Here is a 57,671-nt window from a genome sequence, read left to right on the forward strand (position 1 = left end):
GCGCCGCCGGTCAGCCGCCCGGAGAACCAGACCGTCCCCGGCCCGGCCGACCGCGTCCCGCACGACTGGCAGCGCCTGCTCGAGCAGCGCCACTAGCCGTCGAGCACAGGAAAAACGTCGCGATTCGCTTACGACGGCGGCGTTTTTCCTGTGCTCGGGGGCTGCCGTCCGGCGGGTCAGTGGCGGTACTGCGCGGCGGGGTGGCGGTCGGGCAGGCGGCTGTTGCCCGCGCCGAACAGGCGCTCGCGCAGCGTGACGGGCGCGTCGCCCTCGGCCGGCATCCGGCCGCGGCGCCGCAGCTCCGGGATGACCAGCTCGGCGAAGTCGCGGGCGGTGTCGAACGAGTGGTACTGGCGCAGGTTGATGCCGTCCAGGCCGTCCTCGTCCAGCCAGCGCTCGATCTCGTCGGCGACCGTCTTCACGTCCCCGACGACGAGGAAGCGCTCATCGCGTCCGTACTTCACGAAGTCGAGCGCCTGCCCGACCGTGCGGTCGAGCGGCAGGAACGGCACGCGCTCGGCCGGGAACTCCGCCCGCTCCAGCGCCTCGCGCACCGTGATGTCGCGCGGGAACGCCGTCAGGTCGATCGGCAGGCTGCTGTGCGCGAGCATCCCGTCGAGGCTGACGTTCTCGCGGTAGAGGCGCCACTTGTCCTCCGCCTCCTCCTGCGTCCGGCCGACGATGACGCCGGCCATCGCGATGAAGCGCAGGTCGTCGCGGTCGCGGCCCTGCTGCTCGGCGGCGTCCCGCATCCCCTCGGTGTTGCGGCGGAACTCCTCGCTCGTGCGGCCGCCGGTGAAGACGACCTCGGCGTGGCGTCCGGCGAACGCGATCCCCGCCGGTGACCCGGTCGCCTGGAACAGCAGCGGCGTGCGCTGCGGCGACGGATGCACAAGGTGCGGCCCGGCGACCCGGTGCCGCTCGCCGACGTGGTCGATGTAGCGGACCTTGGACGGGTCGGTGAAGACGCCCGTCGCACGGTCGGCGACCACCGCATCGTCGTCCCAGGATCCCTCCCACAGCTTGTAGAGCACCTCCAGGTACTCGTCGGCATAGCGGTAGCGGAGGTCGTGCGGGATCTCGGCGTCGAGGCCGAAGTTGCGGGCCGCGTTCGGCAGGTAGGAGGTGACGATGTTCCAGCCGATGCGTCCCTTCGTCAGGTGGTCGAGCGTCGACATGCGGCGGGCGAAGGCGAACGGCGGCTCGTACGTGGTCGAGAAGGTGACACCGAAGCCGAGCCGGTCGGTCACCGCCGCCATCGCCGGAACGAGCAGCAGCGGGTCGAGGTTCGGGATCTGCAGTCCCTCCCGCAGAGCGGTCTCCGGGCCGTCGCGGAACACGTCGTACGCGCCGACGACGTCCGCCAGGAAGAGCCCGTCGAATCCACCGTGCTCCAGCAGCTGCGCCAGCTCCACCCAGTAATCGAGGTCGGCGAAACGCTCGCGGTTGTTGCCGGGGAGCGGCCAGAGCCCGTGCGTGATGTGGCTGGGCGTCGCCATCTCGAACAGGTTGACGAACAGCTGCTTGGGCTCGGTCACGCGATCTCGCTTTCGGGGAGGGGACACCGCGAGTGTACGCAGCCGGCGCTCACTCGCCGTCCGGGACGACGACCACCTTGCCACGGAGCTCGCCCGACGCCGCCTCGGCGTGCAGCGCGGCGACCTCGCTGAGCGGGATGCGGCGGTCGACCTGCACCCGCAGCTCACCGCGGTCCACGCGCGCGACCAGCTCGGCCAGCTGCTCCACGTCGCTGCGGACGAAGACATTCACCGCGCGCACGCCGCGCGCGTCGTCACCGGGGGCGGGCATCCACGCGGTACTGCTCACGACGACCCCGCCGTCCCGGACGCGGCCCACCAGGGCGCGGAACTCGTCGGGCGAGATGGGCGCCAGGTTGAGCAGCACATCCACCGGCTCCGCGACAGCGTCGACGACATCGGTGCTGGTGTGGTCGATCACCTCGTCGGCACCGGCGGCGATCACCGCGACGCGGCTGCGCGGGCTGGCCGTCGCGATCACGACGGCCCCGGCCTGCTTCGCGAGCTGCACCGCGTAACCGCCGACCGCGCCTCCCGCGCCGCTGATCAGCACCCGCTGGGCCGCCTCGAGCCCGGCGTCGTCGAACAGCGCCTGCCAGGCGGTCAGGCCCACCGACGGCAGGGCCGCCGCGTCGGCGAGCGGGATGCTCGTCGGGGCTGCGGCGAGCGCGTCGGCCGGTGCGATGACGTACTCGGCGTCCGCTCCGTCGGCGACCATCGGCAGGAATCCGATGACCGCATCGCCCACGGCGAGTCCTTCGACGCCGGGGCCGACCGCGTCGACCGTTCCCGACACGTCGTAGCCGGGAGTGTGCGGAAGCGCCACCGGGATCACCTCGCGCAGGTTGCCACTCCGGATGCCGTTGTCGGCCGGGTTGAACGCCGCGCCGGCCACGCGGATGCGGACTTCGCCGCGGCCGGGGACCGGCACGTCGACGTCTTCGTAGCGCAGCTCGTCGGGGCCGCCGTACTGGTGGAAGCGCACTGCCTTCATGATCTTCTTCTCTCGCGTTGTTCGTTTTGCTTCGAATTCGAAGCACATGAGCGACGATAACACTGCTTCGAATTCGAAGCAACGTATAATTTTCTCATGCCCGACACGCCTCCCGCCCTCGACCCGGCTCAGCTCGGCGCGTACTTCGCGTTGATCGAGACCGCGAGCCTCCTGCGTCACGCGGTCGAGCAGCAGCTGCGTGAGGCGGGCGATCTCAGCTACGTGCAGTTCCAGCTCCTGGCTCGGCTCGGGGACGCGCCGGACGGCAGCTGCGGGATGACGGAGCTCGCCGACGGCGTCGTCTACAGCCGCAGCGGCCTCACCTACCAGGCGAGCCTGCTCGAGAAGGCGGGCCTGGTCACGCGCGGTCCGGCGGCCGAGGACGAGCGCGCCACCACCGTCACCATCACCGCTGCGGGCCGGGCAAGGCTGGCCGCGGTGTTCCCGGGGCACATCGAGATCCTCAATCGGATGCTGTTCGACTCCCTCTCGCCCGACGGGACGGTCGAACTGCAGCAGCTGCTCGCCCCGGTGGTCCGCCACATGCGCTCGCTGCCGCCGCGCTCCGCATCCACGCGGCGCGGCCGGCGCGGCTGAGCGCTCGAAGGCCTGGCCGCCCGCGCCCTCCCCGGTTAGCGTGGGCGGCATGAGCCCCTCGTCGAAGTCGGAGACCTTCCTGGATGTGGACGGCGAGGAGGTGCGCATCTCCAGCCCCGAGAAGGTCGTCTTCCCGGAGCCCGGCCTGACCAAGCTCGATCTCGCGCGCTACTACATCGCCGTCTCGGAGGGTGCGCTGCGCGGCGCCGGCGGGCGTCCGATGGTGCTGAAGCGGTTCGTGAAGGGCCTGTCGCAGGAGCCGTTCTTCCAGAAGCGGGTGCCCGAGGGCCACCCGCCGTACATCGACACCGCCACCCTCCACTACGCCCGCGGCACCTCTGCCGAGGAGGCCGTCGTCCGGAACGCGGCCGGGCTGGCGTGGGTGTCGAATCTCGGATGCCTCGACCTCAACCCGCACCCCGTCCGGGCCGAGGACCTCGACCATCCCGACGAGCTCCGCGTGGACCTGGACCCCATGCCGGGCGTCGACTGGTCGCAGATCGTGGATGTGGCGTTCATCGCGCAGGACGTCCTCACCGATCACGGACTCGTCGGCTGGCCGAAGACGAGCGGATCGCGCGGACTGCACATCCTGGTCCGCATCGCACCGCAATGGACGTTCGCCGACCTGCGTCTCGCGGCCGAGACGCTGGCCCGCGAGGTGGAGAACCGCGCGCCGGGGCTGGCCACGGCGCGCTGGTGGAAGGAGGAGCGGGGAGAGAGCGTCTTCGTCGACTTCAACCAGAACGCGAAGGACCGGACAGTCGCGTCGGCGTACTCGATCCGCCCCCTCCCGGACGCGCGCGTCTCTACGCCGCTCGATTGGGACGAGGTGCGCTCACGGCGCCCCGAGGAATTCACGGTGCGGACCGTGCTGGAGCGTTTCGCCGAGCGCGGCGACGCGCACGCCGGCATCGACGAGACCGTCGGGTCGCTGGACGGCCTGCTCGCTCTCGCGCGCGAACTCGGTCCGGCGGAGAAGCCGCCCCGCTCGGGCGACGGCGAGGGCCGCCGGGTCTCCCAGATGCCGCTGATCGAGGTCGCCCGCACCAAGACGAAGCCGGAGGCGCTGGAGGCGCTCGACCGCTGGAAGGCGGAGAATCCGGACGCCGCGGGCAAACTCCATCCCGCGGACGAACTGGTCGACGGCATGCGCGGCTCGAGCTCGCTCTGGTACCGCGTGCGGATCAACCTGCAGCACGTGCCGGAGGCGGAGCGCCCGGAGCAGGGCGCGCTGCTGGCCGACTACGACCCGTGGGCCGGGCGCGGTCCGGCAGGCGCCGGGCAGGGCTGATGACCCACAGTGTCGAGCCGCTTCGTAATGACGCGCGGGCGTGCGCGACGCGTAGAGCTGGGCGAGGAACGCGTTGTGCTCGGCCTGGCGCTCGTAGCCGACGCTGTCCCGCGTGCAGTCCGGACACCAGTGGCCGCCGGTGAGGATCAGGAACGGGCTGGCGGCGAAGATGTGGCCGAACGCGCAGCTCCAGATCAGCGGCTCGCGGCGGGACCCGGCCGTTCGCTGGATCAACCGGAGTAGGCGCCGCTCATCGCATTCGCCAACGGCGTCACGGTCAGCAGGACGAGCCCGGCCGTCCCGCCGCTCCCGGTGAGGGCCACTCCGTTGCTGCCCGCCGCGGGGAACACCAGATCCGTGAGGGAGGCCCGGCCGCCCTGGGCGAACGCCTCGAGCGAGGTCTTGTCCAGATACAGCTCCAGCCGCAGCAGGCCGTGATCGAGCGGGACGACCGTCCCATCCACGCTCGGGAACGCGCTGTTGAACCCGACGTCGCCCGCGTGCGTCCGGTCCACGCTCAGCGTCTTGGTCGCGGTGTCATACGACACACCGAGGTACTGCGACCCGTCGGCCGACCGGAGCAGCTGGAGTCCGAAGCTCTTCGCCGAGCCGGCGGCGAGCACCGCATCCACGCGCACGGCGTTGGCAGGCGTCGTGACCTTCAGCGGCTTCGTACCGGCCGGGATGGCGGTGGGCGGCGCGATCTGGACCTTGCCCAGCTGCGCCAGCGCGCTCACCTGCGGGACGACCGCCTGGACGATCCGTGGCTGCCCGTCGATCGTGCGCAACGACAGCAACCGGGGGACGGATTGGGAGCCACGCCAGCCGTCGGACGGGATGGTGTTGGCGTAATCCCAGTTGTTCATCCATCCCAGCATGATCCGCTTGTTCGAGGGGGCGTCGTTGAAGGTGACGGCCGCGTAGAAATCGCGCCCCTCGTCGATCCAGTGGGCCCGCTTCACGGAGCTCAGCGCGGGCTGGTCGGAGAGCGTGAACTGGTCGGCGATGAGGTGGCCCCACCCGCCGGTGCTGAGATCGACGAGCTGGAGCTGCGCCTGCTGACCCTGGAGGTCGCTCAGGTCCCAACTCGCCCAGTCGAGGGTGCCGCTGTCGTTGCCCGTCGCGGTGCGGACGACCTTCCCGTTGACGATCAGATTGGCGCCGGTCTCGGTGTTCCAGGGGCGCGCGATGGAGTCCGAGAAGACGACGTTGTCGACCATCAGGTGCCCCCAACCGGCGCTTCCGTCGTTCTGGTCGACGACCTGCAGGGTGGCCTGGCGGCCGAGGTAGGCGGACGCATCCAGGTAGACCCAGTCCATGCTGCCGGAGTCGTTGCCCGTGACGCTCGCGACGACCGCGCCGTCGACGACGAGGTTCACGGCGGTCGGGCCGGCCTGGCCCCACGGGTGCTTGCCGCCCGCGGTGAGCAGGTCGATGTACGGGTGGGTGATGGTGAAGGCGGGGGAGGTGATAGTGCCCTGCGCGCTGTCGCAGCCCGCCTGGCAGGTGTCTAGCACGCCGTTTCCGAGCTGTCCGCTCAGGTTCTCCTTCGACGGCGCGATGCCGGCGAAGTCGCCCGTGCCGGTCCAGCCCGGGAGGGAGTCGCCCTCGAAGTCCTGGAACGTGTCACCGGCCGGTGCCGCGATCGACCCTCCCTCGACGTAGGGATGCTTCCCGCCCGCGATGAGGAAGTTGAGGTTCTTCTTGTCGATGGTGAACGCGGGCGAGGTCAGCGTCCCCGTCTCGGCGTCCGAGTGGTGGAAGGTGTCCACGTACCCCGTGCCGAGGGCGCCCGAGACGCCGGTGTCGTGTGCGGGGCCGTCGCCGAACGCGGTCCCCGTCGTCGTCCATCCGGCCCCGTAGGTCGGGGACTCGAAGTCGTTGATGACCGTGCCGGCCGGTGCCGTGTACGGAGGCTCGCCGTTCGTGAATGTCGTCCCGTCGAAGGAGCCGACGAAGTACTCCGCCTTCCCCGCCACGTTGACCGTGAGCACCCACTTCGTGGCGTCCGCCTTGCCGTCCAGCTGCATCGGGAACAGGTCGGGGCACTCCCACACCGCAGACGTCACGCCGTCCGGGCCGAACTCGCTCTTCTCCGTCCAGTTCTTGAGGTCGGTGGAGCCGTAGATCGCGACCTTGTGCTGGTCGGACAGCACGACCACCATCCGCCACTCCTTCGCCGGGGCGTACCAGAACACCTTCGGGTCACGGAAGTTGTGGGAGCCGATGTCGATGACGGGGTTGTCCGCGTACTTGGTCCAGGTGGTTCCGCCGTCGTTGCTGTACGCGATCGACTGCCGCTGGACGCCGGTTGCGCGGACCGCGCTGGTGTAGACGGCCACCAGCGGGCCGGTCGTGCCGGTGCCGAGCCCGCTGGTGTTCGTGCTGTCGTTCACGACACTGCCCGACCACACCTCCTCGTCCGCATCGGACGGGATGGCGATCGGCAGCTGCTTCCAATGGGTGAGGTCCGTGCTGACGGCGTGCCCCCAGGAGGCGTTGCCGCCCGTGTTCCCGGTCGCGTTGTACTGGTAGAAGAGGTGGTACTTTCCGCCGTAGTAGATGAGTCCGTTGGGGTCGTTCATCCAGTTCTGCTGTGGCGTGTAGTGGTAGTAGGGCCGGCTGTCGGAGGGGGTGGCCGCGAGGGCGGGCGTCGTACCTCCGGCGATACCGCCCACAGCGACGACCGCCGCGATCGCGATCGTGGTGAACCGTTGTGATGTCTTCATCGACTCGACTTTCGTTCTAGGTGGTGAGGTGCAGGCTCCGTGATCTGGCGAGAGCCTCTACTTCGGGGAGGGTGGGCGGCATCGCTCCCGCCCGGGCGACGGTGAGCGCGGCGACGGCGGAGGCCGTCTCGCCGATGGTCCGCAGAGACGCCTCGGAGACGTGGCCCGCGAGCAGCTCGGCGCGCGCGCCGGTGTGCGCCACGCCGGCGAGCAGTCCGGCCATGTAGGCGTCGCCCGCGCCGATCGTGTCGACGACCGTGGTCGGGATGGCCGGAAGCTCCACCTCGGCGTGACTGCCACGGAGGATGCTCCCGTGTGCGCCGCGCGTGAGGACCGCCACGCGGGTCCCCTGTTCCAGCACCCAGTCGAGCACGGCGCGGTGCGCCCAGCCCGGGAACAGCCAGGCGGCGTCCTCGTCGCTGAGCTTGGCGAGGTGGGCGTGACGGCAGTACCACCCGACCAGGTCCCGTAGCTGCGCCGCGTCGCCCATCAGCGCCGGGCGGATGTTCGGATCGAAGCTCACGAGGGTCCCCGGAGCCACTGCCTCCACCAGCTGCCGGACCGCGCCGGATCCGGGCTCGCGGAGGGCGCCGATCGAGCCGGTGTGGAAGAGCTCGGCCGGCGGCACCGCGGGAGCCCGCAACTCCCAGGTCAGCGAGAAGTCGTACCCGGCCGCGCCGTCCGCATCGATGCGCGCCGTGGCGACCGACGTCGCCTTGCCTTCCGGCCGGTTGATCGTCTCCACGCCTGCCGAGCGGAGGTGGCCGGCGAGCAGCTCACCGTACGCGTCGTCGCCGAACTCCGTGACGAACGTGACCGGGACCCCCAGCCGGGCGAGCCCGAACGCCACGTTCAGCGGACTCCCGCCGGGATGCGCGCTGGAGGACGACCCGCGCTCGACCACATCCACCAGCGACTCTCCGACGACGAGCGCGCGGGGGGCGGTGGCCGGGTTCACGTCAGGGGTTCCAGCAACGTCAGGCGGGACGCGCCGCCGACGACGAGCGGAGCGAGGACTTCGTTGAACCGCTCGCAGTAGTCGGCGCTCTTGTGATCCTCGAAGGCGTCCTCGGACTCGTACTCCTCGTAGATGAAGAACTTCGCGGGGTCGCCGTCCGGGTTGAACGCCTCGAACCGCCGGTTTCCCGGCTCTTCGCGCACGCGGAGTCCGTAGCCGGTGAGCAGGGCGGCGACCTCGTCCTCGTTCCCCGGCAGCGCGTCCATCTCGGCGTAGAGGAATCGGCGGCCGCTCATTCCTTCTGGGCCCCCGTCATGATCGCGACGGCCTCGGTCATGGAGTGGGACTCCGGCGTGATCGTCGCCGCACGCTTGCCGAGACGCTGGATGTGGATGCGGTCGGCCACCTCGAACACGTGCGGCATGTTGTGGCTGATCAGGATGACGGGGACGCCCTTGTCGCGGAGGCGCTTGATCAGGTCCAGGACCTGGTTGGACTCGCGGACGCCCAGCGCGGCCGTCGGTTCATCGAGGACGACCACCTTGGAGCCGAACGCGGCGGCGCGCGCCACGGCGACGGCCTGGCGCTGGCCTCCGGAGAGGTTCTCGATCGGGACGGCGACGTCCTGCAGGGTCGAGATGCCGAGCTCCGTCAACTCCGCCTTCGCGCGCTGACGCATCGTCTTCGTGTCGACCATCCGCAGCACGGAGCCCAGGAATCCCGGGCGGCGGAGCTCGCGTCCGAGGTACATGTTCGCGGCCACATCCAGAGCGGGGGACACGGCGAGCGACTGGTAGACGGTCTCGATGCCCGCTTCGCGCGCATCCTGCGGCCGGCGGAAGTGGACGAGCTCGCCGTCGAGCCGGATCTCGCCCTCATCCGGGATCTCGGCGCCGGTGAGGCACTTGATCAGCGTCGTCTTGCCTGCGCCGTTGTCGCCGATGATCGCGAGAACCTCCCCCGCGTAGAGCTCGAGGCTGACGCCGTCCAGTCCCACGACGTGTCCGTAGGTCTTCACCAGCCGGCGGGCGGCCAGGACCGGGGTGCGGGTTTCGGTGATGGTGTTCACTTTCGGACCTTTCGAATCCACTGGTCGATGGAGACCGCGACGATGACGAGGACGCCGACCGCGAGGGTCTGGTAGAGAACGTCGAGTCCGGCGAGCGCGAGACCGTTGCGGAACACGCCGACGATGAGAGCACCGAGCAGGGTGCCCCAGATGTTGCCGCGACCGCCGAACAGGCTGGTCCCGCCGATGACCACGGCGGTGATCGCGTTGAGGTTGGCGTCGACCGCGGCGTTCGGGCTGGAGCCGAAGTCGCGGCCGATCTGGATCCAGGCCGTCAGCGCGACCACGGCGCCGGCGACGATGTAGACGCTGAGGAGGACGCGGCTGACGCGGATACCCGTCAGGCGTGCCGCCTCCTTGTCGTCGCCGACCGCGTAGACATGGCGGCCCCACGACGTGCGCCCGAGGACGAAGGACATCACGAGGTAGAGCAGGACCATGAGCAGTACGCCGAACGTGATGTCGACTCCGAAGATCTTGAGGGTCAGACCGGTCCAGGTGAGGATGGCGGGCATCGTGTTGCCCTGGACGGTCGCGCCGCTGGAGATCAGGAGGGTCAGGGCGGTGAAGATGCTCAGCGTCCCGAGCGTGACGATGAACGGCGGAAGGTTCAGCCGGGTGACGAGGAGGCCGTTGATGACCCCGGTGGCAAGGCCCGTGACGAGGCCGAGGAGCAGTGCGACGATACCCGGGAGGCCGAAGCTCACCGCCGCGTTGCCCATGACGATCGAGCTGAGGACCATCGCCGCGCCGACCGAGAGGTCGATGCCGGCGGTGAGGATCACCAGGGTCTCTGCGACACCCAGGGTGCCGATGACGGCGACCTGCTGCGTGATCAGCGACAAGTTCGTCGGCGCGAGGAACCGCGGGTTGATCGCGCCGAAGACGATGATGGACAGCACCAGGACGATCGCCGGGCTGATGGCGGGGTAGCGGTGGAGGACAGCGCGGACGCGCATCATCGGCGTCTGGCGGTTGATGAACTCGCTGGCGAGATTCAGCGATGACGTGGGAGGCGAAGACGTCGCGTTGGTGTTTGACATGGGTGCTCCAGAGATAGTTGCGTTGCTTCGAGAGGGGCGCCCGACGGCGGGCGCCCCTCTCAGCGGGTCAGTTGGCCCAGCAGGTGGTCGCGCCCTTGGTCGCGTCCACGCTGTCCAGCCCGTCCACCGGCTTGTTCGTGATCAGGGTCGACCCCGTGTTGAAGAAGTCGAGGCCGTCGGAGGTCTTCGGCTTCTCGCCGCCGCGGGCGATCTTCGCGATCGCCTCCATTCCGAGCGACGCCATCTTCGAGGGGTACTGCTGCGCAGTCGCGCCCAGGATGCCATCCTTCACGTAGCCGACGCCGGTGCAGCCGCCGTCGATGCTGACGATGGTGACGCTGTCCTGCTTGCCTGCGGCCTTCAGCGCCTGGTACGCGCCGTAGGCGGCGGGCTCGTTGATCGTGTAGACGACGTTGATGTCGGGGTTCTTCGACAGCAGCGTCTCCATCGCGGTGCGGCCGCCGTCCTCGGCGCCCTGCGAGGGCTGGTGGCCGACGATCTCGTACTCGCCGCCGGTGCCGCCGGTGTACTTCCCGGAGGATTTCTCGCCGCCGTTCTTCTTCTTGTCGCCGACGTCGATGCCCATCCCGTTGAGGAAGCCGTGGTCGCGGTCGACGTCGACCGAGACGACCTGGTCGGAGAAGAGGTCGATCATCGCGATGACGGCCTTCTTGCCGTCGAGCGTCCCGGCCATCCACTTGCCGATGGACTGGCCGGCGGCGTAGTTGTCGGTGGCGTACGTGATGTCGACGGTATCGGGCGGGGTGGGCACCGTGTCGAGCGCGATGACGTAGAGGCCCGCGTGCCGGGCCTTCGCGATCTCGTTGTTCACCGCGGGGCCGGCCGGAGTGATCAGGATGCCCTTGTCGCCGCGAGAGATGGCGTTCTCGATCGCCTGGATCTGGGTGTCGGTGTCGCCGTCCTTCTTGCCTGCGGCGAGGGTCAGCTTGACGTTGTTCTTCTTCGCGTCGGCCTTGGCGGCTGTCTCCATCGCGACGAAGTACGGGTTGCTCGTGGTCTTCACGATGAGCGAGACGCCGACCTCGTCGTTCGGGCCGGCCGTGGAGCCCGCTCCTCCGGAGGAGCACGCCGTCATGGTGGCGGCGACGGCCGCAGCCATCGCGAGGGATGCGAACACGACCGTACGAGGTCGACGCGGGAATCGGGTGGGCATCTTTGCGGCCCCTTTCTCTCCGAGGGCCTTGAGCCCTGACAACGGTGTCATCAGGGATAATGACACACGGCGAGGAGTTTCGCCACCTATTCGTGAAATCCGGGAGCCCGCGTCATGACATCGTTGTCGGATTCAGCCTCGACAAGCCCCGGTCGAGTGACGATCCGCGACGTTGCCCGGCAGGCCGGAGTCGGCATCAAGACGGTATCGCGCGTGATCAACGACGAGCCGAACGTCGCGGCGACCACCGCGGCGCGGGTCCGGGCGGCCATCGCCGAGCTGCACTGGGAGCCGGACAGCCACGCCAGCAACCTGCGGCGCGTCCACACCCGGACCAAGTCGATCGGACTCCTCCTGGGAAGCGTCGACAACCCGTTCGCGGCCGCCATCCATCGCGCCATAGAGGACGTGGCGGCCCACCACGGTGTCGCCGTGCTGGCCTCCAGCCTCGACGAGGATCCGGTGCGCGAGGTCGCCGCCGTGGAGAACTTCCTCCGCCGGAAGGTGGATGGCCTCATCCTCACCTGCTCGACCGGCAGCCAGGCGTACCTCGCGGACATCGTCCCCAAGAAGGTCCCGGTGGTGTTCATCGACCGCGAGCCCGCGGACTACACGGCGGACGTCGTCCGCTCGGACAACGTCGGCGGAGCGGCGATGGCGGCCCGCCACCTGCTGAGCCGGGGTCACCGCCGGATCGCCGGACTCTTCGACAAACCGCGCATCTGGACGGCGGGCCAGCGCAAGGCCGGCTTCGTGAGCGCGATGGACGACTTCGGTCTCTCCGAGGACGACTACCTGGTGGTCGAAGATGTGGCGACGTCGGCGATCGCCGAGAGCACGGTGCTGCGCCTCCTCAGCTCAGCTCATCCCCCGACGGCGATCTTCAGCAGCCAGAACCTCATCACCATCGGAGCCGTGCGCGCCCTCCGCAAGCTCTCGCTCCAGCACCGGGTCGCCCTGGTGGGATTCGACGACATCGAGCTCGGCGACCTGCTCGACCCCGGCGTCACCGTGATCGCCCAGCACCCGAACGAGATCGGCACCACCGCGGCGGAGCGCATCTTCGAGCAGCTGGAGAAGCACTCGAACGACGTACCGCTGCCGAGTGGGGATTTCGTGCTGGGGGTGGACCTGGTCGTGCGCGGGTCGGGAGAGATCCAGGCGGAGGACTAAGAGCGGTCGGCAGATCCGACGCCCGCCCGGCCGAGTACCCGGGACGGGAGGTTACGGACGGGGCGCGGGATGGTCAGCAGGTCAGCCAGGAGCCCTTCGACACGCAGCTTGATCTCGTCGCGGATCGGGCGGACCTCGTCGATGGGGCGCCCGGCGGGGTCGGTGAGGTCCCAGTCCTCGTAGCGCTTGCCTGGGAAGATCGGGCAGGTGTCGCCGCAGCCCATTGTGATGACGACGTCCGAGTCCTTCACAGCCTCGGTGGTGAGGACTTTCGGCTGCTCGCCGGCGATGTCGATGCCCTCCTCGGCCATCGCCTGGATCGCGATCGGGTTGATCTGGTCTTTCGGTTCCGAGCCGGCAGACAAAACCTCGACGCGACCCTGAGAGAGTTCGCGCATGAACCCTGCCGCCATCTGAGAGCGGCCGGCGTTGTGGACGCAGACGAACAGGACGGTGGGAGTGGTGGTGTCGGTCATCGGTCTCCAAGTGAAGTGGCGGTGGGGCCGCCGCTGCCTGCGGCGGCCCCGCGGCGCCTCAGCAGCAGTCGGGCGAGCACGAGCCGTCCGGCAGCACCTGGCAGTCGTCGGTGTCGCAGCATCCCATGATCATTCTCCCTTCTTCATCGACGGTTGTCGATGAACAAACGATGAACCTATACATTGACGTTTGTCAATGTATGGCCCAGGATTGATGCATGGCGCTGACCGAACTCCTGCCGCTGCGTGACCTCCAGGCTTGCTGTGCCCCCATCACGAGGGAAGTGATCAGCGAGGAGAACGCCATTTCTGTGGCCCGGGCGATGAAGGCTCTCGGCGACCCAGCCCGCCTCCGACTGCTCTCGATGGTGGCTGCGCACGACGACGGGGAGGCCTGCGTCTGCGACTTGACGGAACCGCTGGGGCTCTCCCAGCCAACGGTGTCGCACCACCTCAAGATCCTCGTGGAAGCGGGCTACTTGAGCCGCTCGAAGCGCGGCACGTGGGCGTACTACCGCATCGTGCCGGGTTCGCTGGACGCGGCCTCCTCGTTCTTGGCGTCCGTCTGACATTCTTCGTCCGCCAACGCGAAAACCCCCGAGATCACTGGGATTCCGGGGGTTTCGATCGGATCGGCGGAGACGGAGGGATTTGAACCCTGACGCAGCACCTCCAGTCGGTTAAGGTGCGTCTCAAACTCGCGAGATTTGGCGATTTTCCCATGACGTAATGAAGGGCTCGCTGACTTGAGTTGTGGGGTTTTTGTGGGGGCTTCTCTGTTTAGTTCCTCCTGCGCGCTCGGATCGGCGGCTGTCTCGTATGCTTCTGGGCGTGCCGAGTGGAAGCAATCGATCGACCTTCGCTCTAACGCACCGCGGAATTCAAGCGACGGTCGGGGTCATCCTGTTGGCGCTTGGCGCAATTCTGGCCTTCGATTACATCTGGCCCGCACAGTCCACTGCTCTCGCGCGTAGCGATTCGATCGAGATTCAGCTATCTCCGCGGCAATCGAACCCTGACTTTGCGTACGTAATAACTAGCCACCGCTTTGCTACAAACTGGGAAAGCCTCACGGTCCAATTCCCTAACAAGCCGCCGGTAGGGACTGGAATCACGATCTCGCGGACGCCAGGCTCATTCCAGCTGCCTTCGTGGCGCTGCAAGAGTGGGGCGAGCGCCAAGTCCCATGATCGCTCGGGGGTAATCCTGAATCGGGTGGCGGTCGTAAGGGTCGCAATCACCGATGAGCTCAAGTCATACCCGTATGCATCGACCGGAGCGCCTGGCGGCTACGGCATCGCCTGCCAGCGAATTGGGAACCTTGTAACCGAAACCACCCGAGGTCTTCGGATTGTCTCGCCAGCCCGGGTGTCGGTCCGGCTGACCTCAGATGGCGAAGCATCGTGGACACAGTCAGACGAAATGGAGGTCCCAAGCACCTGGACCACTCAGGACTTCACGCCTACGTTTTCCACCACCACTGCCGGAACGGTGACTCAGGCGGGATCGACCACGACCTCGCCAGGTACCGCTGGAACCGACAGCTTGAAGCAAGGCTTCCAGATTCCCGGTGTTCATGTCTTTCAAGACTCGGGGGCCGTCACGGAAATCGAACGACGGGCATGGATCTCCGCGCTCTTCGCTGGCGCATCGTTAGGTCTCCTCGTAAGTCTGATAGGGAAGCGTCGTGTGGACGCCGGCGCTGCGACTCGCAAGCCGGTAATCCGTGCAAGCCGCCAAATACGGATTCAGTCGCGCGTACGCCGGCGCTAGGGCCGGACGACCTGTGCTGTGAGGTGCCATGTCGCCTGTAACTGCGTGTTCCCCTAAAGCGTTCAGAGAGCACTCAATAAGGGCGGAAGCCGAGACACCACGATTAGGTGCCGTTAGATTCGCTAGGGGCGCCCGTTAGCGTGCTCCGGTTGATGTTCCGCGGTTTTCGGTTGCGCAGAGCAATCCAGGGCTGCGGCGGATTGCGTTCAATGTGCGGAGTAAATGCGGGGCGCCAACCACTGCGATCTCGCCAAAATGCTTTGCGTTGTGAACCAGAAAACGCAATCGGTTGCCGCAACGCGAAGACTATCGTCAGCGAATCCCCGACCCGGATGGCCCGCGAAGGAGCGGAATCGACCCCGCCGCCAGCAACACGAGCATCGTCGGGCTGAGCCGTGCGAATCCCCCGCGGTCTCGACGCCGCGGCCGTGTTCCTATAACTTTCACCCATGACTGCGATGGACTACGCGCAGGACGTGGGTGCCCTCGCCAGAGCGGCATCCTTCGCGCTCGAAGGCGTGACCGACTTCGACGCGCCTCATAGCGCTGGTGTCTATCTGCTTGAGCTTCACGTCCAGACATCACGAATCGGGCCGTTGGCGGCAGCCCAGGAAGCGCTCCGAATCGCGTTCGACGCTGCCTCAATCGCCGTACTCCATCCCGAGGCAGCGAACGATCCCGATGCAGTCGAGGTACTTCTAAAGGACCCGGACATAGTGCTCAACCTCATGTGGGCTGGGCCAGGGTCGCTGCGGCAGGTCTTCATTGCTGACCCGATCACCGCTGCAGGCCGCAACAACATACGCAGGATTTTCGCCGCCGGATTCATCGTCCTCGGCCTCATTCCGGGCGGCCAGATTTTTGCCGCCGCGTATTGGGGCGCATTGGAAGGAATCCTGCTCGTCGGCGAGCTGATCGAGCATCACCAGAGCGACCAGCCCCTAAAGATTCGAACGATCGACGATCAAGCCCTTGCAGCGTCCAGGCCAGAGGTACGGATTTATCCGCCGGGCACACCGTGGCGTCCACCCGCGCATGCGGCTCCAGACCCGAATGCCGAGGCCTTCGCCGATCTTCGCGACCGCATCGATGAACTCGAACGGAACGCGCAGCACGACCGCGCGACCATCGGTCAGCTCAATGCCAAGATCGCTGCGCTTACCCACGCGCCGAAGAACCCGGAATAGGAAAGGGCGGGCTAAGACGGATCGCGTCGAACGGCTGTGAGCTGTCGCCCGCTTCGCCGACAAACCCCGGCGCGCGGCTTTACTATCGGCATGCGTTTTTGCACGGTCGACCGTGTCGTCCGGAGAGCAAGCCAGCTTCCAGCGCTCAGAGTGCGAACTACCGACCGCACGGACGATGACTGGAACGCAAAACCGTACGTGCGTCACTTTGGCTGAGCATCGCGCGACGAAGAGATCTGAACACTGACGCCCCACCTCAAGTCGCCTCAAGAAGACCGCGAAAGTTCGGCACAGCGCGGCGCTCGATCACGTCGGCGGACGCCAGATGACTACAGTCGTGGGGTCTTTGTGGGGGCCCGGGGAGGCCCCATCATCAATCAGTAGGCAGTGAATCTCTCGTGGCGTCGGGTGGCAGCCTCAGGCTGACGGTCGCTGACGACGTAGCCGTGCTCGCGCAAAAGTTCCGCGGCGAGCTCCATATCGTCCGTGATGGCCGTCCGCAGCTGAGTGGTCCGCCACTCACTACGTCCCGCGTCGAGCACCGCCTGGTAGCGCTCCTGCGTGTCGATCCCAAACTCGACGATGAGCATCTGCAGTACGTCCTCGAGGCAAGGGCGGAACCGATGGCCACCAACCGGAAAATGCAGCGCAGACAGCGTTGGCACCTGCGCTTTCTCGATCTGTTTGGCGCGGGCCTTCCCTTTGTGGCGCTTCCCAGCGAGCATCATCGCCGCGACGATTTCGTCCCGATGGGCGTGGACGTTGATGTGCGAGCACGGAATCAGGCTGCCCGGCTTTCGTAGATAGTCGTAGGTAAATAGCGGAGCTGAGGAAGACGCAGGCTGCACGGTGAACGACGAGTACTCCACGGCAAAGTACGCGCCTGCGGTGTTCCAGGTGCACCGATAGCGCACATCGAGACGCAGGATCGTATGGCCTTCAACCTGCAGCGGGATACCCAGCCTGTCACTCTGGCGAATAGTGATCGCTTCGCCAGCGATGTTCACCTCGAACGGGATGGCGTAGGGAAGCACACCGTTCGCGGTCTTGATTAACTGATTCGCGAAATCCTGGACGACCTCGACGAGCTGTTGATCGACATCAGTCGGCTGAACGAGTTGCGAGAAATTCGAGGTCTTCGAGCTCTCGGAGGACCGCTTGCGTCGACGGGTCCAGAGTGTAGTTCGCATCGCGTGTGCGCAACTCCTCAATCGAGAGGCCGGCCTCCGCGATCAACTCCGAGCGTCGCGCCTCGATCGTTTCGGGGTTCCAATAGAGGACGGTAGCAACCATCTCAGACCTCCGATGTTGTAGTGAACGCCATGATGGCACGAAATCGAGCACTTGTTCACGACCCCGCCTACCCAAATGTAGGGGGTGCCTCTGACACTGATGCTCTATCGCCTCATCAGGTAGGTGGGCCGCCAGAGCGCCCGCCTCCGACGAGCGCCGACCAAGAAAAGGGCAACCGCCACCAAGAAAAGCCACGCGCCAGCGAGCATCAGGAGCGCTTGAAGCAACCATTTCGAGGCGTTCGCCAGGATTAGAACCGTCATCCCGGCCCAAAGTACGACGAACATGCCTTGGACGGCCCAGTCAGCCCGGACGATTTCACCCTCTGGGCCTGTACCGGGGTTATACGGGATTCGTCGACGCTTGATGTCTGGAACGCCCCTGATGCGGCTGGTGACAGTTGGCACGGTCATCGGACCCTGACCTACTACCTGGAGCTCGAACATGTCGCCCGTGTTCAGGAGTGTCGGTTGGACCGAGACCGTCGAGCCGTCGAGCATTACCGCTGGCGATAGTGCGCGGGGGTTCACGGCAGACACGTGAGCACTGACTGGTTCGGACGCTCCCTCAAAGATGAGCTGGATTGGGGCTTCCCAATCGGCGGTTGCGAGCGATTGCCGCCCCGTGTTCGAGACTCGGATTGTGAGAAGCCAGGCGTTCCGTACCGGTCGCCCGTCCACCACGACCTCAATGAGTGAGCCTTCCGGAAGTGCGACTAGCGAGGACGCCCTCCACAGCACCCACTGGATCCGCGCCTTGGGGATTTGGCGAGGCAGCGCCCAGATGGCTAAGCCCAGGCCGATGCCGGCAATAATCACCGACGTCCAGCCGTCCCACCCGCCGATATCCACTGTCGAAGGATATCCACCCGCGGCCCGGCAAACGGAACCGTCCTCGGTGCCCTCTCGGTGTGTCGGGTTCCGAGCACTGATCAATCTATCTGATAACCAGTCGGCGGCAATTGCCGGTCCGTGGCGAACCGCTCAAGCACCGCTAAGGGGTTAGGTAGATCGCGGTTCCCGTTCACCTCCACCGGCAGCGCAGACAACTCAGTGGCGCTTGTCCGGCGCCGACGACTCGTTGTGGTGGCCGGAGATGCCGTCTCGGAACTGGCCGTTCCGACCCTGCACGCGGACCTCGCCCTTGCCCTCGCCTGAGTTATTCACGATTTCCTTGGCACGGTGGATCGCTTCCGCCTGGGTGTCGGTGTGCGCGGAGGCACGCTTGTGGTTCTCTTTCACGACGTCCCAGCCGCCGCGCTTTTCGTTCTGGACGACGTAACGGTCCTCATCGTTCTTCGCCATGGTGCGCTCCCTTCCGAACGGAACGGTACGCCCGCATATCCTCGCCCTGAACCCGTTGCCATCCGTGGCTCAGCCTGCACGAGCAGAGCTCACGGCCGGTCGAAGTGCTCTCGTAGAGCGGTCCATATTTCCAGCGGACTCTCTCCCGTCGCCTCCGACAGACGGGACGCGAGCCAGGTGATCGCCATCAGGGCCGGGGAGATCACGGCGGAGACGTCGATATCTATCCGGCCGGTTGTCTCATCCAGGCGCACGCTGATCGCATCGATGTCCCGCAGCCGTTCAAGCGCCAACTCGGTTGCTGCTTCCCTCTCCGCCAAGCTCGCGGTCTCATCCCTCGCACTGAGCGCGTCGATGAGCGTGTGACCGGCCAGCCGGCCGGTCTCGGGAATGCGAGACATGCAAGTCACGATCGCACTCGAGCAGCTCCCTCGAAAGTCAGCTGTCCCGTCCGAGCGGCTACCCGCTACGCGGAAGCCCGGTGCGCGGATCCAGCCCCGCCTGCCACCGCTGCCGCTGCTCCGCCGGCGTCACCACCGTCCCATCCGGCGCCCGCTCCGGCGTCAGAAAGGACGGCATTCCGAGTGCCGTTGCACAGGCGTCGGTCGCCTGGCGCAGTTCGTCGTAGAACCCGAGGGGCCATCGGTCGGATCGTCTCACGGTGAAGTGGTCGACCCGGTACATCATCAGCGTCTCGCGGGTGCGCTGATTCACGGCGGGACCGTACTCGATCACGAAACGGATCCGCAACGGGCGTTCCTCCAGCACCAGCCACACCCGCTCCCCCGCTTGCAGTACTCTCACCGATCCGGTCTCCGACATTCGAACATATGTTCTATTGTGGGCTGCAGAACCCACACCGCAACCCGATCGGAGGAACCGGCCATGAGCATCGCTCCCACCGCCGACATCGTCCACCTCTGGACCGACTCCGGAACACCCACCCGCCTCGTCTGGCAGCAGCGGCGTTACCGCGTCGTTGCCGCCGAACCCATTCGCGCAACCGTCTCTCACGACGCCCTGACGCACCCCGCCGAACGGCTCATCGGTTGGTCGCTTGTCGTCGCGGCGGACCTGGACCATGCAGACGTACGAGTGATGCAGGTGCGACCTACCGGCCGCGAATGGCTCCTGGCCGACGTCGACCCAGCCTGAACCGGTGGGACAGAACCGTCGCTACCGCGGTGCGGGAATGGACCGGGTCATCGAACAGATCGTCACACGACCCCGGCCAGTGTGGTTGACCGAGAAGGAAGTCGACCTCGAGCACGACCCGGCCGTTGTCCCGGAGACGCCGGCGCCGGCGACTGCGTTCGTCCGCTTCCATGAAGCTGTCGTGCAACCCGATGTTGAGGTGGTCGCCTGGAACGAGCACGCGGTGAGGATTCGATTCACTTCCCGTGATGGGCAGACCCATGAAGGGTGGGTGTGGAAAGACGCTGTCCGCACCCGACCACGGCGTAGCATTCCACCCCGTCGCTGACCCGAGCACCGGCACTCAAACGCTTGCCTCCGCCGGCTGTGTGCGGTAAAGCCTTCGGCGATTATGCGGTCGCCCGCCCTGCCCGCAAGCCCCTCCGGGGCCGACTGAGGTCGCCCTACCGGGTGGCACTCCAGGCGCGACTCCCTGATCGGCACTGCGTGCCTTCACGGCACACCAACCAGTACGGAGGAACCGATCATGAGCACCCTCATCACCAACAGCGACGAGCTCACCCACTTCACCGCCGTCTTCAGCAAAAGGGATCTCGCCACCGACATCGCACCCCGGCTCAGCTGCACCGAAGTCGAAGCGCTCGCCGGCCTCCTCCGAGCCGTCGGCGAACCCGCCACCGCCGACACCTGGATCCAGGAACACGCCACCCAAGACGAAACCGGCGACGCCCACTACCTCGGCGACACCGTCGAGTATCTGGTCCCACTCGACCCGATGGACGACCTCCACTGCGACAGCTGCCAGTAATCAACTACGAGCCCACGCCGCGATGGCGCGGGCTCACCTCATGTAAAGCGAAGAACGTATGTGGATCCGCGGAGCGGCGCCCTGCCTGCTGGGGGTGTCCGTCTGCCTGGCCGTTGATCGTAGTTCGCTCCCGCGGCGACTGCGTGCCGGGCTTTCGCGGCATATCCTCACTCGCTTTCGCTCCCTCCGGTATTCCACAGACCCGGCACTACGCACCGCTCACGCTCACCCTCGATCCCCTTGCCAGACAGGCGAACAAGAACAGTTGAAGGGAAACAAGGACCATGAGCGACACCACCGTTGCGGGCACCATCGAACACCTCGACCCCCACACCCTCACCGTCGAAAGCAACGTGCGACCCACCGCACCCATCACCCCCGCCTTCGTCCAATCGATCAAAGAGAACGGCGTCCTCACCCCCGTCCTCGGGCACCGCGGCGACGACGGTTCGGTGACCGTCCGGGCCGGGCAACGACGCGTCTTCGCCGCCCGCGAAGCCGGCCTGACCACCATCCCCGTCTACCTTGTCGACGCGGACGAGGAGACCACGGAGCGGATCGTGCAGCAGATGGTCGAGAACGACCAGCGCCAAGCCCTCACCGACCGTGACCGTGCTGCCGCCTTCCAACAACTCGCCTGCGAAGGCCTCTCCGTCACAGCGATCGCTCGTCGCACCGGCACCAGGCAGAAGGAAGTCAAGACCGCCCTCGCCGTCACCCAGAACCCGGTCACGGCGTCCGCGATCCAGGAACACCAACTCACCCTGGACCAGGCAGCCGTGTTGATCGAGTTCGACAGCGACGACGACATCCGCGCCGACCTCATCCAGGTCGCCACCACCGACCCGGCCCAGTTCGCGCACGCGGCCCAGCGGGCACGCGACGACAAAGCCCGCGCGCAGGTCAAAGCCGACGCGGAAGCCAAACTCTCCGAGCGCGGATACGTGATCCTCGAAAACGACCCGGGGTACTACGACACCGAGTACACCCGCATCAGCGAGCTCCTCACCGCCGACGACCAACACGTCACCGTCGACCACATCGAGAGCATCGACGGTCGGGCTGCGTATGTTTGGGTCTACGCCGACGGGGACGCCAACGTCAGCTACTTCGTCCGGGACGCGAAAGCGGCCGGCTTCCACACCTATGGCGGCGGCCAGGCGAAGAGCGGACCGATGACGGACGAGCAGAAGGCGGAACGCCGCACCCTGATCGCCAACAACAAAGCATGGGCGTCGGCCGAGATCGTCCGCCGAGAATGGCTCACCACCCTCCTCTCCCGCAAGACGCTGCCCAAGGACGCCCTCGTGGTGATCGCCCGAGGACTCACCGCCCACCGGCACGCGATCAGCGCCGCCACCCAGGGCGGCAACGAGGTCGCCCACGATCTGCTCGGCCTCGAACCGACCGGGTACTTCGGGGCAGACAAGCTGACCGCGCTCATCGAGCACACCCCGGCCAAGGCGCAGCACGTCGCCCTCGCGATCGTGCTCGGAGCGTGCGAATCCGTCACCAGCAAGCAGACCTGGCGGACACCCTCCCCCACCGACGCCGCATACTTCACCCAACTCGGCGCCTGGGGCTACACCCTCAGCGACGTCGAGCAGATCGTCATCGGCGAGCAACAGCCGGACAGCGCAGCCGACGCCGACACCAGCGGGGAGGGCAACGAGTAAACCAACCAACTGTGGGCCTCGTCATTGTGACGGGGCCCACAGTCGTGCGCGCAGGTCAGCCGAGGGTCCGCACCGGCCCGGCGAGCGGCGCCGGCCCCACGGCTGGGCCACCATGCTGCGGCACCCGGTCGAACGCCAGAAACGGCACACACGCCGTTTCCGCCGTCAACGCCGCCAGCCGGCCGATCAGCGTGCGCGGGTCACCGGCAATCGCCCACCCGTCCGCCGCGTACCGGGCCACAGTGTCCACGCACTCCTTCTTTTCTTCCGCGGTCGGGAACATGGAGCCGACCACTCCGATCAGTCCGCCCTGCAGTTCCGGACCCATGTTGCTTGTATCGATGATGAATACCCGCATCACAATCACTCCCCTGTCGATCGACCCTTCTATGGGCCGGTGTCAAATTGGTCTGCCGGGCCGGCGTGACCAGGTGGGGCGTTAGTGCTGTCCTGTTCCTGATCGTTTTTCTTGCCGTTCCGGCACAAAGATCGAGAGCGGGCGGAGGCAGCGCAGTGCCCAGAGGGAGCGGTTGCTAAGCGCAGGGAGCGCAGCGAGTGGAGTCTGCAAAAAGCGAGTGGAGGGAATGGAGCTGGTGGAGCTCGCTATGATCGGCTGCCGGATCGGAAAGAAACTCAGAGATGACAGCACGCCGCAGGCGTTCCATCGAGCAAAGGCTGCGCCGCCTCCGTGCGGCTCCGCTCTGCCAGGCCCTGCCGTCGGTTACTCGAGGGAGCAATTCCTTGAAGTTGTCAAGCGGAGGCGGTTGTTGGGGCTGCCGGTTATCGTTTGCGACATGAAGCTCGTCTGCTACGCGAACCACTCTGTGCTGATGGGCTCGGACGACGCTGACATTCTGATCGAGTATGCGCGGCTTCTCGGCGAGTACAGCCGGACCGATGCGGTAAGAATGCGGGCACTGAGTGTGACGGGCACGGAGGTGGAGGTGAGCTTCCTTCTGAACGCTGCCACATCTCTGCTGACCGAGACTGCTCCCGAGGCGAACGGTGCGAGAACACCCGACAACGCGGATGCACGAATGGGATTACTCGATCGCATCTTCACCCTTACTCAAGATTTCGACCCTTCAAATGAGGATTCTTGGTGAGCTAGGCCGGGCAACGGATTGGCAATATTCACGCCACCGCATCGCGGAGGCGACGGAACAACTGCCGGCCGATGTATCGCTTGAGACTCCGCCGGATCTCGCGTTTGCTCTTGCCTTCCGCCAACCGTCTGGCCAGATAGTCGCGGGTCGCGGGATCACAACTAAGCCGGACCCGGGCGATGACATCCAAGGCCCGGTTTAGTTGCCGGTCGCCGTGCCGGTTGAGCCGATGCCGGGTCGTGTTCCCGCTCGAGGCCTCCAACGGCGACGCGCCGGCCAAGGCGGCGAATGCTGCCTCGCTGCGGACCCGGCCTTGATGCGAGTAAGAGGTGACCAGGATGGCGCCGGTCACGGCGCCAACTCCGAGTAGCTGTTGCAGACCCGGTGCGAGTTCGTGGACGTGACGGGCGAGCGCAGCCTGATTCTCCACAAGCTGGATGGTGAGCGCTTGGACAGAGACGGCCAACCGTCGAGCCTCCTGACGGATGGTGGCCATCGCGACGTCATCCGCAGCGCGCTGACGCCAGCCGGCGACCTCGCGCACCTGGGTATCAGTGAGCGGCTTGCGGGCATCCATACCCAGGTCGAAGCTTCGGAGCAGAGCCGTCAACGCGTTCCGCCCCGCAGTTCGCCGACTGTCCATCGCCTGCCGTGCGACCAAGAGCACCCGCAGGGCAGCACGGAGTCCGTCCGATCGCGGAGTCGTCAGCCGTTCGACGTCAGAGGCAAGCGCGGTCCTGGCCGCGGCGATGGCGTCTATCTCGTCTGATTTGCCGCGACCCGCGCGAACGGCGCGCTTCGGCGGCCGGACGTCGCAGACATCCAGGCCGGCGGCGATCAAGGCTCGTCTGAGGCCCGAACCATAGGAACTCGCACCCTCGATAGCGACAAGGACGCGACCATGGGCGCGTCGCCGCATCCAAGCCAGTGCTCGGCCAAGGCCGTTCGCGGTCGTTGGAAACGTCGCCGAATCGAGGCGTCGTCCGGTGCCGGCTTCCAGCACGGCATAGGTATGTGTTCGTGCATGCGTGTCGACGCCGACGACGTGGTCATCGTGATCAGCCACGGAGCTCACTCCGATAGTCCCTTCCGATTGGCGAACAATACAGTTCGTCGGTCTGGAGAGGTTTCGAGGCGGAACTCTAATGAGTCACACGAGCCGGTCCCCCGGCCGCGGACGACCTTCTATCAAGCCATCGGAACAGACAAACCGACGCCCAGCTCGGCGCGCGGACAGATCGATCGAAAGGCACCCACGGGGCCATTTTTGTTTTGAGTCACGCGACACCGAGCCGGACGTCAGTCTGCCAGCCAGTCCCAGACCAACCAGTCTCATTAGAGTTTTTGTTTGCCTTCCGGCGGAGGATCGATGGCGAGTGGGAGGGGCGGGAGTGCCGGGACCGTGGAATACCGGAGGGAGCGCAGCGAGTGAGGATATGCCGCGAAAGCCCGGCACGGGAGAACCGGGAACGAGCTACGATCGGCCGGCGGAAAGACAAACAAAACAGGCAAGTCAGTGCCGCCGGAAGGCGGCTCCGCGAAGATCGCTCGGGCGCGCGCACGCAGACGGAGCAGACGGTCTCCGACGCCCTCGACCGTGGTATCTGCCACGAGACCGGCTGGGCCTGACACCGTCTATAAGCGCACCGCTACCGCCGGCCCCGGCCCGAAGCACCCCATGGCGACGGAATCGGCAAGGGCTGCCACCCACCGCTGGTGTTGTTATTCGACCACGCCGCCTCGGGGAAGTATTGTGCGCTAGGTGGCTGACAAGGAGACCATGGTCCCTCACGTCCCCTTGACTGAACGAGCCGATATTGACCAGCATCTCAACGGCCGCCCATTCCGGAAATGCGGCCGCCGCGATGAACCCCGTGCACTCGGCGGCAACACCTGCGCCGCCTCGTCATGAGGTCACTCTTCAGCTGGCGCTCCAGCCCAGGAGCGCGTCTGCCGGTCGAGCGAGTATCACACGCCCGCCGGGTAACGCGAGGAATCACTGCTCAGTTGGAGATCGACCACTCCCCCGGTCGAGGATCATCGGCTTCCCGGCGCAATCACCTCCCAGCAGGACTCATCGCGGCGCAGTTCGTGCTCGAGGCGCAGGCGGAGCGGAGACGCCGCCGGCCACGAGCGGCCCGTCTCCCGGAAGTCTGGCTGGTTCCGCGCATAGTTGAGGGATGGACCACCTCGACGACTCCCCTGCGGCACCGCCGAGCCTGGTTCGAGTCGGCGGGCTCACCCGCGACAAACTGATTCGGACGCTGGGCGACCACGGCGTTGAGCTGAACGCCCATGCCTCGACGTTGCTCGAGCACCCGATGTTCGAACGGCGCGAGCCGGAATCCGTTCACGTCGTCACGGTGACTCTCGACCAGATCGGGTTGCCAGACGGCGGTACGTTGCCGGAGGTGTTCGAGGCGGCCGGCGAACGCGGCCTGGAGCTGTGCCCGCCAGACACCGCCCCGTACTTTCGGTTGGCATGGATGTCCCAGCCGAATGCACCAGATTCGGTCCTCTCCGCCGGACGGTCACCGGCCGGTGCTGTCAAGGTCGCGGCCGCACCGTTGAGGATCGAGGTCGAGTTTCCGAAAGGCTTCTACCTACGGGTCGTGGACCACCAGCGCTGGCTACGCGGATACCGGTGCGACGACGAGTACGCCTTCACTGCGGAGGACCGATTCGTCTTCCGCGCCGCGCCCAAACGGCACTCTCGGCCGATGGCGGAGTTGCGGCACAGACGCGGACAGTCGCCGATGAGTGCTATCTGAGGGGTGTCCAGGTGCGGCCGTACGAACGAGTGGTCTACATCGTTCTGACGGTTGTCGCGATTTTAGTCGGGTTGAAAGTTGAAGGCGTCTGCGCATCCCTATAACGCTTGCGGGATCGCAAGCAATAAATGTACTCGCGCGGCGGGCTAGTGCAAGGACCTCCCGGACATCGCGATCAGCCGTAACGTTCACGACATGATGAGAGAGATGGGAATCGGCATCGACTCAGGATCACCCGCGTGAACGCCTGGCCGATGTGGTTGCTAGTGCTGATATTCGTGGGCGCCGCAGCGGTGATATGGGTCGCTGGGATCCAACTCTCGCGCACCACAGACGTGCTCGACTCGCGCCTTCACATCGGAAGCGCCCTCGGCGGCCTGATCGTTCTCGCGGTGGCGACCAACCTCCCCGAAATCGCAATCACGGTCAGCTCCGCGCTATCAGGCGACCTTTCCGTTGCGCTCGGCAACATCCTCGGCGGCATTGCGCTGCAGACCGTGGTCCTCGTGATCTTGGACGGCTTCGGCAAAAGAGGAAAGGGCGTCCGACCTCTCACTTACCGAGCAGCATCGCTCGTTCTGGTACTCGAGGCGGTGGTGGTTGTCGCGGTGCTGGCGATTGTGATGGCCGGCAGCCAGCTTCCGTCCCTGGTGTTCTTCCGTCTGACCCCCGACGTTATCCTGATCGCCGCGGTGTGGGTGATCGGGCTCCTGCTAGTCAAACGAGCGGGGCGAAATTTGCCTTGGGAGCAAAAGGGTAACGCGCCCGACGCCTCCCCGCACACGGCCGGGCACCGTCGCAGTAAGCCCGAGGCGCCTCACCGAAACTGGAGCACCGGCCGGGTGTGGCTCGTGTTCGTGGTTTCGGCGCTTGCCACCCTCGCGGCCGGTGTCGCACTGGAGGTCAGCGGGGATGCCGCGTCGAAGCAGGTGGGGCTGTCGGGTGTCCTTTTCGGCGCCACTATCCTCGCGCTCGCGACCTCGCTCCCGGAGATCTCGACGGGCCTACAGGCAGTCAAGCAGGGCGACGACAACCTCGCGATGAGCGACATTTTCGGCGGAAACGCGTTCCTACCTGTTCTGTTCCTCGTCGCCACGGTGATCTCCGGGCGCGCTGTGCTGCCACACGCGAACGCCAGCGACATTTACCTGACCGCCCTGGCCGCACTGCTTACCCTCATCTACAGCGTTGGGCTCGTGTTCCGGCCCACGAAACGAATCCTCGGCATGGGCATCGACTCGGTGGCGGTATTGCTGGTCTATTTGCTCGGCATCGCAGGCCTCTTCACGGTCGCCACCAGTTGAGAGAGCAGCACTAGCGAGCTCGGGAGGCGTGCGACGTGCCCGATCTCTCCTTCGCGGTCGTCGTCACACCGTAGGCCGTAATGGGTCATGGGAGTCGTTCGGCATTCCTGTAGGCGCCGTTGCCATACGCACACCTGTTGGCGCTCCTTTTCGGACCCATCGTGGAGGCCTTCCTGGTATTGCTGCCGGCCCGCCCCGCTACCAATGCGGTTTCGGTTGGACGCTCCGGCTTGTTACACCGCGCAGTTCATGGGCGTCCGACCGAACGATATCGGTCGGACTCTCTAACGATCGTTACCCACGTCGATGAGCCACGCCAGGAAAGTCTGATCCAGTGAGCTTGGACCAGGAATCGCACTTGGGACGCGACTAGACGCTTGGCACGGCCGGGCGAGCGACGGCCGCCCGGCCCCCCCCGATGTGCACTTACTCGCGGTGCTCATGTTCCGCGCGAGGGTGCGTGCCGCGCTCGTGTGTCTCGTGCTCGGCCTTCGGGTAGTTGCCACTGCGAAGGTGCGAGCTGCGCACCAGGGGCTCTGAACCGTCCCGCTCTGAACCGACATAAGCTCCGACGATGTCCCCCTCGGGACCGGGATGCCCCTCCGACTCGGTGTACTGCCCGTGCACATCGCGTGGTTCGGCAATCTCGGGCTCAGCCTGGGTATACCGGCCCTCGACCTGGTCACGCCCTTCTGCCTCGACCATGACCATCACCTCCTCAATTGCGATAGCGCAATCATCCCACCGGCCAGCGAATCGCGGAAGATCGGTCGAGGTCGAAAAACAGGCTGCGGATCAAGCAAATGTTGCTCGCTCGCAAGCAATCCGCGATACAACTGAAAGTGTGGATGCTCGAAACGACTCGCGGCAGGGTGTGGATGCCGCACTCCTCGCGGCGGACGTGATGATGGGCGTTGCGGCGCGCTCCGTACTTGAGGTCGAGGACATCGTCACCTCTCCCCAGCTGCGTGTGCTTGTGACAATCGCCACCAGGGGCCCGCAGAACCTCGGTGAGATCGCAGCGGAGCTCGGCGTCCACGCCTCTAATGCGACTCGCACCTGCGAGAAGCTCGTTGGCGCGGGCCTGATCGCCCGGTCAGAAGATCCCGCCGACCGACGATTCGTCCAGTTATCGCTGACGCAGCAGGGTGAGGCGCTCGTCGACCGAGTAATCAGCCACCGGCGATCCGCCCTTGCTAATGTGCTCGCGGCGATGGAGCCCAACCAACGTGCAGCTGCGACCGATGCCTTCCGAGCGTTCGCCCAGGCGGCGGGTGAAGAGCACGGCGGTGATGGCCGGTTCACCCTGGTGCGCCCCCACGAATCGACGGATAGGTAGCATCGCGTCGCCGCGACATCGCTAGGCCGCGCCGCACCGTGCACACGCGCCGGGAGTTTCCCGGCACCGTGCACACGCGCCGGGAGTTTCCCGCATCGCACCGCATTCGGGGCAGACGGATCCAAGCCAGCACGCCGCATCCCCACCCTCCGGCTCATCCACATGTGTCTGCCGGACGGCCGCCGCGCGCAGTGCGGAGCCGCGAGCGCCGAGCGGCTCGCCGATCCCGAAGTAGTGGCGGAAGCTGTACACGATCGGCTGCCACGCCAGCGGGTCGATATGATCGCCGTCGCGGACAATCCGTGGGTCGGCGTGCACCCGGAGGACCTCGGCCTCCGTGATCGCGTAATCGCCGGTCACGCCCGGCGTCACCCGCCGCACCTCTGCTTCCAGCTGCAGCAGGCACTCACTCACCCGCGGCGGGTCAACCAAGTCCGAAGGCTGAGGGGTCAATCCCGCAGCGGCGAACTTGTCAGAGCTATACGCATACCGGCTGGCCTTCGCCTCCGGCACATCGGCCCGTCCAGTCAGATCCGCGATCCGCTCGACAGCCGGCCACAGCGGCGGCGACGGAAAATTGACCGTGAGCTGCGGGCGCTCACGAACGTTGGCGAGCGTGTGCCCATCGGTCTCGAGCCCGAGCGCGAGCATCCGGCCGAGCGCCCAGTACGAGGAGGCCGGCGCGAGATTCGCGCTGCCGTCCTCGTTGCGCGAGGCGAGCAGAAGCACCGGTGTGCCGACATAGAGGATCGCCGGGTGGACCACCCGGTGCACGCCGAACCCCCCGGCCGCACCCTCCCGTGCCGCATCAGTGTCGGCCATCTCGCGCCGACCCCTCCAGTGCAGCGAAGGCGTCAGCTGCCCCCGAGCGCGACAACTTCCCAGCTGCCCCTCGAAGGACTGACCAGGTCTGCCCGTCCAAGCGACCCCGTCGACCTCCAGCACGCGTCACTGTCATCCCTTATCCTTTATCCATTGTCGGAGACTTCATTGCGCAATCGCAAACGTTGCGTAACACTTATCATATCGACGTGGTGACACGCCGCTTCCACTTGGAGGTGCGGAATGTCCGATGACACGATCCCTGTCCTCGTCCGAGGCTGGGGGCTCAAACGCCGGAGCGGGCTGTGGGGCGAGTGCCTCGCGGAGTTCCTCGGAACCTTCGTCCTCATCGCGTTCGGCGACGGTGTCGTCGCGATGACCGTCGCCGCGCTCCCAGGATCCGGCCGCACCGAAGGTCCGACAACATTCTTCCTGAGCGCCGGCGACTGGCTGCTCATCACCTGGGGCTGGGCGATGGCGGTCGTGTTCGGCATCTACGTAGCCGGCGGCGTCAGCGGCGCCCACCTCAACCCGGCAGTGACTCTGGCGTTCGCGGTGCGGCGCCGCTTCGCTTGGGCGAAAGTGCTCCCGTACATGCTCTCGCAGGTGCTTGGAGCGTTCGTCGGCGCGGCACTGGTGCTCGGGGCGTACGCCGCGGCGATCGGCGCCTTCGACACGGCAAGCAAGGGCCCGAAGGTGAACGGACACACCCTCGCATCCTTCTCGATCTTCGCCACCTTCCCAGCGCCCTACTACGACGGGAACATGTGGGGACCGCTGTTCGACCAGATCGTGGGGACGATGTTCCTCGTGCTCCTCGTGGTCGCAGCCATCGACCTGCGCAACACCGCCGTGCAATCAAACCTGGGACCGTTGATCATCGGCTTCGCGGTAGCCGCGATCGGCATGTCCTACGGCGCCAACGCGGGGTACGCGATCAACCCTGCCCGCGACCTCGGCCCGCGGCTCCTGGCCTGGATCGCAGGCTGGGGGAATCTTGCCGTTCCGGGCGACGGGCCATGGTTCAGCGGGTACATGTGGGTGCCCATCCTCGGGCCACTGATCGGTGGCGTGATCGGCGTCCTCGTCTACGACCTTTTCGTCGGCGACATCCTGCACGCCCGCCTACTGCGCGCCGGCCGACCCGCCCCCGAGGCGGCCGGACCTCCCTACCAGCCACCGGGACCAGACACCGAGGAACCCCAGGCGCGTCCCCCCGCCTGAGGCGCCGGTCGACGCTGACCGGCAGGACCCGACAGGGAGGAGCAGTCCACGACTTCTCCCTGTTCGGCGTCCCTCGGCGAACGCGCTGGTCGTCAAACCAAACAGCGACACGGCGACGTCGCAGGCGAGGCCGACGCGGCCTCCATCCTCGGCAGTGCAAGCACCCCTCTCCCGTGACGCAAGCAGATGGTCCTTGTCACGGAAATCCGTGAGGAAACTCCAAAACGGTTGCGCACGCGCAAACAAGTGGTTCAGTGGGCAGCAGACGAGGAGGAATGTGTGGACCTGAAGAACATGAGCGTCGTGGTGACCGGGGGCAACAGTGGGATCGGGGCGGCCATCGTCCGCTGTCTGGCGTCGGCGGGAGCGGCGGTCGTCATCGACTATGTGGCGCGACCAGTCGACACCGCTGACCTCGTGAAGGACATCACCGCACAGGGTGGGCGCGCCGTCGGCGTCGAAGCCGACGTGAGCACGGTCGCCGGGATCGACAAGCTGATCCAGACCGCCGTCGACGAGTTCGGCCGTCTGGACGCCTTCGTCAACAACGCCGGGATCGAGAACCGGCACGGCATCCTCGACGTCGATGAGAAGACGTTCGACGAGGTCATGGCCGTCAACCTCAAGAGCGCGGTGTTCGGCACTCAGCGGGCCGCCAAGCGCTTCATCGAGCAGGGCGGCGGAGGCGTCGTCGTCAACATCTCCTCCGTGCACGAGGACTGGCCCATGCCCGGCAACTTCACCTACTGCGTGTCGAAGGGCGGGATGCGGATGCTCACCCGGACCGCCGGCGTCGAACTCGGCCCCCACAAGATCCGGGTCGTGAACGTCGCGCCCGGCGCCGTGAACACGCCGATCAACGCCGACACCATGAAGGACGACGCGCTCCGGCAGAAACTGCAGAACAGCATCCCGCTGCGCGAGATCGCCGATCCGTCCGAGATCGGGGGCGTAGTGGCGTTCGTCGTCTCGGACGCCGCCGCGTACATGACGGCGACCACGGTCTTCGTCGACGGCGGCATCATGCAGGGAAGTGTCGGGCTGTGACGGGCAGCCGGATCGAGGACTACGCCATGATAGGCGACCTCCACACGGCCGCGATAGTCGCCGCCGACGGGTCGATCGACTGGCTGTGTCTGCCGCGGTTTGACTCCCCCGCCTGCTTCGCCGGGCTCGTGGGCACCGAGGACGCCGGACGGTGGCTGATGGCGCCCGTCGACGGCGGCCGATGCACGCGCCGACGTTACCGCGGCGACACGCTCGTCCTGGAGACGGAGTGGGAGACGGCGGACGGTCACGTCCGCGTCATCGACTTCATGCCCGTGCGCGACGAGGTGGCCGACCTGGTGCGCATCGTCGAAGGCGTGTCGGGGACGGTTCCGATGCGCACGGAGCTGGTGCTCCGGTTCGACTACGGCCAGATCGTGCCCTGGGTGACCAAGACGGAGTCCGGCGTCCGCGCGGTGGCGGGACCGGACGCGGTGCTGGTGACCGCTGATGTGCCGCTCGAGGGGCGCGACCTGAGGACCGTGTCCGAGTTCACCGTCGAGCCGGGCGACCGCGTCGCCTTCGTACTGACCTGGTTCCCCAGCCACGACCCGGAGCCGACCCCGGCGGACGCGGAGGAGACCCTCGCGGCGACGGAGCTGTTCTGGAGCCGGTGGAGCGCGAAGAGCACCGCGTACGGCCCGCACAAGGACGCCATCCAGCGCTCGCTCGTCACGCTCAAGGCCCTGACCTACGCCCCAACGGGCGGCATCGTCGCCGCGCCGACCACTTCCCTTCCGGAGCAGCTCGGCGGCCCGCGCAACTGGGACTACCGCCTCTGCTGGCTGCGGGATGCGACGCTCGCCCTGCAGTCGCTGCTCACGGCCGGGTACACCGAGGAGGCCAGTGCCTGGCGCGACTGGCTCGTACGCGCGGTCGCCGGCGATCCGGCCGACCTGCGGATCATGTACGGGCTCGACGGACGCCGCCGCCTTCCAGAGGAGACGATCGACTGGCTCCCCGGCTACGAGGGGTCGCGACCCGTGCGCGTGGGCAACGCCGCTTCGGATCAGCTGCAACTGGATGTCTGGGGCGAGGTGCTCGACGGCCTCTCGCTCACGCGGTCCACGATCGGGTCCGGCGACGACGACGCCTGGAACGTCCAGCTCAGCCTGATCGAGCACTTGGCCGAGCGGTGGAAGGAGCCCGACAACGGTCTCTGGGAGATGCGGGGCCCGCAGCGCCATTTCACGTACTCCAAGGTGATGGCGTGGGTCGCGGTGGACCGCATGATCGACGGCGCCCGCACGTACGACCTGCCGGGGCCGGTGCGGCGCTGGGAGCGGATGCGGGCCGAGATCCGTCGCGACATCCTCGCCAACGGCTACGACGCGAAGCGGAACACGTTCGTGCAGGCGTACGGCTCGGACGAGTTGGATGCGTCGCTGCTGCTGATCCCGCGGGTGGGCTTCCTACCGCCCGGCGACAAGCGGGTGATCGGGACCATCGACGCCATCCAGGAGGACCTCACCGAGAACGGGCTCGTCCTCCGCTATCGACCGCAGGCCAGCGACGACGGGCTTCCGGGCGGGGAGGGCGTGTTCATCGCCTGCTCGTTCTGGCTGGTGGACGCGCTCATCGGCGCCGGTCGACGCGAGGAGGCGGAGGCGCTGTTCACCCGACTGCTGGACCTCCGCAACGACGTGGGGCTGCTCAGCGAGGAGTGGGAACCGTCAAGCGCGCGGCAGCTGGGCAACATGCCGCAGGCGTTCAGCCATTTCGCGCTCATCCGGAGCGCCTTCCACCTGCTCTCGGGCGACGCCACCACGACGCATCAGACCATCCCGATCGGTGAGGAGTGATCGATGAGCGTGCCGCACATCCTCGTCCTCGGCGCCGGCTTCGCCGGGTTCACCGTGGCACGCGAGCTTCGCCGGGATGCCGCCTCCCACCGCATCCGGCTGACGGTGGTCGATCCGCAGCCCTTCCTGACCTACAAGCCGCTGCTGCCCGAGGTCGCCGGCGGTGAGACGCAGGCGCGCGACAGCGTCGTGCCGTTGCGCCGGCCGCTCCGGGACGCCGACCTGGTGTCCGGATCCCTCGCGTCGCTGGACCCGGACGCGCGCATCGCGGTGGTCCGCTTCCTCGACGGCACCGAGCGCGCCGTCCACTACGACCATGTCGTCCTCGCCGTCGGCGCGGTGACGAAGACCCTGCCGATCCCGGGGCTGGCGGAGAACGCGATCGGCTTCTCGAGCGTCGGCGAGGCGGCCTACCTCCGCGACCATGTCCTGGGCCGCATCCGCTTCGCCGCTGCGACCGGCGACCGCGCCGAGCGCCGCCGCGCGCTCACCTTCGTCTTCGTCGGCGGCGGCTACACCGGCGTCGAGGCGATCGCCGAGCTGCAGCGATCGGCCGCCGGGGAGCTCGACCGATACCCGGAGCTCGACGGCGAGGCGATGGAGTGGCTCCTGGTCGAAGCCGCAGACCGCATCGCCGCCGAGCTCACCGAACCGCTCTCCGCCTGGACCCTCCGCCTGCTGCGGCGCCGGGGCATCCGGGTGCTGCTCGAGACCGAGATGACGAGCTGCGAGAACGGGATCGTCGCTTTGAACAACGGCGAGATGCATCCCGCAGACACGATCGTCTGGGTCGCCGGCGTCACGCCCAACCCGGTGCTCGACCGCACGGACCTGCCGCGGGGACCGAGGGGGCACGTGCGGTGCGACACCTGTCTCCGGGTCGTGCGCGACGACGACACCCCGGTGGCGGGGGCGTGGGCGCTCGGCGACGTCGCGCAGGTGCCCGACCTGACGGCATCGAAGCAGCCGGCCTACTACCCGCCGAATGCGCAGAACGCGATCCGGCAGGCCCGTGTCCTCGCCCGGAACCTGAGGCTGGCGCTCGACGGCCGCGCGCCGGAGGAGTACCGGCACCGGTCGCTCGGCACGCTGGCCAGCTATGGCGGCATGCGCGGAGCCGCGGTGCTTCGAGGCGTCCCCCTTCGCGGGCTTCCGGCGTGGGCTGTCGACAAGGTGTACCACGCACTGGCCCTGCCGAGCCCAGGCAGGCGGGTGCGACTGATCCTCGGCTGGATCGGCAACGGGCTGACCCGGCGGGATCCGGCGCCCGTCGACGTCTTCGCCGACCCGGCGGAGCCGTTCCGCAGCGCGGCGCAGGCGCAGGCGCAGAAGAAAAAGGAGGACGACGGATGAGGACGCGCACTCCCGCGCGCACCACGGTCCACGGGATCGACCGGATGGTGCGCAACGTCGAGACCGGCCGCTTCGAACGGTCCCTCTCGGCTCTGACGGCGGCGGGGTCGCTGGTGACGGCGGCCGAGATCTACTTCGAGCACGACAAGGCGAGCTTCGGCAACCCGTGGATGTGGGCTCCGGTCGTCCTCGGCCCGGTGGGCGCCATCGCGGGCGTCGCCGGCGTGTTCAGCAAGCGCGCCGCCAAGACGCTGCTCCCCGTCGCCGCGGCGACCATCGTCGCGAACGGCCTGCAGGGGACCTACCTGCACGCCCGCGGGATCGGCCAGAAGCCCGGCGGGTGGCGCAACCTCCGCTACAACATCGAGATGGGACCGCCCCTGCTGGCTCCGCTCCTGGTGACGATGGTCGGCGGAATGGGGCTGCTCGCCGCGATCCTGAGGCGCGAGAAGTGAGCACGCCGCCCGTCGAGCGCGGGACGTCCGTGCCCGTCCGCTTCCCCGGGTTCCGCGTGCTCGATCAGGCGGATCACTGGGACGACGCCACCCGCGCGGTCGTGCTCGCCCGCGTCGGCCGCCCCTCCGACATCCGCTTCTTCGACGTCGCCGAGCAGGCTGCGGCGACCGCGCTGTTCGACGAGCTGCTCGACCAGGAGGGCAACGGCCGCGTCCCGATCACCGCACTGGTGGACGCGCGGCTCGCCGAGAGCCAGACCGACGGCTGGCACTACGACAGCATGCCCACCGACGGGGATGCGTGGCATCTCACCCTCGCCGCGCTCGACGACGACGCACGCGAGGCCCACGGCTGCACCTTCGCCGAATGCGACCGCGGCGCGCGCCGCGCCCTGCTCGAGACGATCCGCACCGGGGACGGCGACTGGCGCGGCTTCCACCGCGGCCAGGTCTGGAGCCTGTGGACGCGCTACGCGTGCACCGCCTTCTACAGCCACCCGGACGCCTGGGACGAGATCGGCTTCGACGGTCCGGCGTACCCGCGCGGCTACAAGAACCTCGGCGTCGGCAAGCGCGAGCCCTTCGAGGTCGCCGACGCGCATCCCGCCGAGCTGCCCGCCACCCGGGTCGGGGGAGGATCGTGAGCGCCAAGGCGGTGCGTGACCGCAACGCCTCGGCCTGGCTGCTCACCCCCGACGGGTCCCGGACGCGCCCCGACCTCCTCGACGGCATGCGGCGCTTCGCCGACACCGACGAGGTGGACATCGCCATCGTCGGCTGCGGCGCAGGCGGATCCGTGCTGCTGCAGCGCCTCGCGCGCGCGGGCTGGAGCGCCGTCGCCTTCGACGCCGGCCCGTTCTGGGACCCCGAGCGCGACTGGGTCAGCGACGAGGCCGGCTCCCACCACCTGTACTGGACCGAGCCGCGCCAGATCGGCGGCGGCGACCCCGTCCCGCTCGGCTCGAACAACTCCGGACGCGGCGTCGGCGGCTCCATGATCCACTACGCCGGGTACACCCCGCGGTTCCACCCGAGCGACTTCCGCACGCTGTCCGCAGACGCTGTGGGAGCGGACTGGCCGATCGGCTACAACGATCTCGCGGGCTACTACGCCGACATCGAGAACGAGCTCCCCGTCGCGGGCGAGGACTGGCCCTGGGGCGACCCGCACTCGTACCCGCATCACGCGCATCCGGTCTCCGGCAACGGCGAGACGTTCCTCCGCGGTGCGGAAGGCGCCGGGGTCACCGCGAAGGTCGGTCCGGTCGCCATCGCCAACGGACGCTTCGGCCATCGACCGCACTGCATCTACCGCGGCTTCTGCCTCCAGGGCTGCAAGGTGAACGCGAAGGCGTCTCCGCTCATCACGCATCTTGCGGACGCCTTGGAGCACGGTGCCGAGATCCGCGCGGACAGCATGGTCGCGTCCATCGGATTCGACGAGCGCACCGGACGCGCGACCGGCGTGCACTACTTCCGCGACGGGGTGCCGCGCTTCCAGCGGGCGCGGATGGTCGCCGTCGCCGGCTACTCGATCGAGACCCCGCGGCTGCTCCTCAACTCGCGTTCCGCGCGCTTCCCCGACGGGATGTGCAACGACTTCGATCAGGTCGGCCGCTACTTGATGGTGCAGGGCGCGCCGCAGACCGCCGGCCGCTTCCCGGACGAGATCCGGATGTGGAAGGCGCCGCCGCCGGAGGTCAGCACCGAGCAGTTCTACGAGACCGACCTGGCGAAGCCGTACAAGCGCGGCTACTCCATCCAGACGGTGTCGCCGCTGCCGATCACGTGGGCGGAGCATGTCATGGCGCAGGGCCACTGGGGTGCCGACCTGCGCCGCTACATGTCGGACTACGTGCACTGGGCCTGCCTCGGCGCGCTGTGCGAGTTTCTGGCGCAGCCCGACAACCGCGTCACCCTGGCCGACGAGACCGACCGTTACGGCCTCCCCGTCGCACACTTCTCGTACACCCAGTGCGACAACGACCGCGCTCTGGCGAAGGCGGCCCAGGCGACGATGGAGCGCATCCTCGAGGCCGCAGGCGCACAGGAGACCATGACGGTCCAGCGCTACGCGCACCTCGTCGGCGGTGCACGCATGGCCGCCGACGAGACGGAAGGGGTTGTGGACGCGGACTGCCGGACGTTCGCTGTCCCCAACCTGCTCATCACCGACGGGAGCGTGCTGCCGACCCAGGGCAGCGCCAACCCCGCCCTCACGATCATGGCCGTCGCGGCACGCGCGGCGGACCGGCTGCTCAAGGCGAAGGAGACAACGACATGGCGACGACAGTGAGCGAATTCGTGATCGGCCGGCTCCGGGAGTGGGGCGTGCGACGCGTCTTCGGCTACCCGGGCGACGGGATCGGGGAATTCGACGGGATGCTCGGCAAGGCGGAGCGCGCGGGTGAGGGCCTCGAGTACATCCGTCCGACGCACGAGGAGATCTGCGCCTTCATGGCCACTGCGCACGCCAAGTTCACCGGAGAGGTCGGCGTCTGCATCGCCACCTCCTCCCCGGGCGGCTTCCACCTGATGAACGGCCTCTACGACGCGAAGATGGACAACCAACCGGTTGTCGCGATCGTCGGCCAGCAGGGCCTGAACGCGTTCGGCACGTTCAACCAGCAGGAGAGCAACCTGGAGCAGGCGTTCTCCGACGTCGCCGAGTACGTCCAGACCATCGTCTCGCCCGAGCAGGCGCAGGCGGTCGTCGACACCGCGTTCCGCACCGCGATCACGCGCAAGCAGCCATGCGTCATCATCCTGCCGCACGACGTGCAGAGCATGAAAATGGCCGAGCCCGGCGCCGAGATGTGGGTCTCGCGCTCGAGCGCGGTCGCGCCCTCCACCGCCATCGCCCCGCCCGCCGAGCAGCTGCAGGCGGCGGCCGAGATCATCAACGCCGGGTCCCGCGTGACATTCCTCGTCGGAGCGGGCGCGGTCGGCGCCACCGAGGAAGTGCTGCAGGCGGCGCGGCTTGCCGGCGCCGGCGTCATCACCAGTCTGCGCGGCAAGCAGGTCGTGCCCGCCGACGTCCCGTTCCACACCCAGCAGGTGGGCCTGCTCGGGTCGCGCCCGAGCTACGACCAGATGCAGGACTGCGACACCCTGGTGCTGCTCGGCACGAACTACCCCTACGGGCAGTTCCTGCCGAAGACCGGCCAGGCGCGCGCGGTCCAGATCGACATCCGGCCCGAGCAGCTCGGCCTCCGCTACCCGACGGAGGTGAGCATCTGGGCGGACGTGAAGACCGCCCTGGCCGGCCTCCTCCCCTCCTCCGCCAGAAGGACGACCTGTCCTGGCAGGAGAAGGTCGCCGACAACATGCGGGACTGGGACGCGGAACTCGCCGCCCAGGCGGAGAACCACTTCGACGACGGGGTCAACCCGCGCAAGGTGTACGCCGAGCTGAACAAGCGCCTCCCCGCCGGTGCGATCGTCACGTGCGATGCCGGCACCACTGCCGACTGGTACGGCCACTACATCCGCTTGCGCGACGGGATGCGCGGCGACCTCTCCGGCCGCCTCGCCTCCATGCTCGCGGCGATGCCCTACGCGGAGGCGGCGAAGTTCGCGTATCCCGACCGGACGGTGGTGTGCACGATCGGCGACGGCGCCTTCCAGATGCTCGGGATGAACGAGCTAATCACACTGAAGAAGTACCTGTCGAAATGGGACGACCCCACCTTCGTCGTGGTCGTGCTCCACAACGACGACCTGACCCAGGTGTCGTGGGAGATGCGCACCGAGGACGCCAACCCGGTCTGGCCGACCTCGCAGGACGTGGAGTCCGTCGACTACGCCGGATGGGCGCGGCTGCTCGGCTTCCAGGGGATCACCGTCACCTCCGACGACCAGATCGAGGCCGCCTGGGACACGGCGCTCGCGCACCGCGGCGTGACCGTGATCGACGCGCACACGGGGAAGAACATCCCACCGCTTCCACCGCACATCACGTACGAGTTCGCGAAGAACACCGGACTCGCGCTGCTGAAGGGCGACCCGAACGGCATCGGCGCGATCAAGGACTCCGCCGCATCGCTCATCACCGAGGGGGTGGAGCGGGCGAAGGACGCGCTGCACATCGACCACGACCACGACCATGGGAACTGATGACGGGGCGCGGCTCCGCGCCATCACGACGGATGCATTCGACGTCCCCACTGCTACCGGTGGGCGCGAACGGCCTGAAAGCGACGGCACAATCACCTGGAACTCGACCGGCCTGATCGTTGTGAGGCTGTCCGCAGGCGACGAAACCGGGCTCGGTTTCACCCACGCCCCTACCGCCGCTCTCGGAATTATCCGCGACGTCCTCTGGCCGATCATCGACGGGATGGACACCCGCGACACCGAACGTCTCTTCTGGGCGATGGCTCGCGCCGTCCGCAACATCGGGTGGCGTGGCCTGTGCGCGAGCGCAATCGCGGCCGTCGACATCGCCGCGCACGATCTGGCCGCTCGGCTCGCCGGAGTACCGCTGAGGTCTTACCTTGGCGGAGCGCGCGACTCCATCGCCGCCTACGGCAGCGGAGGCTTCACCGACTACACCGACCGAGAACTGACCGAACAGCTGAGCTCCTGGGCCGAGCACGGACTCCGCGCCGTGAAGATGAAAGTCGGCTCCCAGCCGGACGACGACCCGCGCCGCGTCGCCCTCGCCCGCGAAGCCATCGGCCCCGACGTCGAACTCTTCGTCGACGCGAACGGCGCCTACGAGCGCAAGCAAGCCCTCCACCTCGCTGATCGATTCGCAGACCTCGGCGTCACCTGGTTCGAAGAGCCCGTGTCCAGCGACGACCGCACCGGTCTGCGCCTGCTCCGAGACAGGATGCCCGCACCGATCCGAGTCGCCGCCGGCGAGTACGGGTACACGCCCGCCGACTTCCGCGACCTCGTCACGCCAGGATGCGTCGACGTACTGCAAGCCGACGCCACCCGATGTGGCATCACCGGGTTCCGCGTCGCCGCCACGCTCGCGCGCACGTACGGCATCCCGCTCAGCGCCCACACAGCTCCCGCCTTACACGCCTCCGTGGCCGCCGCGTTCGAGGGCGCGATCAACGTCGAATACTTTCACGATCACGCCCGCATCGCCGGAGCCTTCTTCGACGGGGTCCCGGCCCTACGCGATGGCGACCTGGTACCCGACCGGGCAGCCCCCGGACACGGGCTCGAGCTCAAAGAAGCCGATGCCCGCCCGTATCGGGTCGCATCCTTCACCCGCGCAACTGACCCGAGCGCGCCCGGCGAAGCGCTCGACAACCCGAAACAACAACGAGGAGGAACGAGATGACGTACCGGCTGGTTCAGCTTCCCAGCGGCCGAGAAGTGGGCATGACCGGTCTCGGCGACCCCGCCGGTGAACGCCTAGCAGTGCTCCTCCACCCGACACCCGGCGCGTCCGGCTTCGACCCTGCACCCGATGTCACGGCGCGCTCTGGCCTCCACCTGCTGACCTTCGAACGTCCCGGCTACGGGGCAACCGAACAAGAAATCATCAGCGTCACCCAATGGGTGGACGACCTCGCCGGGTACCTGCGCGAAGCTGAGGCAAGCGCACGAGAGCGGCCAGCGCAGACCAACTACGGCGGAATCGGCGTCATCGGCTGGAGGGAAGGTGGAATCTACGCAGCCGCACTTGCCGCCCGTCACCCACGCCTGGTCAATCGGCTTGTCCTAGTGGCGGCGCCCGCCCCGTCGCGAGCGGCGAACGCGCACGCCTTTCAGGCCGAATTGACACTTACCCGCGCGTCCGACGGGCCGCTCGGTTACCCCGACCGCGTGCAGCGGATGCTCGAAACCGCGTTCACACAAGGGGACGCCGGAACCATCGCCGATCATCACGCGTTCGAAGAGCCCATTCCGGCGCCGCTGCAGGTCAGAGCCGAGACTCTCATCCTGTACGGGACCACGGACGCCTACGCGACCGTGCACGACGCACAGTGGTACGCTCACGTCGCCTCCCGCGCACGAGTCGAACGGGTTACCGGTGCGGCAGATATCATCGGGCGACATTGGCAGCGCATCACCGACTTCCTCAACCCTGAACCTACCTCCGAATGAAGGAAGCGCTTCACCCCGGGCGTCTACGGGCAGCGGACGACGCGGCTGACGGTCTTCACCGGATAGGCCTCACTCCCTCAGGCCGGATGGCCCGACCCGCACGCAGCATCCCCCCGTCGCGGGTTCCAGCCACACCGGCCTCCTGTCCGGCGACTCGTCGCTGATCGCACCGACCAAGGCGACGTTCGCCGAGCAGATCAGGTCGGTGTGTCGCGCGGCCAGTCGGTGGAACGGGCAGTTGGTGAGGCGGTAGCCTCCGTCGTCGTCCGCGACCGGTTCGTAGCCCACGGCGTCCAGCGTCTCGGCGAGCTCCCGCCCGGGGTCTCCACAGGCATGGCCGTGCTCGGCCGCGACCGCGAGGAGGCATTCGCGGACGGGTGCGCCCGTCTCATCCGCCCGCTCGACGGCCCGGGCGAGCAGTTCCCCGGCGAGGTCGTAGCGGCGCGGCGGGACGGCCGCGATCAGCTCGTCGTGGGCGAGTGCGTAGAACTTCGCGGGGCGGCCGGAGCCCGGGCCGCGTCGATCGCCGCGGTGGGCGAAATCGGTGACGAGGACTCCGGCATCCACGAGCTTCTCAAGGTGGAAGGCGACGGTCGCACGCGGGACCCCGGTGCGCTCGGCGAGTTCGTCGCGCCCGAGGGGCCGGCCCTCGGCTTCGATCAGCCGATACAGCTCGAGCCGCACCGGGTCGGCGAGCGCAGCCAGCGCGGAGAGCGCGTCGGGAGTCATTTCCGCATCCTAACTCTAAAAAAGCGATTCTTGACAAAAGAATCGACACATCCTTACAGTCAGCACATACCGAGGAGGCGATCATGTCACTGGCGACGGATACCGAGGAGGAGGACGCGGCCCTGGAGCCGGTCCCGGGTCCCTGGGCGGGTGCGATCGACCGGCACAGAGCGGAGGCGGCGATCGTCGAACTGCTCTCGGCGCTCGGCCGAGACACGGCCGGCCCGCAAGTGGCCGACACCCCGCGGCGCGTCGCAGCCGCCTACGCCGAGATGCTCGACGCCACGCCGCTCCGGATGACGACGTTCCCGAACGACGAGGGCTACGACGACCTCGTCCTGGTGCGCGACATCCCGTTCACCTCGCTCTGCGCCCACCATCTGCTGCCCTTCCGCGGCGTGGCCCACGTCGGCTACCTGCCGGCGGGCAGGCTCCTCGGGCTCTCCAAGCTGGCGCGCGTCGTGGAGCACTTCTCCCGTGACCTGCAGCTGCAAGAGAGGCTCACCATGCAGGTGGCCGACTTCCTCGACGAACAGCTCGAGCCGCGCGGCGTCGGGGTCGTGCTCGAAGCCGAGCACCTCTGCATGTCGGCCCGTGGCGTCAGGGCGGCCGGCACGCTCACACGCACCTCCCGGTTCACCGGCGAGCTCGCCGGCCCGGGACGGGAGCTCTTCACAGAAAGGACGGCAGGACGATGAACGCCATCCACGAACTCCGCGCCGCAGGGGTCAGCATCTGGCTGGACGACCTCTCCCGCGACGACATCGTCTCCGGGCGGCTCGCCGACCTCGTCGACGCGCACGGCGTGACCGGCATCACCACCAACCCGACCATCTTCGCAACCGCGCTGGAGAAGCACCCGGAGGCGTACGCCGATCAACTCGCCTCCCTCCGCGCGAGCGGCGCGGGCGCCCGCGAGGCGGCGCTCGCCCTCGTCACGGACGATGTGGGCGCCGCGTGCGACATCCTGCGGCCCGTCCACGAGAGCACGGGAGGCGCGGAGGGCTTCGTCTCGATCGAGGTGACCCCGGACACCGCGCACGACGTCGAGGCGACCCTGGCCGAGGTGCGTGAGCTGAGCGGCCTGGTCGATCGACCGAACCTGTTCGTCAAGATTCCGTCGACCGACGCCGGCATCCTGGCGCTGGAGGAGGCGACCGCCGAGGGCTTCAGCATCAACATGACCCTGTTGTTCGGCATCCCCCGCTACCGCCAGGTCATCGCCGCCTACCGGCGCGGGCTCGAGCGTGCGCGTGCCGCGGGCGCAACGCTCGCGGGCATCCACTCCGTCGCCTCGTTCTTCGTCTCCCGGGTCGACGTCGAGGTCGACACCCGGCTGGACGCGCTGGGGACGCCGGACGCGAACGCGCTGCACGGCCGCGCCGCCGTCGCCAACGCCCGGCTGGCCTACGCCGAGTTCGCCGCATCACAGGAGGACCCGGTCTGGCGGGCGCTCGCTGAGGCCGGTGCCAACCCGCAGCGGCCGCTGTGGGCGTCGACGGGCGTGAAGGATCCGGGGATGCGCGACACACGCTACATCGAGGACCTCGTCGCCCCGCTCGTCGTTGACACGATGCCTGCGAAGACGCTGCAGGCGGTCGAGGACCACGGGCGGATCGTCCCGGACAGCGTCAGCGCGGGGATGGCCGACGCGCGCGAGGTCGTCGACGCGCTCGCGTGGGCCGGCGTCGCGTTGGACGACGTGTCCGCGCACCTGGAGCAGAAGGGAATCATATCGTTCGGCGACTCGTGGGAACGCCTCGTCGCGGCCGTCACCCCATGAACGCGCCGGCGCCGGTGTCGGCAACGCGCTGCCCTGTGCTCACTGCGCGGTGTGCGAACCGCGCTAGCCCAGCCACCGTCGCTATCCCTCCCTACCGCGACGGGTCTGTTCGCAGGCCGGCTCACCGGGCGACGCGACCGCGCAGACAGCGATCGCGTGCTGGAACAGCTCAACTGGGGATGCAGCCCATACGCCAGCGGCATGTGGTGCCTGACGAACGACTCCCACACCGGCCGATCCATCGGCGAATCGCGATACTTCGGGCACGGCGATTGGATCGCCTCCGACTGGAACAACGCCTGACCCGAGACCTACACGCCGAGGCTGCTGCAGACCCTCTTCGGCTGAACCAGGGCGGGTCCCGCGAACCTCGCATGGTGGTTCGCCGCCATGCCTCCGCAACGAGTGACCGCGGCATAGTGCTGCTCATTCTCGGCAGCCTCAGCGGGTGGATCAACGTGGCATTCGGGGCTCTCATCGGACTTGGAAGCGTCGCCTACTCCTGGCCCTGCCGGTGCTCGCCTCTTCGCCGAAGATATCGGCCGCGTGCTCTTGTCCGGCCACGAGGGCGGCGACAGCGGCGACCTCACCCTGCCGTCAAGGCAGGCAGCCTTGTCCGGTAGGGTTGCGCCGTGAAGCTCGCAAAGCCCGCCGTCATCGGTCTCATCGTGCTCTCACTCGCTGGCTGCACCGCGGCGACGACAAGGGCGCCCACCGGATCCGCGGGCCCCAACAGTTCGAGCGCGCCTACCCGATCTGCAGCCCCCGACAGTTCGAGCGCGGACGTCTCGGCGATGCCTGCAACCGTGGATAAGCTGCCGACCAGCTGCGAAGCGCTCTACTCAGGTTTGAACGAGTTCATGTCCGACGGCGGTTCGCTGGTCCTCAACCCGGCGTGGAGGTCCGGGTCGGGCGCGCCAAGAACCGACTATGGCACCTACGACGCAGATCTCGCAGGCATGTTGGCGAAGAATCCCGAACTCATCTGCGACTGGGCACCGGCGACAGGCCCGAGCGACACGTTCCTCACCACGCAAATGCGCCACGTCAATGTGGCGACTGGGCAGGCGGCGACTGCCAGGATGAGAGCTAAGGGCTGGTTCTGCGGCCAGGCGTACAACGGCCAATGGTGCGTGACCAACGACTCCAGCACCGGCCGGTCGATCGGCGAATCACACTGGGTCGGCCAGGGCTACTGGATCGCCTCCAATTGGAACAACGCCGGTCCGCAGACATACACACCCGAACTCCTGAAGAGGCTGTTCGGATGACTGGGGCAGCGCCGACCCATCGCAGTCGGGGAACACTGACCCAACCACGCCGACCAGTCCGCCCTACAACTTCTGACCTAGGACCGCCTGAGTCCGGTGCTCAGCCGATGGTTGGCGCCCGCGGCTCGCTGCGTTGCGTCCCGCGCCGCGCCTGCGGTCGATCGCACGTCAGTGGCAGATCTTGATAGAGGCCGGTTCCATCATGCGGGTGATGTGCGCAAGACTCCCGTTCCAGCCGATCGTCGTTCCCCGAGCGCCAGCCAACTAACTCCGCCGGCGGAAGCATCGGCGGTGCATCATTCCGTCGTGGCTGAGCCGGTTGCTTGATCAAACGCTGCGTCGAGTCGGCCGGCCTGCTGGTAGTCGACCAACGATTACTGCGGCATTCTGACCTCGCCGCGGTACAGCACGGTTCGTAATGTTCCCCGGTCAATCGCCGCGTGGATTTCCAGCTCGGAAACGCCCAGCCGTAGCGCGGCAGCCGCAGGCAGGGAATAATCCGGGTCGTTCATGCCCGCAACCTATCAGTTCAACCTGCGACGACTGATCCCAAATTCGGTTGCTCAACCGGCTCGCAGCCCGCTACAAGGCTGCTCCATGGGTCAATTCTCCGAGTGGCGCGCTTGTCGGGCGCCGCCAACTCGTTGTGATGACCGGAGATGCCGTCGCCCGTCGCCGCCGGCTCTATCGCGGCCCTGCCAACCACTCAACGCCGGCCCATAAGCCCAGCAACGCTCCATGCATCATCGCCATCGAGGTCGCGCGGGTCGGCGGTGCGGACCGCGTTCTCCGTCGACGATCAACTGCACAGCCATCGAACTAGCAACGAGCTTCGCGCGCGGAGCCGACTACGTCGGCACCGTCTTGTGTGTTCTCCCCGCTCCGGCCTGCGATCGTAACGGCCTCCGGCTGCTCCGTTCCCGACCCTCGCTAATTGCAGACTCCGTCGCTGCGCTCCTCCGCTTAGCAACCGCTCCTCCCGGTCGCTGCTCTGCCTCCACCCGTTCTTGATCTTCGTGCCGGAACGGCGAGAAAGACGAGTGGACAAAGGAGCAAGCAGATCTGGCCAACAGGACCATCACCCGAACCAAGGCGGACCGACAGGCGGAAGCGGAGGCACTGCACGCGTCGATCCTGAAGCAAGTCCAGCAGCTCACCGACAGCGGCCAGTGGCGGGCATTCCTGGAGTTCGCCCGCTCCTTCCACACCTACAGCCTGAACAACCTTCTGTTGATCCTCGCCCAGAAACCGGAAGCGACCATGGTCGCCGGTTTCCGGCAATGGCAGGCCAAGGGGACGACAGGTCCGCAAAGGCGAAAAGTCCATCAAGATCTTCGGATACCGCGAGAAGAAAACCGAGACCGCTGCCGACGATGACACCCCATCCGACGGAGGGCGTCTGGTTCGGTACTTTCCGACCCTGTCCGTGTTCGACATCGCGCAGACCGACCCGATCGAAGGAGCCGACCGGCTCCCAAGCGATCCCACGCAGCAACTCACCGGCGGCAACGACCACGGCGTCATCGCTCCACTGACCCATCACCTGCAGTCCCGCGGATGGACGATCGGCCGCGAACCGCTCAACCATGCCAGCGGATACACCGACCCCGAAACGCGACGCGTGATCCTCGCGGAAAGCATCAGCGTCGAGCAATCCGCGAAAACCCTGATCCACGAAACGGCGCACATCGAGCTCCACCACATCGACAGCCTCGAGGAGTACCGGCAGCACCGCGGACGCATGGAAGTCGAAGCGGAATCGGTCGCCTACGTTGTCGCTGGCCTGCCCGGCTTCGACACCAGCGCATACAGCATCGGCTACATCATCGGATGGAGCTACGAAGACGTCACCATCATTCGCGACTCGGCCTCACGCGTCCTCGCGGCAGTACACAGCATCGCCGAGATAGTCGGCCAGAAGTAACGAACGAACTGAAAGAACCCCGGCCCATCTTAAGTGGGTCGGGGTTCTTTCATGCTCGGTGGCGGCCAGAAGGAGGGCGGAAGCAAGAGACGACAAATGCTCGGTCGCAGGCGACAAGTGCTCGCTCGGAGAGCTGGCCGTGACAAGAAGGGACAATCGCAAAAACCAGCGGCAACGAAGTAGCCCACAAAAGAAGACCAACAAGACAAACAAGCCCAGACGAAAGGAGACAACACGGAAGAACCACGAGAGAAACACAAGAGCGAATGCACGTAGGCACTCTTCGAGGTGTGCGCGCCAAATGCGCGCCGAGATGCACGTGCCGCCGGAAGTTCTAAGTGTGAGAGGTGGAGTAGCGCGTTGGAAACGTGGGCAGGCGGCCCAGGGGGTCAAGCAGGCGGTTCGATACGCGTTCGGCGGCGTCTGCGACGCGACCCTCACGGCCAAAACCGCTGACGGCGCTCTGGCCGCTGCCGGGTACGCGGACGCGGTGATGACCCGGTACATCGTCGAGAACGGCACGATCCGTGACGACCTCCTCACCCGATCCCAGCTGAAGCAATGGGTCGACGGCGTGGACCCGCTCACCGGCGAGCGACGGGGTCGGGATCTGGAGTCGCCGGTCGCTGATCTGATTTTGGATGCGACGATCAACGCGCCGAAGTCGTTCTCGATCGCGGCGATGCTGGACCCCGAGCTACGGGCCGCGTATGAGGACCTGCAGGATCGGTTGCGGGATCGGATCATGAAGCTGTGGCAGGCCGAGCTCAACGCCCGCCGCGGGAAGCAGGGTTCTATCCGGGAGGACCTCGCTCGTATCGAAGTCGTCGAGCTGAGGCACGAACGGTCGCGGTCCCTCGACCCGCACAAGCACCGTCATCTCTGGCTCAACGTCAAGGTCCAAGGGCTTGACGGGAAGTGGTCGAACGTCGATACCCGCGTCGCGCTGCGGTTCCAGAACGTCATCAATGCCGAAGGGGACCTCGCCTCCAAGACCGACCCAACCTGGATCGCCGCTCTAGCTGCCAAAGGCTTCGACTTGAACTCGGACGGGGAGATAGCGCAGCTGCAGCATCTGGTGCGGCCGCTATCGAAGCGCTCCGCGCAGATCGAGTCGAACAAGGCGGCACACCTGCGGCAGTGGAAGGATCAGCACCCTGACGAGGAGCCTTCCCCCACAGTGCTGACTCAGATCGACCAGTGGGCTTGGTCGGCGGGTCGACCGAACAAGCCGGGCCAGATGAATGAGGAGGATTGGGCTTCGATAGTCATGGCCGAGCTTTTGCGTGCCGATCCGGATGTCGGGCGCCCGCGGACGGCGGTCGGGACTTCTTCGGTCGGCGTCGAGAACCTGGATGTTGAGCTCCTCGCGGCAAAGGCGATCGTAGACGCCGACGCCCGGTCCATCGGCACGGGAGGCCGCTTTAGCGACATGGATGTTCTGGCCGGCGCGATTCGCGCTGTCGCAAATTCCGGCGTCGTCGCCGACCGGCAACACTTGGCTGAGGTCGTTAACGGAGTGGTCTCCGTCGCCATCCGCACCCACACGGTGACCCTGCTCAGTGAGGCGAATATGCCGGCGCACATCAAGCGACGAATGGCGACATCGACCGCGACCTTGAAAGCTACCCTCACACAAAGGATCGAACGAATTTCGGTTCCGGGCGTAGCGCTGAACGCAGCTGAGGTGAAGGCCGTTGGACAGATCGTAGAGCCAGAACGTTCGCTAGACAGAGGCCAGCTCGCCGGAGCCGCGGCCATAGGCGGCTCCTCGAGAAGTGTCGCCGTGTCGGGCGCCGCAGGAACAGGCAAGACAACGATGCTGAAGGTCGCCGGTGCGGCGCTTCGTCGACGTGGCCGCAACATGATCATCGTTGCGCCGACGAAAAAGGCGTCGTCCGTGGCTGGTCGCGAGACGCAGAGTGCGTCTTCGTCGCTGCATCAACTTCTGCATGACTATGGGTGGCGTTGGACCACTAATAGGGCTGGGGGTACGGACTGGCGCCGCCTCCAGATCGGAGAACGCGATCACAACACCGGGCGCGTGTACGACGGTCCTCACATTGCAATCCGTCCCGGCGATCGGATCGTCGTGGACGAGGCCGGGATGCTCGACCTCGAGGCAGCGAATGCGCTCGTCGAAGTGCTGGAACGAACCCAGGCGACGGTAGCCATGGTCGGCGACGAACGTCAGGCGCTGCCTGTCGGACACTCCGGTGCAATGGCTCTCTTCTGGGCTCACTCGGCGGACCAGGTTGAGCTAACGACCATCCACCGATTCAAGGATCCCGTCTGGGCAGACATGACGTTAAGCCTGCGTGATCCACATGGTCGCGAGGCGTCCGAGATCGTCGCCGGGGCACTCGTCGACACCGGACACGTGATTCTCGCAAGAAGCGACGCCGAGGCTCGAACTGAGATGGTCGCAGCCTGGTTCGCCGCGAAGGAGCAGCGACGGTCTATCGCGCTGGTCGCTGCGACGCACGCTGAAGCATTAGCGATCAGCGAGGACATCCAGGGTATTAGAGTTCGAGCGGGCGAGATTGACACCACCCGATCCACCTCGGGTCAATCTGGACAGCCCATCTTCGTGGGCGACATCGTTCAGAGCCGACGAAACGACCGCGAGTCAGAGGTTCAGAATCGCCAGCATTGGGTAGTCAAAGGAATTACTCGAGAACATGTGATCCTTGCATCCTCCGCGGACTCGACCGATCTGAAGAGGGTGACTCACGAATATGCCCAAGCTCACATGCACCTGGGCTACGCATCGACGGTTTATGGAGTTCAGGGCGAGACCACCGATCGTGCGCTCGTGGGACCCGGCGTAGATGCCGCGGGACTTTACGTCGGTCTTACGCGGGGCAAGCAAAAGAACGACATCGTTCTGGTTGCGCCGACCCCAGCTTCGGCGAAGTCGCAACTCGTTGAAATGATGCAGCGCCAGGCCATCGAAGAGACCCTCGATGCTTCCCGGGCCGCAGCCCGAGAAGAGTTCGGTCGCGCGGCCCACAGTGAAACGGGACCATCGACCATGGCCGACCAAAGCGGAGGCGCTGTTCTCGGCAGATGACGTGAGGCTAGCGCTTAGCCAGACCGGCACTTCGAGCCTGCCGACCTAAGCCGTTGACGCCATCTAGCGCCCCGTCGCGCGCCCGAAAACGAAAGAGCGCAACACCTAGAGCATCGGCTCGGTCGCGGGCATCCGGAAACACACCTCCGGGCACGAAGAGCAGGGGGGATCGCCCGTCCCCGGCCGAGGCGGCGGCGGCGCGCTCTACAAGTTCGACATCGAGGTTACCCCGTCGGTTTTCGACCCATGCCAGAAACCCGCGACTATAAAGGTCGCATACCTGCCGATCCGCTGAGGTCGTCGCGCGAGTGTCTCCTGCGCCGAGATGGATCATCCATTCGCGGCACAGTTCTACAGCTTCCTCGTCCGAAACGCCCAGAGGGCGAGGGCCCGGCGCGCTTGCAGTCACGCGATCAGTCTGCACCGACCCACCGAGGTTGTCACTGGAGGCCTTCCCGCGCAGAAGCGCTATTCCTGAACCGGAAGCGGTATTTCGATCCGCTTTTCGCTGTCGCTTGAAACTGCCCGCTGCCCTTCGGCTATGAGGTCAAGCAGATAAAGATAAGCGGAACGGATTACCTGTAATGTCTGGACGCATCCATCAACCAATTCGAAGAGGCCAATGGTGTTTTGCGAGTCATCGGACACGCCCCCCGGCTCAATGAGGTTGACTCTGACTAGACGGTGCGTACCCGCGTTGCGAAGCGCCAGTGCCTCCGCGTAAAGGCCTTCGCGGTCGACATCAAACGATAGTTCGGCGAGTGCAATTGCGGCGCCCACCGGTAGTGGAGCATGGGAACGCGGCAGCTTAGGACGCAGAACACCTGATCCCTTGTCAAACCAATAGCTTCGGAACCAAATGTCGGACGGCGGCATTCGCGTCTCGAAGTGAAGATCTGCAGTTACTGCGATCTTGTCGAGCACATCCAGCGCTGCGCGTTGTGCAAGTATCAGTTGCGCTGCCGGCTGACCGTAGATCGAGTAATCGAGCGTATTCGTGTATGTTCCTGTGTCGTCAGGATCCTGCTTGAAAATGTGGCGCAGCAGCTTCTCCTGCCCCTCGAATGCAAGAGCTCGGGCGGCGAGGAACTCTGCCTTGAGTACGTTTAGTGCCGCGAACACCGTCGGAACTGATTGTCCATCGATCATCCGGATTGCCGGGGGGCTAGCGTCGTCCCATCGAGGATTGTCAGACCCGAGACCTTCGATGGCCTCCGACAGGGCGAGTCGATTGGCTCGGATCCACTTTTGATACGGGTCGGAAGTGTCACCCGGATGCTCGTCGTGCCCATGCGTGTCGATTGGCTGAAGAGCGTCCCATCGCTGCGCTGTCAGTTCTCCCGCGATCTGGACTGTGTGCGGTCGAAGGCGCTTTGCGAGATCAACATACTTGTTGAATACGGCAGCATAGTGTCCGCCCGGTCCACGTCCGGTCGCGAGGCGACGCTTGATCAGCTCCGCTATGTTTCCAGCCGCATTTCCATTGTTCGGGTACTCCTCGAGCGCGTCGGCGTACGCTTCGTACGCTTCAACCCATCGGCCGGACTCATCGAGGATATTGGCCAGATTGCAGAGAGCTAGAGAGCGACGGAAGCCGTCCAAGTCTTCAGAATGGCCGGCCTCTGCGAGCAACAAACGGCAGCGTCTCAGCAACTCCCGATTCTCAAGTTCGAACGGGGCTCGCCTAAGGCTCGCCTTTGTTGCTGGGCGACGGCGCCAGTCGGCCAATTGGAGTTGATAACCCTCCATAAGTCCATTCGCCAGGAAGTAGCTTGCGAGGGAACGCTGACTAGGGACTGCAGACTCCGCTGCGAGTACATCTTCGGCCCACTGCACCCCGGTCGCGAGAGCCTCCTGGCTCGCTCGTCGACCCCCCGCGTCAATCTGCAAACCAGCGAGATCTAGCAGTAGGCCGAAGAAGTCCTCACCCGCTAAATCATCTGGGACCGTCAAGTCCCTAAGTTCCCTCTCAAGTCGTTCTGTCGATTTCAGCGCTAGGCCGGGGGCGGAGTCGACGAGCGCGCTAGTTTGTTGTATCTCGCGGCGAATCTTGAGTTTCGCCGCTCTACCTCTCCTGCTAACCACTCGGTTTACCGCCGCATGGCCGCTTCAAGGAAGTAGCTATCGTTCATTTCCGGATTGGGCGAAACCTTCGCAAACCCGACCCGAGTAATCGACGGGGCTTTGCTCGCAAGCGCAAGACGCTCACGTTCATCCTCGATACGAAGGCGAGCTTCGTTCACCCGTGCGCACTGTTCGTCGCTGAGGTAGAACGCAAGGGACTCAACATGCTTCGACTTCGACGATGCTCGCTTGAAGTCGAGCGGCCTAGCCGTCGAACTCTCAACGAGCGCAGTGACTGCACGTTCGACCTCGTCGCGCGCCACCCTTCGGCGGAGGTCCGGAATGAGGTTGATCATCCCGTCCTCGCTGACAATGACAATGAGACAGGCTCCCGACTCAGATCCCTGGTGGTAGCGCACCGCAGAGTTGTAGCGTGCTCCTCGCGCCTGGTCGCCTAGACCAGTGACGGCGACTCCATCAAGAATTACGCCTACGGCGTGACACTTGGCCGCCGGATCGACTAAGACTGCGCCGTCGATTGACGTAACCGCTTCGAGGCTCGAACTATCGAGGTATACAGGGTCGACGGCGAGAGCCTGAGGAGCCAGTCTCGCTGCCTCGCCACTCGCGTCGCGATGCACCACGACCATCGTGCCGTGTTGCTGGCGAGTCGCAGCAGTTGTCAGTTCCCACAGCATCTCCGAATCGCTCGAGGCACCGAAAATCCGATCCACAGTGTCTACGAATTTCGCCTTGTCGATCCTCGGACGCGGGAGCGAGGGGTTGCCGTTGTCTACCCGGACAAGCGCAGTCGCGCCGTGGTGCAGTTCCCAAGAGCCGCGACCGACCACGCGAATGGAATATATGGCTTCGAGCTGGAGATCGTAAGTGGAGCTCATTCTGCCCAAACCAAAGACGCTGGCTCCGTCCGTCAACAGAGCGAGGTTCGGGCCCGTCATTTCCAACGCCTTGCGGAAGGAGCGGGTTCGCTTCGGATCCACGCCGTTGACTAGTCCGATCTCCACCTCGATGTGAGGATCGTCGGGCTTACAAAGGAGGATGGTTCCAATGCCAGTTCGACCCTCGTAAGGCTGAGCCGCGAGGTCGTTGAGAGCATCGACGAGCTCCATTCCCTCCCAGTTGCCATGCACGAACACTAGACGCCGGATGAAGTCCGACAGCGCTCGACGAAGCAGGTCCATGCCCTGCCGAATGATGAAGTCTCGGCCAGGTGGCTCCTGGTGAGACATTAGATCTGTGGTCACCGAGAGAATCTCATCTACGACGGCTGCCTGCACCGATAGCACCACCTCAATGTCACCGTCGGCCTGAGGATTGCTGAGCGCAGGATAGTTCTCCCACCTGTTAGCTATGACGCCGAGGACGGGATAAACACGATAGCCCTCAACCTTCGCCGGTGCCCCTGCGACGAAACGCCGGTTCAACTCGGGCTCAAGCGCGTTGAGTCGCATCTCAAGAGTTTCGCGACGGCAGCGCTCCAGCAAACCACGAGAGAACCGTTCTGATGATGCGGCATCGCCAAAGAAGCGATTCCGGTCCGGATGCTCGTCGCACGCCGCGGCAGCAGCGTCTTCGACGTCCGCGAACAGCGCGGGCTCGATGCCAGCCAATTCACCGGAGATTTCAACGCAGATCGGCAAGCTCATCGGACCATCCTCATGAAAGCCGACCAGGATCGCGACCGGGGCGACTTCAGCACCAAGCTCTGAGAGGCAACGCGCCGCAAGTCCGCGAACACTCGAGCAAAAGATGTCTTGATGTCCCCACATGAACTGTTCGATGATCCGTTCCACAGGTGCAACATTGTCAGACGGTGGCGACATTCGATCGCTAGGGGGACTCTAGCTTGTCCGATCAGACGAGGAGGACCCCACCTAGGTGTGAGGCCCTCGTCGTCCTACAGATCTTTTTGTGCACGCTATCGCTCAACGGCGGCTTGCATCGGGGTCGCTGGCGATGGGGCAGGCCCAGTCGCGGATGCGTCCGGGCCGTCAACTTTTGGGGTGCGACGGCTAACCTCCGCGGTGGTGTAGCGGAGGGAGGGGCCGACACTGTCCCCCACGACCTCGGTGGCGGCTCGGGGTTCTCCGGTGGCCTGGTCGGTCCAGTGGCGGAACTCGAGGTTGCCGTTGACGATGACGGTGTCGCCTTTGGCCAGGCTGGCGCGGACGTTCTCGGCGGTGCGGCCGAAGACGGTGGTGCGGTGGTACTGAGTGTCGCCGTCGACCCACTTGCCATCGACCTGCTTGCGGTCGGTGACCGCGACGGTGAACTTGGCGAACTTGGTGCCGTTCTGGGATTCGCCGAAGTCGGGGTCGGCAACCAGGTTGCCTTCGATGCTGATCGGGACTCGTGTGCTCATCGTTCTCTTCCTTTCGATCTGCGCCCGCTGCTCGGGTCGCTTTCACTTAGAACTTTCGGTTCGAGGACGGAAAATGCGCTCAAACGGCGCGCAACGCGGGGCTCGCTCAGGAGCCGGCGTTGCTCTGGCCGATCCAGTCCGCCCAGTCGGTAGGGACAGCGGCGTCGCCGGTTTGCGGGAGCTGCGTGTGGCCGTCGTGGCATTCGCCGTTGTACCAAGTCGCCAGGCGCGGGATAGCGACGGCGAGACGTTCGTGCCAGCCGATTGGGCCGTAGCCAGCGTCCAGACTGTCGTAGGACACGAGCCATGCGGTGTGGAGGGCGGAGAGCTCTTCCACAAGGGCGCCGTGTTTGTGCCAGCAGGGCGGGATCTTCCGGGTGGGGAGGTTGTACCGGTGGGTGAACCACACCACCCAGCCTCGCAAGTCGGTCCAGACCTCGGGAGCGTCAGCGTCGGCGAGGGTGCGCCAGTTGATGACGCGAATGCCCAGCATGCCGGGACTTTGCCGGGGCGCCTGTTCGTCCCATCGCTCGGCGAGGGAGGCGACGAGGTCGTCGAGCGGGGTGTCGTCGGTCACTGCTGGTCCAGCGACGCTTCGATGTAGTGGGCAATCTTGGCTTGAAGCCGGGCGATGGCCTGGAGGGAGGCGGTGCGGCGGGAGACGAAGCCGGAGAACACCCGGTCGCGGTCGATGAGCTGGTGGACGTATTCGTGGCAGCGCGGGTGCAGCGCGATCAGATCCTGGTGTTGTTCGTGAGCGGTCCAGCCGTGCGGGGTTTGGGTGACGCCGCGGTAGTCGAGGTGGTGCAGCTCGAGGGGGCGGGAGTCGCCAGCGCCGAGACAGAGCGCACATCGCGCATCCCCGTTGCGGAGCTGCTCGTCCGTGAACCACCGGTCGCGGCGGGCGAACCAGGCGACGGAGTGCAGGTAGGAGGTGCGGTAGCTGTTGTCTCGGGCGGGGCGTCGACGGTTGGACATCAGCTTCCCTTTCCCGCTGAGGTGCGTCGATCGAGAGCGGCTTGGTACTGCTCTGCGAACACGACCTGCTGGTCGAGCTCGGTGAGGTTCTTCCCGGCGCTCACCTGGTGGGCGTCGTCGCGGTCGGTCCAGCCGCGGAGGTCGAGGAGAATGCCGCGACGGTTGCGGTAGGCGAGGAGGCCGATGGTTTCGGGCATGCGGCGGATCTCGTCGATCGTCATCACCGGAACCTTTTCGTTCTGCACGTTGGTGGAGGATCCGGTGTCGTTGTACGAGTGCCCGGTGTTGCGGATGCGGCGCAGCCCGAGGAGGGATTCGATGTCGCGCAGGTGGTCGACGTCGGACGCGCCGCCGAGGAGGAGCTTCGCGGTGGCCGCGGACCAGATCGTGTCGGCCTCCGACCGTGACCACGCGGTCTCGGCCTGCGAGAGCGCCTGGAGCACGACCACGGTGGAAATGCCGATGCCGCCACCGTCGGCCATGATCCGAGGGAGAGCTGGCCAGGAGAACATGTTGGCGATCTCGTCCAGGATTAGCGCGAGTGGGAGGTCGAGGCGGGAGCCGGGTGAGGCGAGGGCTTTGCGGCGGGCGGTCTCGACGATGTCGTCGAGGATCGCGCCAAGGAACCCGCCGACGGAACCGGCACCAGCGCCGGTGCCGACGAGGTAGAGGCTGTTGGATCCGGCGAGGAAAGCGTCGAGGTCGAACTGCTCCCCCGGACCTGGCGTCATCGCCTTTCGAATCGCTGGGATGGACAGTGGGCGGAGCGCGCCGAAGACGCCGAACCAGGAGTTGGCGAGGAGTTTCTCGTCGCCGTTGATGATCGCATCCAAGTCCTCGGACCAGCCCGGCGTGCCCTGGTTGGCAAGTACACCGACCGCTTCCAGAGCGAGCCGCGGGTTCGATCCCCATCGGGCGAGCGCGTCGATTCCTCGGCCGGACACGGCAGCCGCATGGAGTAGGCGGGACAGCACGGAGGAAGAGACCTGCGCCCATTCCTGGTTGGTCTTCGACGTACCGAGTGCGGTGCCGGCGACGATGGCTTGCCCTCGCTGATCCGCGATGAGCGGGTCCTCGCATCCGGTGACCGGTGAGATCCGCAAAGCCGAGCGGACGCCGGTGAGCTCCTGCGGGTCGAACACTGTCACGTCGCCGATCCGGGCACGTTCGCGCATGGTGGCGGAGAGGTTGTCGTTGCGGGTGGAGGTGGTGATCAGAGGGCCGTCCCAGTCGAGGATGGCGTTGATAATGAAGCGATATCCCTTCCCGGAGCGGGGTGCCCCTTCGACGACGATCGAGTCCTCGATCGAGACGTACACATCTTGGCCATGGGCGCTGCCGACCTTCCACCCGGCCGCGGAGGGCTCCGGGTGGGCCACCGACGGTCGCAAGGTCTTGGCGCGGCGCAGAGCGGTTCGGGCTGAGGTGTGCCTGCGGACTTCGCTGGGCTTGGCGAGTCCGTCGCGGCCGCGGAGCTCGTGGATGAAGTGCCGGTCCGATTGCCGGTACCGAAGCCACCAGACCGCGCTTGCCGCGACGGCGCCGAGAAGGAGAAGCACGGCGATGATGTCCAGTACCCGGATCAGGGCGACCGGCGCGGTGCATTCGGGCTGCAGAGCGAAACCACTCTGGTCGCCACTCATGGCGAGCTGGAGGCCAGCGAACACGCTGTCAGGCTGACCACCACCTCCACAGGCCACGGTGACGATGGCGCTGGCGATCCCGGTCGTCAGCGCCCCGGCGACGACGACCGCGAAGAGACAGTAGAGAGCGAGGTGGGTCCAGGAGGAGTGGTCGTTTCTCATGCTCGCTCACCGCCCATGGTGTCGGTGCGGAAGACGCCGAGCTCATAGTCGGTACAGATGTTGCGGACCTTCGCGACCCGGTCTTGGCCGATCTGCCACAGCCCCTCGCCTTTGTGCAGTTTGCGGACG

48 protein-coding genes and 7 pseudogenes (2 of these 55 running past the window's edge) are annotated in these 57,671 nt (G+C 66.5%); 29 read left to right on the top strand and 26 right to left on the bottom strand.

The genetic code is table 11. From position 1 onward, the window contains the following. Positions 1–96, top strand: the 3' portion of a protein-coding gene (locus tag A0130_09775; GenBank protein ID ANF31924.1) for a hypothetical protein. The gene continues 258 nt to the left of window position 1, outside the view; the window shows 96 of its 354 coding nt (coding positions 259–354); its start codon lies beyond the left edge, outside the window; its stop codon occupies positions 94–96. Between the two features lie 80 nt (positions 97–176). On the opposite strand, the gene A0130_09780 is transcribed toward A0130_09775, so the two are convergent. Together A0130_09780 and A0130_09785 are read right to left on the bottom strand one after the other, a co-directional pair. Next, positions 177–1,538 carry a monooxygenase gene (locus A0130_09780; protein ANF31925.1) on the bottom strand — a complete coding sequence of 454 codons (1,362 nt, stop codon included), beginning with the start codon at positions 1,536–1,538 and terminating at the stop codon, positions 177–179. A gap of 49 nt (positions 1,539–1,587) precedes the next feature. Continuing rightward, positions 1,588–2,532: an NADPH:quinone reductase gene (locus A0130_09785; protein ID ANF31926.1), complete on the bottom strand. Its 945-nt coding sequence runs from the start codon at positions 2,530–2,532 to the stop codon at positions 1,588–1,590. Positions 2,533–2,628: 96 nt separating this feature from the next. Between A0130_09785 and A0130_09790 the strand changes: the two genes are divergently transcribed. Together A0130_09790 and A0130_09795 are read left to right on the top strand one after the other, a co-directional pair. Next, positions 2,629–3,129: a MarR family transcriptional regulator gene (locus tag A0130_09790; protein ID ANF31927.1), complete on the top strand. Its 501-nt coding sequence runs from the start codon at positions 2,629–2,631 to the stop codon at positions 3,127–3,129. A gap of 49 nt (positions 3,130–3,178) precedes the next feature. Next, entirely contained in the window at positions 3,179–4,423 is a 1,245-nt protein-coding gene (locus A0130_09795) for a DNA polymerase domain-containing protein (GenBank protein ANF33383.1), read from the top strand. 230 nt (positions 4,424–4,653) lie between these two features. Here A0130_09795 and A0130_09800 read toward each other — a convergent pair whose 3' ends face one another. The 6 genes from A0130_09800 to A0130_09825 all read right to left on the bottom strand — a co-directional run bounded on the left by A0130_09800 (position 4,654) and on the right by A0130_09825 (position 11,396). Next, a complete protein-coding gene (locus tag A0130_09800; protein ID ANF31928.1) occupies positions 4,654–7,152 on the bottom strand; it encodes a hypothetical protein in 2,499 nt (832 codons plus the stop codon). A 16-nt stretch (positions 7,153–7,168) separates the two neighbouring features. Further along, complete coding sequence (locus A0130_09805) at positions 7,169–8,110, bottom strand: hypothetical protein (protein ANF31929.1); 942 nt, start codon at positions 8,108–8,110, stop codon at positions 7,169–7,171. Next, on the bottom strand, positions 8,107–8,406 hold the full coding sequence (locus A0130_09810; protein ANF31930.1) for a hypothetical protein: 300 nt from the start codon (positions 8,404–8,406) through the stop codon (positions 8,107–8,109). Before A0130_09810 ends, A0130_09805 begins: the two co-directional genes overlap by 4 nt. After that, positions 8,403–9,200 carry a sugar ABC transporter ATP-binding protein gene (locus A0130_09815; GenBank protein ANF31931.1) on the bottom strand — a complete coding sequence of 266 codons (798 nt, stop codon included), beginning with the start codon at positions 9,198–9,200 and terminating at the stop codon, positions 8,403–8,405. Before A0130_09815 ends, A0130_09810 begins: the two co-directional genes overlap by 4 nt. After that, a complete protein-coding gene (locus A0130_09820; protein ANF31932.1) occupies positions 9,176–10,222 on the bottom strand; it encodes an ABC transporter permease in 1,047 nt (348 codons plus the stop codon). The genes A0130_09815 and A0130_09820 overlap by 25 nt, the downstream gene beginning before the upstream one ends. Before the next feature lie 67 nt (positions 10,223–10,289). Then, positions 10,290–11,396, bottom strand: coding sequence for a sugar ABC transporter (locus A0130_09825; protein ID ANF31933.1), 1,107 nt, complete (start codon positions 11,394–11,396; stop codon positions 10,290–10,292). A 114-nt stretch (positions 11,397–11,510) separates the two neighbouring features. Here A0130_09825 and A0130_09830 point away from each other — a divergent pair, with 114 nt between their 5' ends. Beyond that, a complete protein-coding gene (locus tag A0130_09830; protein ID ANF31934.1) occupies positions 11,511–12,569 on the top strand; it encodes a hypothetical protein in 1,059 nt (352 codons plus the stop codon). 74 nt (positions 12,570–12,643) lie between these two features. Here the strand turns inward: A0130_09830 and A0130_09835 are convergent. Further along, positions 12,644–13,045 (bottom strand): annotated as a pseudogene (locus A0130_09835) (heat-shock protein HtpX). Between the two features lie 218 nt (positions 13,046–13,263). Here A0130_09835 and A0130_09840 point away from each other — a divergent pair. Both A0130_09840 and A0130_09845 read left to right on the top strand, forming a co-directional pair. Further along, positions 13,264–13,614 carry a transcriptional regulator gene (locus A0130_09840; protein ID ANF31935.1) on the top strand — a complete coding sequence of 117 codons (351 nt, stop codon included), beginning with the start codon at positions 13,264–13,266 and terminating at the stop codon, positions 13,612–13,614. Between the two features lie 1,653 nt (positions 13,615–15,267). Next, positions 15,268–16,005 (top strand): hypothetical protein, encoded by a 738-nt coding sequence (locus A0130_09845; protein ANF31936.1) that lies wholly within the window; start codon positions 15,268–15,270, stop codon positions 16,003–16,005. A gap of 377 nt (positions 16,006–16,382) precedes the next feature. On the opposite strand, the gene A0130_09850 is transcribed toward A0130_09845, so the two are convergent. From A0130_09850 to A0130_09875, 6 genes are all read right to left on the bottom strand, one after another. Continuing rightward, positions 16,383–17,039 (bottom strand): hypothetical protein, encoded by a 657-nt coding sequence (locus A0130_09850; GenBank protein ID ANF31937.1) that lies wholly within the window; start codon positions 17,037–17,039, stop codon positions 16,383–16,385. 67 nt (positions 17,040–17,106) lie between these two features. Further along, positions 17,107–17,298 carry a hypothetical protein gene (locus A0130_09855; GenBank protein ANF31938.1) on the bottom strand — a complete coding sequence of 64 codons (192 nt, stop codon included), beginning with the start codon at positions 17,296–17,298 and terminating at the stop codon, positions 17,107–17,109. A gap of 104 nt (positions 17,299–17,402) precedes the next feature. After that, positions 17,403–18,149, bottom strand: a complete 747-nt coding sequence (locus A0130_09860; protein ANF31939.1) for a hypothetical protein — start codon at positions 18,147–18,149, stop codon at positions 17,403–17,405. 198 nt (positions 18,150–18,347) lie between these two features. Continuing rightward, positions 18,348–18,602 (bottom strand): hypothetical protein, encoded by a 255-nt coding sequence (locus A0130_09865; GenBank protein ID ANF31940.1) that lies wholly within the window; start codon positions 18,600–18,602, stop codon positions 18,348–18,350. An 89-nt stretch (positions 18,603–18,691) separates the two neighbouring features. After that, a complete protein-coding gene (locus A0130_09870; protein ID ANF31941.1) occupies positions 18,692–19,003 on the bottom strand; it encodes a hypothetical protein in 312 nt (103 codons plus the stop codon). 58 nt (positions 19,004–19,061) lie between these two features. Next, entirely contained in the window at positions 19,062–19,424 is a 363-nt protein-coding gene (locus A0130_09875) for a hypothetical protein (protein ANF31942.1), read from the bottom strand. Between the two features lie 63 nt (positions 19,425–19,487). On the opposite strand from A0130_09875, the gene A0130_09880 reads away from it, so the two are divergent. From A0130_09880 to A0130_09890, 3 genes are all read left to right on the top strand, one after another. After that, on the top strand, positions 19,488–19,757 hold the full coding sequence (locus tag A0130_09880) for a hypothetical protein (protein ID ANF31943.1): 270 nt from the start codon (positions 19,488–19,490) through the stop codon (positions 19,755–19,757). 526 nt (positions 19,758–20,283) lie between these two features. Beyond that, positions 20,284–20,565: a hypothetical protein gene (locus tag A0130_09885; GenBank protein ID ANF31944.1), complete on the top strand. Its 282-nt coding sequence runs from the start codon at positions 20,284–20,286 to the stop codon at positions 20,563–20,565. A 284-nt stretch (positions 20,566–20,849) separates the two neighbouring features. Next, entirely contained in the window at positions 20,850–22,241 is a 1,392-nt protein-coding gene (locus A0130_09890) for a hypothetical protein (GenBank protein ID ANF31945.1), read from the top strand. Between the two features lie 55 nt (positions 22,242–22,296). Here the strand turns inward: A0130_09890 and A0130_09895 are convergent, their stop codons facing one another. Next, the gene (locus A0130_09895; GenBank protein ANF31946.1) at positions 22,297–22,608 is read right to left on the bottom strand and encodes a hypothetical protein; all 312 of its coding nucleotides are present in this window, start codon (positions 22,606–22,608) and stop codon (positions 22,297–22,299) included. A gap of 217 nt (positions 22,609–22,825) precedes the next feature. Between A0130_09895 and A0130_09900 the strand changes: the two genes are divergently transcribed. After that, positions 22,826–23,347: a hypothetical protein gene (locus A0130_09900; GenBank protein ANF31947.1), complete on the top strand. Its 522-nt coding sequence runs from the start codon at positions 22,826–22,828 to the stop codon at positions 23,345–23,347. Between the two features lie 28 nt (positions 23,348–23,375). Here the strand turns inward: A0130_09900 and A0130_09905 are convergent, their stop codons facing one another. Then, positions 23,376–24,422: a transposase gene (locus tag A0130_09905; protein ANF31948.1), complete on the bottom strand. Its 1,047-nt coding sequence runs from the start codon at positions 24,420–24,422 to the stop codon at positions 23,376–23,378. Between the two features lie 1,105 nt (positions 24,423–25,527). On the opposite strand from A0130_09905, the pseudogene A0130_09910 reads away from it, so the two are divergent. Then, positions 25,528–26,040, top strand: a pseudogene (locus A0130_09910) (hypothetical protein). 317 nt (positions 26,041–26,357) lie between these two features. After that, the gene (locus A0130_09915) at positions 26,358–27,422 is read left to right on the top strand and encodes a sodium:proton exchanger (GenBank protein ANF31949.1); all 1,065 of its coding nucleotides are present in this window, start codon (positions 26,358–26,360) and stop codon (positions 27,420–27,422) included. A gap of 426 nt (positions 27,423–27,848) precedes the next feature. Here the strand turns inward: A0130_09915 and A0130_09920 are convergent, their stop codons facing one another. Next, positions 27,849–28,127, bottom strand: coding sequence for a hypothetical protein (locus tag A0130_09920; GenBank protein ANF31950.1), 279 nt, complete (start codon positions 28,125–28,127; stop codon positions 27,849–27,851). Positions 28,128–28,245: 118 nt separating this feature from the next. Here A0130_09920 and A0130_09925 point away from each other — a divergent pair, with 118 nt between their 5' ends. Continuing rightward, positions 28,246–28,761, top strand: a complete 516-nt coding sequence (locus tag A0130_09925; GenBank protein ANF33384.1) for a MarR family transcriptional regulator — start codon at positions 28,246–28,248, stop codon at positions 28,759–28,761. Positions 28,762–28,944: 183 nt separating this feature from the next. Here A0130_09925 and A0130_09930 read toward each other — a convergent pair. Beyond that, positions 28,945–29,583 (bottom strand): annotated as a pseudogene (locus tag A0130_09930) (hypothetical protein). A 243-nt stretch (positions 29,584–29,826) separates the two neighbouring features. Here A0130_09930 and A0130_09935 point away from each other — a divergent pair. The 10 genes and pseudogenes from A0130_09935 to A0130_09980 all read left to right on the top strand — a co-directional run bounded on the left by A0130_09935 (position 29,827) and on the right by A0130_09980 (position 41,532). Continuing rightward, positions 29,827–30,807, top strand: coding sequence for an aquaporin (locus tag A0130_09935; GenBank protein ANF31951.1), 981 nt, complete (start codon positions 29,827–29,829; stop codon positions 30,805–30,807). 294 nt (positions 30,808–31,101) lie between these two features. After that, positions 31,102–31,854 carry a sugar dehydrogenase gene (locus tag A0130_09940; GenBank protein ID ANF33385.1) on the top strand — a complete coding sequence of 251 codons (753 nt, stop codon included), beginning with the start codon at positions 31,102–31,104 and terminating at the stop codon, positions 31,852–31,854. A 26-nt stretch (positions 31,855–31,880) separates the two neighbouring features. Further along, positions 31,881–33,593, top strand: a pseudogene (locus A0130_09945) (glucoamylase). 66 nt (positions 33,594–33,659) lie between these two features. Then, positions 33,660–35,009 (top strand): pyridine nucleotide-disulfide oxidoreductase, encoded by a 1,350-nt coding sequence (locus tag A0130_09950; GenBank protein ANF31952.1) that lies wholly within the window; start codon positions 33,660–33,662, stop codon positions 35,007–35,009. After that, positions 35,006–35,464, top strand: coding sequence for a hypothetical protein (locus tag A0130_09955; GenBank protein ID ANF31953.1), 459 nt, complete (start codon positions 35,006–35,008; stop codon positions 35,462–35,464). Before A0130_09950 ends, A0130_09955 begins: the two co-directional genes overlap by 4 nt. Beyond that, on the top strand, positions 35,461–36,108 hold the full coding sequence (locus tag A0130_09960) for a hypothetical protein (protein ANF31954.1): 648 nt from the start codon (positions 35,461–35,463) through the stop codon (positions 36,106–36,108). Before A0130_09955 ends, A0130_09960 begins: the two co-directional genes overlap by 4 nt. Beyond that, a complete protein-coding gene (locus A0130_09965; protein ANF33386.1) occupies positions 36,102–37,760 on the top strand; it encodes a glucose-methanol-choline oxidoreductase in 1,659 nt (552 codons plus the stop codon). Before A0130_09960 ends, A0130_09965 begins: the two co-directional genes overlap by 7 nt. Continuing rightward, positions 37,745–39,579: pseudogene (locus A0130_09970) on the top strand (hypothetical protein). Before A0130_09965 ends, A0130_09970 begins: the two are co-directional and overlap by 16 nt. Continuing rightward, positions 39,569–40,678 (top strand): annotated as a pseudogene (locus A0130_09975) (hypothetical protein). Before A0130_09970 ends, A0130_09975 begins: the two co-directional pseudogenes overlap by 11 nt. Before the next feature lie 80 nt (positions 40,679–40,758). Next, positions 40,759–41,532: a hypothetical protein gene (locus A0130_09980; protein ANF31955.1), complete on the top strand. Its 774-nt coding sequence runs from the start codon at positions 40,759–40,761 to the stop codon at positions 41,530–41,532. 69 nt (positions 41,533–41,601) lie between these two features. Here the strand turns inward: A0130_09980 and A0130_09985 are convergent, their stop codons facing one another. Further along, on the bottom strand, positions 41,602–42,261 hold the full coding sequence (locus tag A0130_09985; GenBank protein ANF31956.1) for a hypothetical protein: 660 nt from the start codon (positions 42,259–42,261) through the stop codon (positions 41,602–41,604). 83 nt (positions 42,262–42,344) lie between these two features. On the opposite strand from A0130_09985, the gene A0130_09990 reads away from it, so the two are divergent. From A0130_09990 to A0130_10015, 6 genes and pseudogenes are all read left to right on the top strand, one after another. Next, on the top strand, positions 42,345–42,959 hold the full coding sequence (locus tag A0130_09990; protein ID ANF31957.1) for a GTP cyclohydrolase: 615 nt from the start codon (positions 42,345–42,347) through the stop codon (positions 42,957–42,959). Continuing rightward, a complete protein-coding gene (locus A0130_09995) occupies positions 42,956–44,044 on the top strand; it encodes a transaldolase (protein ID ANF31958.1) in 1,089 nt (362 codons plus the stop codon). The genes A0130_09990 and A0130_09995 overlap by 4 nt, the downstream gene beginning before the upstream one ends. A gap of 794 nt (positions 44,045–44,838) precedes the next feature. After that, complete coding sequence (locus tag A0130_10000) at positions 44,839–45,315, top strand: hypothetical protein (protein ANF31959.1); 477 nt, start codon at positions 44,839–44,841, stop codon at positions 45,313–45,315. 1,062 nt (positions 45,316–46,377) lie between these two features. Further along, positions 46,378–47,239, top strand: a pseudogene (locus tag A0130_10005) (hypothetical protein). Positions 47,240–47,579: 340 nt separating this feature from the next. Then, positions 47,580–50,312, top strand: a complete 2,733-nt coding sequence (locus tag A0130_10010) for a hypothetical protein (protein ID ANF33387.1) — start codon at positions 47,580–47,582, stop codon at positions 50,310–50,312. 1,275 nt (positions 50,313–51,587) lie between these two features. Continuing rightward, on the top strand, positions 51,588–51,893 hold the full coding sequence (locus A0130_10015) for a hypothetical protein (protein ANF31960.1): 306 nt from the start codon (positions 51,588–51,590) through the stop codon (positions 51,891–51,893). A 509-nt stretch (positions 51,894–52,402) separates the two neighbouring features. On the opposite strand, the gene A0130_10020 is transcribed toward A0130_10015, so the two are convergent. From A0130_10020 to A0130_10045, 6 genes are all read right to left on the bottom strand, one after another. Continuing rightward, positions 52,403–53,848 (bottom strand): hypothetical protein, encoded by a 1,446-nt coding sequence (locus tag A0130_10020; protein ID ANF31961.1) that lies wholly within the window; start codon positions 53,846–53,848, stop codon positions 52,403–52,405. Between the two features lie 467 nt (positions 53,849–54,315). Next, positions 54,316–54,759: a hypothetical protein gene (locus tag A0130_10025; protein ID ANF31962.1), complete on the bottom strand. Its 444-nt coding sequence runs from the start codon at positions 54,757–54,759 to the stop codon at positions 54,316–54,318. 106 nt (positions 54,760–54,865) lie between these two features. Then, the gene (locus A0130_10030; protein ID ANF31963.1) at positions 54,866–55,336 is read right to left on the bottom strand and encodes a hypothetical protein; all 471 of its coding nucleotides are present in this window, start codon (positions 55,334–55,336) and stop codon (positions 54,866–54,868) included. Then, complete coding sequence (locus A0130_10035) at positions 55,333–55,737, bottom strand: hypothetical protein (GenBank protein ANF31964.1); 405 nt, start codon at positions 55,735–55,737, stop codon at positions 55,333–55,335. The genes A0130_10030 and A0130_10035 overlap by 4 nt, the downstream gene beginning before the upstream one ends. Further along, on the bottom strand, positions 55,737–57,380 hold the full coding sequence (locus tag A0130_10040; protein ID ANF33388.1) for a hypothetical protein: 1,644 nt from the start codon (positions 57,378–57,380) through the stop codon (positions 55,737–55,739). Before A0130_10040 ends, A0130_10035 begins: the two co-directional genes overlap by 1 nt. Before the next feature lie 158 nt (positions 57,381–57,538). Further along, positions 57,539–57,671, bottom strand: the end of a protein-coding gene (locus tag A0130_10045) for a hypothetical protein (GenBank protein ANF31965.1). It continues 1,316 nt past the right edge of the window; only the last 133 of its 1,449 coding nucleotides appear in the window; the start codon falls outside the window, past its right edge; it ends in the stop codon at positions 57,539–57,541.

Source organism: Leifsonia xyli, assembly GCA_001647635.1.
GTDB classification, from domain to species: Bacteria; Actinomycetota; Actinomycetes; order Actinomycetales; family Microbacteriaceae; genus Leifsonia; species Leifsonia xyli_A.

Bases quoted from the DNA above. Each gene is read 5' to 3' on its own strand.
- A0130_09935 (ANF31951.1), top strand. From the start codon at position 29,827: ATGTCCGATGACACGATCCCTGTCCTCGTCCGAGGCTGGGGGCTCAAA.
- A0130_10000 (ANF31959.1), top strand. From the start codon at position 44,839: ATGCCTGCAACCGTGGATAAGCTGCCGACCAGCTGCGAAGCGCTCTAC.
- A0130_10020 (ANF31961.1), bottom strand. From the start codon at position 53,848: ATGCGACTCAACGCGCTTGAGCCCGAGTTGAACCGGCGTTTCGTCGCA.
- A0130_09900 (ANF31947.1), top strand. From the start codon at position 22,826: ATGGAGCTGGTGGAGCTCGCTATGATCGGCTGCCGGATCGGAAAGAAA.
- A0130_09995 (ANF31958.1), top strand. From the start codon at position 42,956: ATGAACGCCATCCACGAACTCCGCGCCGCAGGGGTCAGCATCTGGCTG.
- A0130_09940 (ANF33385.1), top strand. From the start codon at position 31,102: ATGAGCGTCGTGGTGACCGGGGGCAACAGTGGGATCGGGGCGGCCATC.
- A0130_09810 (ANF31930.1), bottom strand. From the start codon at position 8,406: ATGAGCGGCCGCCGATTCCTCTACGCCGAGATGGACGCGCTGCCGGGG.
- A0130_09825 (ANF31933.1), bottom strand. From the start codon at position 11,396: ATGCCCACCCGATTCCCGCGTCGACCTCGTACGGTCGTGTTCGCATCC.
- A0130_09870 (ANF31941.1), bottom strand. From the start codon at position 19,003: ATGTCTCGCATTCCCGAGACCGGCCGGCTGGCCGGTCACACGCTCATC.
- A0130_10040 (ANF33388.1), bottom strand. From the start codon at position 57,380: ATGAGTGGCGACCAGAGTGGTTTCGCTCTGCAGCCCGAATGCACCGCG.
- A0130_09790 (ANF31927.1), top strand. From the start codon at position 2,629: ATGCCCGACACGCCTCCCGCCCTCGACCCGGCTCAGCTCGGCGCGTAC.
- A0130_09950 (ANF31952.1), top strand. From the start codon at position 33,660: ATGAGCGTGCCGCACATCCTCGTCCTCGGCGCCGGCTTCGCCGGGTTC.
- A0130_09955 (ANF31953.1), top strand. From the start codon at position 35,006: ATGAGGACGCGCACTCCCGCGCGCACCACGGTCCACGGGATCGACCGG.
- A0130_09880 (ANF31943.1), top strand. From the start codon at position 19,488: ATGAGCATCGCTCCCACCGCCGACATCGTCCACCTCTGGACCGACTCC.
- A0130_09795 (ANF33383.1), top strand. From the start codon at position 3,179: ATGAGCCCCTCGTCGAAGTCGGAGACCTTCCTGGATGTGGACGGCGAG.
- A0130_09985 (ANF31956.1), bottom strand. From the start codon at position 42,261: ATGACTCCCGACGCGCTCTCCGCGCTGGCTGCGCTCGCCGACCCGGTG.
- A0130_09865 (ANF31940.1), bottom strand. From the start codon at position 18,602: ATGGCGAAGAACGATGAGGACCGTTACGTCGTCCAGAACGAAAAGCGC.
- A0130_09785 (ANF31926.1), bottom strand. From the start codon at position 2,532: ATGAAGGCAGTGCGCTTCCACCAGTACGGCGGCCCCGACGAGCTGCGC.
- A0130_09875 (ANF31942.1), bottom strand. From the start codon at position 19,424: ATGTCGGAGACCGGATCGGTGAGAGTACTGCAAGCGGGGGAGCGGGTG.
- A0130_09920 (ANF31950.1), bottom strand. From the start codon at position 28,127: ATGGTCGAGGCAGAAGGGCGTGACCAGGTCGAGGGCCGGTATACCCAG.
- A0130_09830 (ANF31934.1), top strand. From the start codon at position 11,511: ATGACATCGTTGTCGGATTCAGCCTCGACAAGCCCCGGTCGAGTGACG.
- A0130_09980 (ANF31955.1), top strand. From the start codon at position 40,759: ATGACGTACCGGCTGGTTCAGCTTCCCAGCGGCCGAGAAGTGGGCATG.
- A0130_09845 (ANF31936.1), top strand. From the start codon at position 15,268: ATGACTGCGATGGACTACGCGCAGGACGTGGGTGCCCTCGCCAGAGCG.
- A0130_09890 (ANF31945.1), top strand. From the start codon at position 20,850: ATGAGCGACACCACCGTTGCGGGCACCATCGAACACCTCGACCCCCAC.
- A0130_09800 (ANF31928.1), bottom strand. From the start codon at position 7,152: ATGAAGACATCACAACGGTTCACCACGATCGCGATCGCGGCGGTCGTC.
- A0130_09820 (ANF31932.1), bottom strand. From the start codon at position 10,222: ATGTCAAACACCAACGCGACGTCTTCGCCTCCCACGTCATCGCTGAAT.
- A0130_09885 (ANF31944.1), top strand. From the start codon at position 20,284: ATGAGCACCCTCATCACCAACAGCGACGAGCTCACCCACTTCACCGCC.
- A0130_09855 (ANF31938.1), bottom strand. From the start codon at position 17,298: ATGGTTGCTACCGTCCTCTATTGGAACCCCGAAACGATCGAGGCGCGA.
- A0130_09990 (ANF31957.1), top strand. From the start codon at position 42,345: ATGTCACTGGCGACGGATACCGAGGAGGAGGACGCGGCCCTGGAGCCG.
- A0130_10035 (ANF31964.1), bottom strand. From the start codon at position 55,737: ATGTCCAACCGTCGACGCCCCGCCCGAGACAACAGCTACCGCACCTCC.
- A0130_09840 (ANF31935.1), top strand. From the start codon at position 13,264: ATGGCGCTGACCGAACTCCTGCCGCTGCGTGACCTCCAGGCTTGCTGT.
- A0130_10015 (ANF31960.1), top strand. From the start codon at position 51,588: ATGCTCGTCGTGCCCATGCGTGTCGATTGGCTGAAGAGCGTCCCATCG.
- A0130_10025 (ANF31962.1), bottom strand. From the start codon at position 54,759: ATGAGCACACGAGTCCCGATCAGCATCGAAGGCAACCTGGTTGCCGAC.